At 44.8% G+C, this 46,032-nt stretch carries 38 protein-coding genes (1 of these 38 cut by a window edge); 27 read left to right on the top strand and 11 right to left on the bottom strand.

All coding sequences use genetic code 11. The features are described from left to right. The first annotated feature begins 264 nt into the window (after positions 1 to 264). The 10 genes from KTR07_RS15360 (at position 265) to rpiB (ending at position 14,610) form a co-directional block, all read left to right on the top strand. Positions 265 to 1,404, top strand: coding sequence for an aldose epimerase family protein (locus KTR07_RS15360; protein ID WP_070750060.1), 1,140 nt, complete (start codon positions 265 to 267; stop codon positions 1,402 to 1,404). Between the two features lie 25 nt (positions 1,405 to 1,429). Further along, a complete protein-coding gene (locus tag KTR07_RS15355; protein WP_008766122.1) occupies positions 1,430 to 3,124 on the top strand; it encodes a sodium:solute symporter in 1,695 nt (564 codons plus the stop codon). 21 nt (positions 3,125 to 3,145) lie between these two features. Beyond that, a complete protein-coding gene (locus tag KTR07_RS15350) occupies positions 3,146 to 3,823 on the top strand; it encodes an NUDIX domain-containing protein (RefSeq protein ID WP_008760645.1) in 678 nt (225 codons plus the stop codon). 5 nt (positions 3,824 to 3,828) lie between these two features. Beyond that, positions 3,829 to 4,512: an L-ribulose-5-phosphate 4-epimerase gene (locus tag KTR07_RS15345; protein ID WP_016267882.1), complete on the top strand. Its 684-nt coding sequence runs from the start codon at positions 3,829 to 3,831 to the stop codon at positions 4,510 to 4,512. A 36-nt stretch (positions 4,513 to 4,548) separates the two neighbouring features. Beyond that, positions 4,549 to 6,078 carry an L-arabinose isomerase gene (araA, locus tag KTR07_RS15340; RefSeq protein ID WP_008760642.1) on the top strand — a complete coding sequence of 510 codons (1,530 nt, stop codon included), beginning with the start codon at positions 4,549 to 4,551 and terminating at the stop codon, positions 6,076 to 6,078. A 189-nt stretch (positions 6,079 to 6,267) separates the two neighbouring features. Beyond that, complete coding sequence (locus tag KTR07_RS15335) at positions 6,268 to 7,863, top strand: xylulokinase (protein ID WP_048696526.1); 1,596 nt, start codon at positions 6,268 to 6,270, stop codon at positions 7,861 to 7,863. Between the two features lie 104 nt (positions 7,864 to 7,967). After that, a complete protein-coding gene (locus tag KTR07_RS15330) occupies positions 7,968 to 10,376 on the top strand; it encodes a glycoside hydrolase family 127 protein (protein ID WP_055229354.1) in 2,409 nt (802 codons plus the stop codon). Between the two features lie 69 nt (positions 10,377 to 10,445). After that, positions 10,446 to 11,990 (top strand): alpha-N-arabinofuranosidase, encoded by a 1,545-nt coding sequence (locus KTR07_RS15325; protein ID WP_011107210.1) that lies wholly within the window; start codon positions 10,446 to 10,448, stop codon positions 11,988 to 11,990. Between the two features lie 176 nt (positions 11,991 to 12,166). Next, positions 12,167 to 14,176, top strand: a complete 2,010-nt coding sequence (locus KTR07_RS15320; RefSeq protein ID WP_008766126.1) for a transketolase — start codon at positions 12,167 to 12,169, stop codon at positions 14,174 to 14,176. Continuing rightward, complete coding sequence (rpiB, locus tag KTR07_RS15315; protein ID WP_008766127.1) at positions 14,176 to 14,610, top strand: ribose 5-phosphate isomerase B; 435 nt, start codon at positions 14,176 to 14,178, stop codon at positions 14,608 to 14,610. Before KTR07_RS15320 ends, rpiB begins: the two co-directional genes overlap by 1 nt. Positions 14,611 to 14,799: 189 nt before the next feature. Here the strand turns inward: rpiB and KTR07_RS15310 are convergent, their stop codons facing one another. Together KTR07_RS15310 and KTR07_RS15305 are read right to left on the bottom strand one after the other, a co-directional pair. Beyond that, entirely contained in the window at positions 14,800 to 15,510 is a 711-nt protein-coding gene (locus KTR07_RS15310; RefSeq protein ID WP_008766128.1) for a hypothetical protein, read from the bottom strand. Positions 15,511 to 15,562: 52 nt separating this feature from the next. Further along, on the bottom strand, positions 15,563 to 16,408 hold the full coding sequence (locus KTR07_RS15305) for a hypothetical protein (RefSeq protein WP_008766129.1): 846 nt from the start codon (positions 16,406 to 16,408) through the stop codon (positions 15,563 to 15,565). Between the two features lie 392 nt (positions 16,409 to 16,800). On the opposite strand from KTR07_RS15305, the gene KTR07_RS15300 reads away from it, so the two are divergent. Both KTR07_RS15300 and KTR07_RS15295 read left to right on the top strand, forming a co-directional pair. Further along, the gene (locus KTR07_RS15300) at positions 16,801 to 17,817 is read left to right on the top strand and encodes a methylcobamide--CoM methyltransferase (protein WP_008766130.1); all 1,017 of its coding nucleotides are present in this window, start codon (positions 16,801 to 16,803) and stop codon (positions 17,815 to 17,817) included. Positions 17,818 to 17,845: 28 nt separating this feature from the next. Further along, positions 17,846 to 18,619, top strand: coding sequence for a vitamin B12 dependent-methionine synthase activation domain-containing protein (locus KTR07_RS15295; RefSeq protein ID WP_055229357.1), 774 nt, complete (start codon positions 17,846 to 17,848; stop codon positions 18,617 to 18,619). 107 nt (positions 18,620 to 18,726) lie between these two features. Here the strand turns inward: KTR07_RS15295 and KTR07_RS15290 are convergent, their stop codons facing one another. The 7 genes from KTR07_RS15290 to KTR07_RS15260 form a co-directional block, all read right to left on the bottom strand. Further along, entirely contained in the window at positions 18,727 to 20,298 is a 1,572-nt protein-coding gene (locus KTR07_RS15290) for a sodium:solute symporter (RefSeq protein ID WP_008766132.1), read from the bottom strand. Positions 20,299 to 20,326: 28 nt separating this feature from the next. Next, entirely contained in the window at positions 20,327 to 22,135 is a 1,809-nt protein-coding gene (locus KTR07_RS15285; protein WP_008760633.1) for a corrinoid protein, read from the bottom strand. Positions 22,136 to 22,144: 9 nt separating this feature from the next. Then, positions 22,145 to 24,391 carry an alpha-xylosidase gene (locus tag KTR07_RS15280; protein WP_117981203.1) on the bottom strand — a complete coding sequence of 749 codons (2,247 nt, stop codon included), beginning with the start codon at positions 24,389 to 24,391 and terminating at the stop codon, positions 22,145 to 22,147. A gap of 107 nt (positions 24,392 to 24,498) precedes the next feature. Next, the gene (locus tag KTR07_RS15275; RefSeq protein ID WP_048692273.1) at positions 24,499 to 26,349 is read right to left on the bottom strand and encodes a right-handed parallel beta-helix repeat-containing protein; all 1,851 of its coding nucleotides are present in this window, start codon (positions 26,347 to 26,349) and stop codon (positions 24,499 to 24,501) included. Between the two features lie 769 nt (positions 26,350 to 27,118). Next, positions 27,119 to 27,601, bottom strand: a complete 483-nt coding sequence (locus tag KTR07_RS15270; protein ID WP_008760630.1) for a DUF456 domain-containing protein — start codon at positions 27,599 to 27,601, stop codon at positions 27,119 to 27,121. A gap of 77 nt (positions 27,602 to 27,678) precedes the next feature. Then, on the bottom strand, positions 27,679 to 29,121 hold the full coding sequence (locus KTR07_RS15265) for a hypothetical protein (protein ID WP_016267894.1): 1,443 nt from the start codon (positions 29,119 to 29,121) through the stop codon (positions 27,679 to 27,681). After that, positions 29,111 to 30,664: an AAA family ATPase gene (locus KTR07_RS15260; RefSeq protein ID WP_117981204.1), complete on the bottom strand. Its 1,554-nt coding sequence runs from the start codon at positions 30,662 to 30,664 to the stop codon at positions 29,111 to 29,113. The genes KTR07_RS15265 and KTR07_RS15260 overlap by 11 nt, the downstream gene beginning before the upstream one ends. A gap of 292 nt (positions 30,665 to 30,956) precedes the next feature. Between KTR07_RS15260 and KTR07_RS15255 the strand changes: the two genes are divergently transcribed. From KTR07_RS15255 to KTR07_RS15185, 15 genes are all read left to right on the top strand, one after another. After that, a complete protein-coding gene (locus KTR07_RS15255) occupies positions 30,957 to 31,238 on the top strand; it encodes a tol-pal system YbgF family protein (RefSeq protein ID WP_008766138.1) in 282 nt (93 codons plus the stop codon). Between the two features lie 34 nt (positions 31,239 to 31,272). Next, positions 31,273 to 31,500, top strand: coding sequence for a ferredoxin family protein (locus tag KTR07_RS15250; RefSeq protein ID WP_008760626.1), 228 nt, complete (start codon positions 31,273 to 31,275; stop codon positions 31,498 to 31,500). 12 nt (positions 31,501 to 31,512) lie between these two features. Continuing rightward, positions 31,513 to 32,595, top strand: a complete 1,083-nt coding sequence (locus KTR07_RS15245; protein WP_117981205.1) for a 3-methyl-2-oxobutanoate dehydrogenase subunit VorB — start codon at positions 31,513 to 31,515, stop codon at positions 32,593 to 32,595. 10 nt (positions 32,596 to 32,605) lie between these two features. Then, positions 32,606 to 32,782: a hypothetical protein gene (locus KTR07_RS15240; RefSeq protein WP_008760624.1), complete on the top strand. Its 177-nt coding sequence runs from the start codon at positions 32,606 to 32,608 to the stop codon at positions 32,780 to 32,782. 12 nt (positions 32,783 to 32,794) lie between these two features. Next, positions 32,795 to 33,559: a thiamine pyrophosphate-dependent enzyme gene (locus tag KTR07_RS15235; protein ID WP_117981206.1), complete on the top strand. Its 765-nt coding sequence runs from the start codon at positions 32,795 to 32,797 to the stop codon at positions 33,557 to 33,559. Between the two features lie 19 nt (positions 33,560 to 33,578). After that, positions 33,579 to 34,121 (top strand): 2-oxoacid:acceptor oxidoreductase family protein, encoded by a 543-nt coding sequence (locus KTR07_RS15230; protein WP_008760622.1) that lies wholly within the window; start codon positions 33,579 to 33,581, stop codon positions 34,119 to 34,121. Positions 34,122 to 34,241: 120 nt separating this feature from the next. Next, entirely contained in the window at positions 34,242 to 36,284 is a 2,043-nt protein-coding gene (locus KTR07_RS15225) for a putative porin (RefSeq protein WP_008760621.1), read from the top strand. A gap of 17 nt (positions 36,285 to 36,301) precedes the next feature. Next, positions 36,302 to 37,141, top strand: coding sequence for a transporter substrate-binding domain-containing protein (locus tag KTR07_RS15220; RefSeq protein ID WP_055299514.1), 840 nt, complete (start codon positions 36,302 to 36,304; stop codon positions 37,139 to 37,141). A 464-nt stretch (positions 37,142 to 37,605) separates the two neighbouring features. Then, positions 37,606 to 38,127, top strand: a complete 522-nt coding sequence (locus KTR07_RS15215; protein WP_008760619.1) for an RNA polymerase sigma factor — start codon at positions 37,606 to 37,608, stop codon at positions 38,125 to 38,127. Beyond that, the gene (locus KTR07_RS15210; protein ID WP_117981207.1) at positions 38,124 to 38,585 is read left to right on the top strand and encodes a hypothetical protein; all 462 of its coding nucleotides are present in this window, start codon (positions 38,124 to 38,126) and stop codon (positions 38,583 to 38,585) included. The genes KTR07_RS15215 and KTR07_RS15210 overlap by 4 nt, the downstream gene beginning before the upstream one ends. 23 nt (positions 38,586 to 38,608) lie before the next feature. Next, entirely contained in the window at positions 38,609 to 39,055 is a 447-nt protein-coding gene (locus tag KTR07_RS15205; RefSeq protein ID WP_032813845.1) for a DUF6108 family protein, read from the top strand. A gap of 23 nt (positions 39,056 to 39,078) precedes the next feature. Beyond that, positions 39,079 to 39,981: a hypothetical protein gene (locus tag KTR07_RS15200; protein ID WP_117981208.1), complete on the top strand. Its 903-nt coding sequence runs from the start codon at positions 39,079 to 39,081 to the stop codon at positions 39,979 to 39,981. Positions 39,982 to 40,094: 113 nt separating this feature from the next. Continuing rightward, positions 40,095 to 41,081, top strand: a complete 987-nt coding sequence (locus KTR07_RS15195; protein WP_008760615.1) for a Gfo/Idh/MocA family protein — start codon at positions 40,095 to 40,097, stop codon at positions 41,079 to 41,081. A gap of 121 nt (positions 41,082 to 41,202) precedes the next feature. Next, a complete protein-coding gene (locus KTR07_RS15190) occupies positions 41,203 to 41,673 on the top strand; it encodes a nucleoside deaminase (RefSeq protein ID WP_008760614.1) in 471 nt (156 codons plus the stop codon). A 37-nt stretch (positions 41,674 to 41,710) separates the two neighbouring features. Continuing rightward, the gene (locus KTR07_RS15185; protein WP_008766146.1) at positions 41,711 to 42,514 is read left to right on the top strand and encodes a fimbrillin family protein; all 804 of its coding nucleotides are present in this window, start codon (positions 41,711 to 41,713) and stop codon (positions 42,512 to 42,514) included. A 146-nt stretch (positions 42,515 to 42,660) separates the two neighbouring features. Here the strand turns inward: KTR07_RS15185 and KTR07_RS15180 are convergent, their stop codons facing one another. Next, complete coding sequence (locus KTR07_RS15180) at positions 42,661 to 44,259, bottom strand: SusD/RagB family nutrient-binding outer membrane lipoprotein (protein ID WP_008766147.1); 1,599 nt, start codon at positions 44,257 to 44,259, stop codon at positions 42,661 to 42,663. 19 nt (positions 44,260 to 44,278) lie between these two features. Continuing rightward, positions 44,279 to 46,032: the 3' portion of a TonB-dependent receptor gene (locus tag KTR07_RS15175; protein ID WP_117978542.1), read on the bottom strand. 1,435 nt of this gene lie beyond the right edge of the window; only the last 1,754 of its 3,189 coding nucleotides appear in the window; its start codon lies off the right edge, out of view — the gene reads right to left on this strand; it ends in the stop codon at positions 44,279 to 44,281.

Below are 46,032 nucleotides of genomic sequence, written 5' to 3'. Positions count from 1 at the left end.
AATATTTCATCTTTATTTTCGATTTTTGAAGTGTCAACTTATTCAGTACACTACAGAAACTATCCAGCTCTATATAGAAAGAGAAAATGCAATATAACGATCCCGCTCCGAAGACAGGAACATGCGATAGTTTTATACGTAACAGTAAAGTTCTTATCCTTTTATGTTGCACAACATATAAGAGTGTATTTGATACACCAAACAAAAGTGTTACTTTTACACCCAAAATAAGATAAGCATCTCATTTACATTAAAAATAAAACCATGAAAAAACATTTTCTACTTGCAGGAATTGCCGCGCTGATGCTTGCCGCGTGCAATAACAAGCCGGCTTCCGAGCTGACTTTATCCGGTCTTGACCCGGCAAAATTTCAAACAGAAGTGAACAATGCCCAAACAGCTCTTTATACCTTAAAGAATAAGGCGGGTATGGAAGTATGCATCACTAACTTCGGCGGACGTATCGTGTCCATCATGGTGCCCGACAAGAACGGCAAGATGCAGGATGTAGTTTTAGGTTTTGACAGCATTGCTGATTATATTAATGTACCCAGTGATTTCGGTGCTTCTATCGGCCGTTACGCCAACCGCATCAACCAAGGGCGTTTTGTTCTGGACGGAGATACCATCCAACTGCCGCAAAACAACTTCGGCCACTGCCTGCACGGAGGCCCGAAAGGATGGCAATACCAAGTATACGAAGCCAACCTTATCAATCCGACAACACTGGAACTGACTCTTATCTCTCCGGACGGTGACGCGAATTTCCCCGGAAATGTGACTGCTAAAGTAACCTATCAACTGACAGATGACAACGCCATCGACATCAAGTACAGCGCTACTACCGACAAAAAGACAATCATCAACATGACCAACCACTCTTACTTCAATCTGGCTGGTGATCCGTCAAAAACATCGACAGACAACATCATGTATGTAAATGCAGATTACTATACTCCGGTAGACAGCACCTTCATGACAACCGGTGAGATCGCTCCGGTCAAAGATACTCCGATGGACTTCACTACTCCGAAAGCGGTAGGCAAAGATATCAACAACTACGACTTCGTCCAACTCAAGAACGGCAACGGATATGATCACAACTGGGTGCTCAACACCAAAGGTGACATCTCGCAGGTAGCTGCCAGACTGACGTCTCCCGAAACCGGAATCACATTGGAAGTATATACCAACGAACCGGGTATTCAGGTATACACAGGTAACTTCCTCGACGGAACCGTAAGCGGAAAGAAAGGCATCGTTTACAACCAACGTGCTTCTGTCTGCCTCGAAACACAACACTACCCCGACAGCCCCAACAAAGCCGACTGGCCGTCCGTTGTGCTGGAACCGGGACAAACGTACAACAGCGAATGTATCTTTAAATTCTCGACAGAGAAATAATATTAACTTATAAATCAAATTTATTGTGGAAGCATTAGATTGGCTAGTAATTGGAGTCTTCTTTTTGGCTCTGATAGGTATTATTGTTTGGGTAGTCAGACAAAAACAAAATGACTCGGCAGATTATTTCTTAGGCGGACGTGACGCAACATGGCTTGCGATCGGTGCCTCTATCTTCGCATCAAACATCGGTTCGGAACACTTGATCGGACTGGCGGGAGCAGGAGCTTCAAGCGGTATGGCGATGGCTCACTGGGAAATTCAGGGATGGATGATCCTGATTCTGGGATGGGTATTCGTACCTTTCTATTCACGAAGCATGGTATACACGATGCCGGAATTTCTGGAACGCCGTTACAATCCTCAGTCACGTACCATCTTATCGGTCATCTCACTGGTAAGTTATGTATTGACCAAGGTAGCAGTGACAGTATATGCCGGCGGACTGGTATTCCAGCAAGTATTCGGCATCAAGGAACTCTGGGGAATCGACTTCTTCTGGATTGCCGCCATCGGACTGGTAGTTCTCACTGCACTATATACGATCTTCGGTGGTATGAAATCGGTACTTTATACTTCTGTACTTCAGACTCCGATTCTTCTGTTAGGTTCGTTGATTATCCTTGTGCTCGGTTTCAAAGAACTGGGAGGCTGGGACGAAATGATGAGAGTGTGCGGTGCTGTGACGGTAAACGATTATGGTGACACCATGACCAATCTGATCCGCAGCAACGATGATGCGAACTTCCCTTGGCTGGGTGCACTTATCGGTTCTGCCATTATCGGTTTCTGGTACTGGTGTACTGACCAGTTCATCGTACAACGTGTACTTTCCGGAAAGAATGAAAAAGAGGCTCGTCGCGGTACTATCTTCGGCGCTTACCTGAAGCTGTTGCCTGTATTCCTGTTCCTGATTCCGGGTATGATTGCTTTCGCATTACATCAGAAATATATCGGTGCCGGTGGCGAAGGTTTCCTCCCGATGCTTGCCAATGGTACTGCCAACGCTGACGCCGCCTTCCCTACTCTGGTAGCTAAATTGCTTCCTGCCGGTGTGAAAGGTCTGGTAGTATGCGGTATCCTCGCTGCCTTGATGAGTTCGCTGGCTTCACTGTTCAACTCATCTGCCATGTTGTTTACAATCGATTTCTACAAACGCTTCCGTCCGGAGACTCCGGAAAAGAAACTGGTGGGTATTGGTCAGATAGCAACGGTAGTGATCGTAATCCTCGGTATTCTCTGGATTCCTATCATGCGTAGCGTAGGTGATGTACTTTATACTTATTTGCAGGACGTTCAGTCTGTATTGGCTCCGGGTATTGCCGCTGCCTTCCTGCTGGGTATCTGCTGGAAACGTACTTCCGCACAAGGTGGTATGTGGGGATTGATCGCCGGTATGATCATCGGTCTGACTCGTCTGGGTGCCAAAGTATATTACAGCAACGCAGGTGAAGTGGCAGATTCTACCTTCAAATATTTGTTCTACGATATGAACTGGCTGTTCTTCTGCGGATGGATGTTCCTGTTCTGTATCATCGTAGTCATCGTAGTCAGCCTTGCCACGGAAGCTCCGACAGCTGAAAAGATTCAGGGACTGGTATTCGGCACAGCTACTAAAGAACAAAAAGCGGCTACCCGTGCAAGCTGGGATCACTGGGATATCATTCATACAGTAATCATCCTTGCTATCACAGGTGCCTTCTACTGGTATTTCTGGTAATTAAATAAATTCATTCAAACGATGAAAAACTATTATAGTTCGAATCCTACCTTCTATCTCGGTATCGACTGCATCATCTTTGGTTTTAATGAAGGCGAAATAAGCCTGCTGCTGCTGAAGAGAAACTTCGAACCGGCAATGGGCGAATGGTCACTGATGGGAGGATTCGTGCAAAAAGACGAAAGCGTGGACGACGCTGCCAAACGTGTACTGGCTGAACTTACAGGTTTGGAAAACGTATACATGGAACAGGTGGGAGCCTTCGGCGCCATCGACCGCGATCCGGGCGAAAGGGTAGTTTCGATTGCCTACTATGCGCTGATCAACATCAATGAGTACGACCGCGAACTGGTTCAGAAGCACAATGCTTACTGGGTAAACATCAACGAACTCCCCGCACTGATTTTCGACCATCCGGAGATGGTCGATAAAGCACGGGAGATGATGAAACAGAAAGCATCTGTCGAGCCTATCGGATTCAATCTGTTGCCGAAGCTGTTCACACTGTCCCAACTGCAAAGTCTCTACGAAGCTATTTACGGCGAACCGATGGACAAACGGAATTTCCGCAAGCGTGTCGCAGAAATGGACTTTATCGAAAAGACGGATAAAATCGATAAACTGGGTTCCAAACGGGGTGCAGCCTTGTATAAATTCAACGGCAAAGCCTACCGCAAGGACCCGAAATTTAAATTATAATCAATATGCTGGAAGAACTGAAAGAAAAAGTATTTCATGCCAATCTCGAATTGGTAAAGCATGGATTAGTCATCTTTACATGGGGAAATGTTTCTGCCATCGACCGTGAAACGGGACTGGTAGTCATCAAACCCAGTGGAGTCAGTTATGATGATATGAAAGCGGAAGATATGGTAGTAGTGGACCTGGATGGCAAAGTCGTCGAAGGACGGCTGAAGCCATCCTCAGATACTCCTACTCACGTGGTACTCTACAAAGCATTCCCCGAAATCGGCGGAGTGGTGCATACCCACTCTACTTATGCTACCGCATGGGCGCAGGCCGGTTGTGATATCCCTAATATCGGAACAACTCACGCTGACTATTTCCATGATGCAATCCCCTGCACAGCGGATATGACGGAAGCTGAAGTAAAAGGTGCCTATGAACTGGAAACCGGAAACGTGATCGTAAAACGTTTCGAAGGCCTGAACCCTGTACATACACCGGGAGTATTGGTCAAGAATCATGGTCCTTTCTCTTGGGGAAAAGACGCACACGATGCCGTACACAATGCAGTAGTGATGGAACAAGTTGCCAAAATGGCAAGCATTGCTTATGCCGTGAATCCCAATTTAACAATGAACCCGCTGCTGGTAGAGAAACACTTCAGCCGCAAGCATGGTCCGAACGCTTACTACGGACAATAAAACGAGTAAAGATTATAAATTAAAAATTAAAACATTATGAATAACGTATTTGATCAGTATGAAGTATGGTTCGTAACAGGAGCACAGCTCTTGTACGGAGGTGATGCAGTAATCGCAGTAGACGCACACTCTAACGAAATGGTTAACGGTCTGAATGAATCGGGCAAACTTCCTGTTAAAGTAGTATACAAAGGAACGGCCAACTCTTCTAAAGAGGTGGAAGCTGTATTCAAAGCAGCCAACAACGATGACAAATGTGTAGGCGTCATCACTTGGATGCATACTTTCTCTCCTGCTAAAATGTGGATTCATGGTCTGCAACAATTAAAGAAACCATTGCTGCACCTGCATACTCAATTCAACAAGGAAATTCCTTGGGATACAATGGATATGGACTTTATGAATCTGAACCAGTCAGCTCACGGCGACCGCGAGTTCGGACATATCTGTACCCGTATGCGCATCCGTCGCAAAGTAGTGGTAGGCTACTGGAAAGAAGAAGAAACATTGCATAAGATTGCTGTCTGGATGCGTGTTTGCGCAGGTTGGGCTGACTCTCAGGATATGCTGATCATCCGTTTCGGCGATCAGATGAATAATGTAGCCGTAACCGATGGTGACAAGGTAGAAGCAGAACAACGCATGGGCTATCATGTAGATTATTGCCCGGCAAGCGAGCTGATGGAATATCACAAAGATATCAAAAATGCTGATGTAGATGCTTTGGTAGCTACTTACTTCAATGACTACGATCATGACGCTTCTCTGGAAGACAAATCAACCGAAGCTTATCAGAAAGTATGGAATGCTGCCAAAGCCGAGCTTGCTCTCCGTGCTATCCTCAAAGCGAAAGGCGCCAAAGGATTCACTACCAACTTTGACGATCTGGGTCAGACTGACGGTAGCTATTTCGATCAGATTCCGGGACTGGCTTCTCAACGCCTGATGGCAGAAGGCTACGGATTCGGTGCTGAAGGTGACTGGAAATCGGCTGCTCTTTATCGTACTGTATGGGTAATGAATCAGGGACTTCCGAAAGGCTGTTCATTCCTCGAAGACTATACACTGAACTTTGATGGTGCCAACAGTTCTATCCTACAGTCACATATGTTGGAGATCTGTCCGCTTATCGCAGCTAACAAGCCTCGTCTGGAAGTACACTTCCTCGGCATAGGTATCCGTAAGAGCCAGACTGCCCGCCTTGTGTTCACTTCAAAGACAGGAACAGGCTGCACCGCAACTGTAGTGGATATGGGTAACCGTTTCCGTCTGATCGTAAACGATGTAGAATGTATCGAACCGAAACCACTTCCGAAATTGCCGGTTGCTTCCGCACTCTGGATTCCGATGCCTAACCTCGAAGTAGGCGCAGGCGCATGGATTCTGGCCGGTGGAACTCACCACTCTTGCTTCTCATACGACTTGACAGCAGAATACTGGGAAGATTATGCAGAAATCGCAGGCATCGAAATGGTACATATCAATAAAGATACGACTATCAGCTGCTTCAAGAAAGAACTGCGCATGAATGAAGTATATTATATGCTGAACAAAGCGCTTTGCTAAAAAACAATCACTGAGTCCACTTAAAAAAATCGGTACCATCTCCATTGGTACCGACTTTTTAGTCACACACAATATGGATACTGGCGACTTTTAATTCAACCCGAATTAAAGACACTTCCGCCTTTTGAAAGCAGACTCAGTTTTTGTTCTCCACACTTATTGTTATACCTTAAAATATCGGTTTCCAACATGAAATTAGATGCAAAATCAACCATCGAGACAGGTAAAGCCATCCTTGGCATAGAACTCGGTTCTACACGAATAAAAGCTGTTCTGATTGACCAGGAAAACAAACCTATCGCTCAAGGCAGCCACACATGGGAAAATCAACTGGTCAACGGACTTTGGACTTACAGCATTGATGCCATCTGGTCCGGACTGCAAGATTGCTACGCCGACCTCCGCTCCAACGTGAAGAAATTATACGACACAGAGCTCGAAACACTGGCAGCCATCGGTGTCAGCGCCATGATGCATGGTTACATGCCTTTCAATGAAAAAGAAGAAATCCTCGTGCCTTTCCGCACTTGGAGAAATACCAATACAGGCCGTGCTGCGGCAGAATTATCCGAATTATTTGTCTATAACATCCCTTTGAGATGGAGCATTTCTCATTTGTACCAGGCTATTCTGGACAACGAAGCGCACGTCAAAGACATCAAGTTCCTGACAACTCTTGCAGGTTATGTACATTGGCAGATAACAGGCGAAAAGGTGTTGGGCATTGGTGACGCATCGGGTATGCTCCCCATAGATCCGACTACCAACAACTATTCCGCCGAAATGGTGGCCAAATTCAACAATCTGATTGCTTCGAAAGAATACAGTTGGAAACTGGAAGACATTCTGCCCAAAGTATTGTCGGCTGGTGAAAATGCCGGTGTCCTCACACCGGAAGGCTGTAAAAAACTCGATGCATCCGGTCATCTGAAGGCAGGAATACCGGTCTGCCCACCGGAAGGAGACGCAGGCACCGGCATGGTAGCAACCAACGCCGTCAAACAACGCACCGGCAACGTATCGGCAGGTACTTCTTCTTTCTCTATGATCGTATTGGAAAAAGAGTTGTCGAAGCCATACGAAATGATCGACATGGTCACCACTCCCGACGGAAGCCTCGTAGCCATGGTACATTGCAACAACTGTACTTCGGATCTTAACGCATGGGTCAACCTGTTCAAAGAATACCAAGAACTTCTGGGTATACCTGTAGATATGGATGAACTCTATGGCAAACTTTATAACATTGCCCTTACCGGTGATACCGATTGCGGTGGTCTCCTCTCCTACAACTACATTTCAGGCGAACCTGTTACGGGACTTGCCGAGGGAAGACCTTTGTTCGTACGTTCGGCCAATGACAAGTTCAACCTTGCAAACTTTATGCGGGCTCATTTGTACGCCTCAGTCGGAGTTCTCAAGATTGGCAACGACATCTTGTTCAACGAAGAAAAGATCAAAGTCGACAGAATCACAGGTCACGGAGGATTGTTCAGAACCAAAGGAGTCGGTCAAAGAGTACTTGCAGCAGCCATCAACTCGCCCATATCTGTTATGGAAACAGCCGGTGAAGGCGGTGCATGGGGAATTGCCCTGCTGGGTTCTTACCTGGTAAACAATAAAAAGGGGCAATCTCTTGCCGATTTCCTGGATGAAAGTGTATTTGTCAGCGATGCTGGTGTCGAGGTATCACCCACACCCGAAGATGTAGCCGGCTTCAACACATACATCGAAAGCTACAAGGCAGGTTTGCCTATAGAAGAAGCAGCTGTCAAATTCAAATAAGCGGCTTCACGGAGACCTTTCTCCCCCTTTCCCTGAATTTAGTATTAACATAAATATCCTCATTCCCTCTCCTTTTTGGAGGGGGTCAGGGGGAAGCTATTATCATGAAAACCACCTCGTTCATACTTGCCCTTATTATATCCATCTCCATCGGAAAAGCCCAGACGAACCATCAGGTCTCTTACTTTTCCCTTCAAGATGTGAAGTTATTAAGCAGTCCTTTTCTGCAAGCTCAACAGACTGATTTACATTATATCTTAGCTCTCGACCCGGACAGATTATCAGCTCCTTTCCTTCGCGAAGCCGGACTGACACCCAAAGCCCCAAGCTATACCAACTGGGAGAATACAGGACTGGACGGTCACATCGGCGGACATTACCTTTCCGCACTTTCCATGATGTATGCCGCCACCGGAGATACGGCGATATACCACCGTCTCAACTATATGCTCAACGAACTACACCGTGCACAGCAAGCTGTCGGCACAGGATTTATCGGAGGAACACCCGGTAGCCTCCAACTTTGGAAAGAAATCAAAGCAGGTGACATTCGTGCCGGAGGCTTCAGCTTAAACGGCAAATGGGTACCCCTCTATAATATACACAAAACGTATGCCGGACTGCGGGACGCTTACCTGTATGTCCACAGCGATCTGGCACGTCAGATGCTGATTGATCTCACCGACTGGATGATTGATATTACTTCCGGTCTTAGCGACAACCAAATGCAGGATATGCTCCGCAGTGAACACGGCGGCTTAAATGAAACGTTTGCGGATGTAGCGGAAATAACAGGCGATAAGAAATACCTGGAACTGGCACGCCGTTTCTCTCATAAAGTCATTCTCGACCCGCTTATCAAAAACGAAGACAGGTTAAACGGAATGCATGCCAACACACAAATTCCTAAAGTAATCGGATACAAACGGGTAGCCGAAGTTTCAAAGGATGACAAAGACTGGAATCATGCAGCAGAATGGGATCATGCAGCCCGTTTTTTCTGGAATACCGTAGTCAATCACCGTTCCGTGTGTATCGGCGGGAATAGCGTACGCGAACATTTTCATCCATCAGACAACTTCACGTCTATGCTGAATGACGTTCAGGGACCGGAGACTTGCAATACTTACAACATGCTCCGGCTGACCAAAATGCTTTATCAGAACTCCGGAGACGTTGACAACTCCAACAAACCGGACCCACGTTATGTAGATTATTATGAACGTGCACTCTACAATCATATCCTGTCATCACAAGAACCGGATAAAGGCGGATTCGTCTACTTTACTCCGATGCGTCCCGGACATTATCGGGTATACTCGCAACCGGAAACATCGATGTGGTGCTGTGTCGGTTCAGGCTTGGAAAATCATACCAAGTATGGTGAATTTATTTATGCGCATCAACAAGATACGCTTTACGTCAATCTTTTTATTCCTTCACAACTGAACTGGAAAGAACAAGGCGTTACATTAACGCAGGAAACTCTCTTCCCCGATGATGAAAAAGTTACCTTACGAATAGACAAAGCCGCTAAGAAGAACCTGACATTAATGATTCGTATACCGGAATGGGCAGGAAACTCAAAAGGGTATGAAATCACCATCAACGGTAAGAAACACCTATCTGACATACAGACGGGAGCCAGTACGTACCTCCCAATCCGGCGTAAGTGGAAAAAAGGAGATATGATCACCTTCCATCTGCCTATGAAGGTCAGCCTGGAGCAGATTCCCGACAAGAAAGATTACTATGCTTTCTTATACGGTCCCATCGTTCTTGCAACTTCTACAGGAACAGAAAACCTTGACGGAATCTATGCAGACGACAGCCGCGGCGGTCACATTGCCCACGGTCGGCAAACACCTTTGCAGGAGATCCCGATGCTGATCGGGAATCCCGATTCTATCCGCCATTCTCTTCACAAACTGAGCGGAAGCAAACTAGCTTTTAGTTATGATGGAAACGTTTATCCGACACAAAAGAGTAAATCACTGGAGCTTATTCCGTTTTTCCGCCTGCATAATTCCCGTTATGCCGTTTACTTCCGCCAAGCCAGTGAAGAACAGTTCAAAACGATTCAGGAAGAAATGGCTACAGCCGAACGGAAAGCGACCGAACTGGCGAACCGGACAGTTGACCTGATCTTCCCCGGTGAACAGCAACCGGAATCTGATCATAGCATTCAATATGAAGCTTCCGAAACCGGAACCCACAAAGACCGTCATTTCCGCCGGGCTAAAGGTTGGTTCAGCTATAACCTGAAAATAAAAGAAGAAGCAAGCCAGCTTATGATCACCGTACGGCAAGAAGACCGTAACAAAGCAGTGATCCTGCTGAATAACGAAAAACTGACCGTTCATCCCACTGTGAGCAAAGCCGACAAAGACGGTTTTATCAGACTCTGTTATCTCCTGCCCCGTAAATTAAAAGTAGGAAGCTGCGAGATTCTTTTTAAGCCGGACGGAACAGAATGGACCTCTGCCGTTTATGAAGTACGCTTACTGAAGTAACCGTAAGAACAAGAGAATGATCATCGTAAAAATCAAACTTCTATATAATCATTTAAACAAATTCCATTTATGAAAGCAAAACTATTAGTCAGCACGGCCTTTCTGGCAGCCTCGGTATCTCTTTCTGCACAAAAGAGTGCTACCATCACTGTACATGCCGACCAAGGCAAAGAAATTATCCCGAAGGAAATCTACGGTCAATTTGCCGAACACCTGGGTTCATGTATCTACGGTGGTCTTTGGGTAGGCGAAAATTCGGATATTCCTAATATCAAAGGATACCGCACGGACGTATTTAATGCATTAAAAGACTTGTCTGTTCCTGTTCTCCGCTGGCCGGGCGGCTGCTTTGCAGACGAATATCACTGGATGGACGGTATCGGTCCCAAAGAAAACCGCCCGAAGATGGTGAACAACAACTGGGGAGGAACGATTGAAGACAACAGTTTCGGAACACACGAATTTCTGAACCTTTGCGAAATGCTGGGCTGCGAACCATATATAAGTGGAAACGTAGGCAGCGGCACGGTAGAAGAACTCGCCAAATGGGTGGAGTACATGACTTCCGACGGTGATTCTCCAATGGCAAATCTGCGTCGCAAGAATGGCCGAGACAAGGCATGGAAAGTAAAATATCTCGGTGTAGGAAATGAAAGCTGGGGATGCGGCGGCAGCATGCGTCCTGAATATTATGCCGATCTGTATCGCCGTTATTCTACTTATTGCCGTAACTATGACGGTAATCATCTGTTTAAGATAGCCAGTGGTGCCAGTGATTACGACTATAACTGGACGGATGTACTGATGAATCGTGTCGGTCACCGGATGCAAGGATTATCCTTACACTACTATACAGTTACAGGATGGAGCGGCAGCAAAGGTGCGGCAACCAAATTCAACAAAGATGATTTTTACTGGACGATGGGCAAATGTCTTGAAGTGGAAGATGTCATCAAAAAACATTGCGCCATCATGGACAAATATGATAAAGACAAGAAGATTGCCCTTTTGCTTGACGAATGGGGCACTTGGTGGGACGAAGAACCAGGAACGGTCAGAGGTCATCTGTATCAGCAAAACACATTGCGTGATGCCTTCGTTGCTTCTTTAAGCCTCGATGTATTCCACAAATATACCGACCGTCTGAAAATGGCGAACATCGCTCAGATAGTCAACGTTCTGCAATCTATGATCCTGACTAAAGACAAAGATATGGTACTTACTCCTACTTATTATGTATTTAAGATGTACAAAGTGCATCAGGATGCAACCTATCTTCCACTCGACCTGACTTGCGAGAAAATGAACGTACGCGATAACCGTACAGTTCCCATGGTCAGCGCAACAGCTTCTAAGAACAAGAACGGAGTGATCCATATTTCTCTCTCCAACGTAGATGCAGACAACGCACAGGAAATCACAGTCAATCTTCCGGACGTAAATGCCAAAAAGGCGATTGGAGAAATCCTGACTTCTGCTAATCTGACTGATTACAACTCTTTCGAAAAACCTAATATTGTAAAACCGGCTTCCTTCAAAGAGGTAAAAATCAATAAAGGAATTATGAAGGTAAAACTACCGGCTAAGTCAATTGTTACTTTAGAGTTACAGTAATCTAATAGTAAATACTTACTGTATTATAAACAAGAAGGCTGTTAAAAAGCCTACAAAAAAGATAGCTCTTTTGGATGGTTAATTACACATAAAGAGCTATCTTTGCCAACATTATGAGAAATATGCCAAGTAATTGGCACATTGACAGACTAGCAAATCTATTAATTATTAAAGATATGAACGATAATAAACTTATGAATCGTGCAGCGGATAACATCCGTATTCTTGCTGCTTCAATGGTTGAGAAAGCCAATTCCGGTCACCCGGGTGGCGCCATGGGTGGTGCTGACTTTGTAAATGTACTCTTCTCTGAGTTTCTAGTATACGATCCTGAAAATCCGCGTTGGGAAGGTCGTGACCGTTTCTTCCTTGATCCGGGTCATATGTCTCCGATGCTCTATTCTACATTGGCATTGACAGGTAAGTTCACTTTGGACGAACTAAAAGAATTTCGCCAATGGGGAAGCCCTACTCCGGGACATCCGGAAGTAGACATCATGCGTGGTATCGAAAATACTTCCGGTCCGCTGGGACAGGGACATACTTTCGCTGTAGGTGCCGCTATCGCAGCTAAATTCCTGAAAGCACGCTTCAATGAAGTAATGAATCAGACTATTTACGCATACATTTCCGATGGTGGTATTCAGGAAGAAATCTCTCAGGGTGCCGGACGCATTGCCGGTGCATTGGGACTGGACAACCTGATCATGTTCTACGACTCCAACGATATTCAGCTTTCTACAGAAACGAAAGATGTAACCGTTGAAGACACTGCCATGAAATATGAAGCATGGGGATGGAACGTACTCAGCATCAATGGTAATGATCCTGACGAAATCCGTGCAGCTATCAAAGAAGCTCAGACAGAAAAAGAGCGCCCGACTCTGATTATCGGTAAAACCGTTATGGGTAAAGGCGCACGCAAAGCAGACGGTAGCAGCTACGAAGCCAACTGTGCTACACACGGCGCTCCACTCGGTGGCGACGCCTATGTAAATACAATCAAGAATTTGGGTGGCGATCCTGTCAATCCGTTCGTGATTTTCCCGGAAGTAGCCGAACTGTATGCAAAGAGAGCAGCAGAATTAAAGAAAATCGTAGCTGAAAGATATGCAAAGAAGGCCAAATGGACCAAAGCCAATCCGGAACTGGCAGCTAAACTGGAAGCATTCTTCTCCGGCAAAGCTCCTAAAGTAGACTGGGCTGCCATCGAACAAAAAGCAGGTACTGCCACTCGTGCCGCTTCTGCAACTGTTCTGGGTGCTCTTGCAATGCAGGTAGAAAATATGATCGTTGCTTCTGCCGACCTTTCTAACTCTGACAAGACTGACGGTTTCCTGAAGAAAACTCATTCTTTCAAGAAGGGCGATTTCAGCGGTGCATTCTTCCAGGCCGGTGTATCTGAATTATCAATGGCTTGTATCTGTATCGGTATGTCACTTCACGGTGGTGTGATCGCTGCTTGCGGTACCTTCTTCGTATTCTCCGACTATATGAAACCTGCCGTACGTATGGCTGCTCTGATGGAACAGCCTGTGAAGTTCATCTGGACTCATGATGCATTCCGCGTAGGTGAAGACGGTCCTACTCATGAACCGGTAGAACAGGAAGCTCAAATCCGCCTGATGGAGAAACTGAAAAACCACAAGGGACACAACTCTATGTTGGTACTTCGTCCGGCTGATGCGGAAGAAACGACTATCGCATGGAAACTTGCCATGGAAAATATGTCTACTCCGACAGGTCTGATCTTCTCCCGTCAGAATATCGCTAACCTGCCTGCCGGAACTGATTACGAACAAGCAGCCAAGGGTGCTTATATCGTAGCCGGTTCAGACGAAAATCCGGATGTAATCCTGGTAGCTTCAGGTTCCGAAGTGTCTACTTTGGTAGCCGGTACAGAGTTGCTTCGCAAGGATGGCGTAAAAGTTCGTATCGTATCTGCACCATCAGAAGGTCTGTTCCGCAGCCAGTCTAAGGAATATCAGGAATCAGTTCTTCCGGCTGATGCCAAGATATTCGGTCTTACTGCCGGTTTGCCTGTCACTCTTCAAGGTCTGGTAGGTTGCCACGGCAAAGTATGGGGATTGGAATCTTTCGGTTTCTCTGCTCCTTACACAGTATTGGATGAAAAACTTGGATTTACTGCCGAGAACGTATATAATCAGGTAAAAGCAATGATTTAATGAAAACAATTGGATTAGCATGCGACCACGCCGGTTTTGAACTAAAAGAATATGTTCGCGGCTGGCTGGAAGTAAAAGGCTGGGCTTACAAAGATTTCGGAACCAACTCTGCCGCAAGCGTAGATTATCCGGACTATGCCCATCCGCTGGCCCTAGCAGTAGAATCGGGTGAATGTTATCCCGGTATTGCGATCTGCGGCAGCGGAAACGGAATCAACATGACTCTGAACAAGCATCAGGGAATACGTGCTGCTCTTTGCTGGAATGCAGAGATCGCACATCTGGCCCGTCAACATAATGACGCTAATATTCTCGTGATGCCGGGACGCTTCATCAGCACTGAGGAGGCGGACATGATATTGACAGAGTTCTTCTCAACACAGTTTGAGGGGGGACGCCATCAAAATCGTATTGATAAGATTCCGGTAAAATAATGCCTGAAAATCTATAAAAATAAGGTGGAATATTTAATAAATATCCCACCTTATTTTTAAAACATGAGGCTCAAGGAATATATAACCATAGTCTTTGTCTTCATTTTCCTTCTATATCTTTCTCAAGTTAAAGCCATCTACTATAACACATCTGTTGAAGAAGATTGCTATATACACTTATGACTAAGTTTACCATTGAACAATGTAATAAGACAATCCTATTTCCAAAGAGGGAACAATTAAATGAAATTTTTCACGAGGGCGTATAGACAATTCACCTATACTGGTATTTTTGTGAAGTCCTTTAATTTTAGCATACAAACAATTCACACCCAACCTAATTCCCAAGCGGGAGTCAAAAGCATATTCATAAGCAATCCCCATATTGCCTCCCACTGTCGAACATGTTGTATTATAATTCTCCAACTGCGATATTGTTCCCTTACTTCTATAATTAACATATCCAATACCAGCACTCACATACATAATCCCATCCAAAAATCCAGCCTGCCGTTTAATAAAAGAAATCTGCGGAGCTACATAATAGAACGATTTTTTTTCATTGATTCCCGATGATAGCACTCCATCATGTTTCTTTGTACCATTACTATAGTCATAATAAAACAATCCACATCCTATATTACTGTAAGGGGTATAAGTCATCAATTGTATTGAAGAAACAAAAGGAACATCATTTTTATTATTTCCTATATACCAAGAGCTGCTTCCATTTTTTTGTATACCAGTAAAACCAATCCCTAACCCGACATCCAAGATATATACTCGTTTATATGACTCGTTATTAGTTGAAACATTCAGTGAATCTTTCTGAGCATACAAAGAGTTGATACTGAACATCAAAGATATTAATCCCACTAGCAGGCATTTGTTTTGTTTCATAATAAGTGTGTTTAATAAAAAGAGAAAAAACGAAAGCTCCCTTAATCAATCATCATTTTGTTTCAACCCACAAAAATTTGCTATTTTCAGCAATAGCTATCATAGTTTTTAATCGAGAAACAGCTGATACATCTAAAGATGAAGCATCAATTTGGGCATATACTTGTTTAGTATAATCACGAACAGTTGATTTATCATCCATATTCACTAAACCATTAATATAACTCTCTACAAGCTGAAATTCAGATACTCGCTGAGGAAATTCTTGCTTCATTAAATTCATCAGTTGATCAACAGAAGTACTTTTCTTAACCAGATCCATTATTTCCAGCAATCTTGTCTGAAGCAACAGGGGCATTTCTTCTGTATATCCATAACTTTTCAATTTTTTGTTAGTAGAATTATATAAATAATAATTAGAAAAAGTACCATTAGCTATTACGGGATCTTCCCTCATCATATTATATATTGTCTTATTATGATCATTTCCAATTATTTCATAAGGTCTTAACGGAGCATCGTATACCTTCCAATTTGAACTCAAATGCCACCAATTTCTAGGAAGATCATCATCTGAAGCCGCACAAATAAGTGAGAATACAACAGCCGTAATCAAGCCACCTCTAGGTGTTAAACCTTTATTTACTCCCCAACCATAACCCCAAGCATCTCCTACAAGAAAACGCTTTATTCGATTCCAAAAGGGACCACGAGTCTGTATTTTATTAGCATTCAAGGTTTCTATAAAGTCTATTAACTCTTGAATTTCAACATCTTGTGTTTTTTCTTGATTTTGTTGTGTATTTATAACAACATCATTTGAGTTTGAACAAGAATAAAAACAATTCATTACAAGTAGTAATGAGACACAAAATACAATTTGCTTAATCGTCTTCATAATTTCAATTTTTAAAGTAGGTACTATTAAAGAATTACATTGCATCATTTTTCTATTTGCCATTATACCAAAAGAGAACTATATGATACTAATTTAACACCAAATATATTCGTTATTTTTGTAACGTCCAACTTATTATCGCATAAAGTGTAATAATTTCATCCTCTCCAGTACATTATCCGCCGAGATATTTTATATAATATGCCATTAAGATCAATGAAATGTTCAGTCTAAAATCCTTCACTTACGTTGATTCTAGTGCGTAAAATATCATAGATACAATTATGACACATAGTTTTTTATAATAATCATCTATTTTTTATGCAAACTTCAAGATTACAAAAGAACAATAATATCGTCTTACTATATGACGAAGTTAAAAAACAGAAGTTATGGGTAAACTGAATATGAAAGACTGGATCGGTCAGACGATCCTAAATAAAAAGGTCATTTCCATTCCTATCATGACACATCCGGGCATCGAGCTTATCGGAAAGACGGTTCATGATGCAGTAACGAACGGACAGGTGCATTATGAAGCAATCAAAGCGCTCTGCGACAAATATCCTGCTGCTGCCGCAACGGTTATCATGGATTTAACGGTAGAGGCGGAAGCATTCGGAGCCGAAATTATATTTCCGGAGAATGAAGTACCAAGCGTATCCGGTCGTTTGCTTGCAGACGAAGCTGCCATTGATGCCTTGGAAATACCAGCACTGAATAAAGGAAGGATCGCGCAATATCTCAAAGCGAATATGCTGACTGCAAAGAATATCACAGACCGTCCGGTGCTGGCTGGTTGTATCGGTCCTTATTCATTAGCGGGACGCTTATATGATATGTCTGAGATCATGATGCTGATTTATATCAACCCCGAGGCAGCCAACACTTTGCTGCGCAAATGTACCGATTTCATTATTCGGTACTGTATGGCCCTGAAAGCGACCGGAGTGAATGGAGTGGTAATGGCGGAACCTGCTGCCGGATTATTATCCAATGAAGATTGCCTGCAATACTCTTCTGTATTCGTAAAAGAAATAGTTGAGAAGGTTCAGGATGATCATTTCACCGTTGTACTTCATAATTGCGGGAATACAGGAAATTGCACCCAGGCTATGGTATATACGGGTGCGGCAGCCTATCATTTCGGAAATAAAATCAACATGGAAGAAGCATTGAAAGAAGTTCCTGCCGATGCTCTTGCGATGGGTAATCTTGATCCGGTCAGTCTTTTCAAGATGTCGAGTCCGGAGGAAATGAAAAAAGCGACTCTACAGTTATTGGAAGCCACTGCCGCATATCCGAACTTCGTTCTGTCGAGCGGTTGCGATATACCGCCATATACGCCATTAGCTAATATAAATGCTTTTTATACAGCATTGGAAGAGTTCAATGAAACTCGAAATTAGGCCGTCATTCAGCTAATGTCAGTTAATAATGATTGAGCAAGAACTCACTTATCAAGACTTACGAATCCTATCGTCCGAAATTTATGAAGCAATGGGATACAAAGATTCTATACCGGATCAGATGGTAATAGATGAGACTAATACGTTGCTAAAACGGGTTATTCCCCTGCTTCGCCCTCGGTTCGCATTCTTCTTTATGGAAGGTACACTTGATATCGAAAAAGAGACTCTTAGCGTACAAAGCATCCATCCACCCACTGTCAATCCTATACAAGACACCATTCCCACACGGAGCCCTGAGCAAAACACTTTTTCTACACAAAGTAAAAGTACCGTTTTCTCTGTTGGTAAAACCATCGCCCGTCAATTAAGAGGATCGGAAGCGTTTGTCTTTTTTGCAGCTACTGCCGGAACTGAGTTTGAGGTATTCCAGCATACGTTGCAACAAGAAGAAGATATGGTCAAAATATACATAGCAGACTCGTTAGGGAGTATTATTGCAGAAAAGACGGCTGATTGCATGGAAGTCGCTTTGGCTGAATATATACGGGAGAAGAACTGGAAACATACCAACCGATACAGTCCAGGATACTGTGGATGGCACGTTTCGGAACAACAAAAACTGTTCCCATTGTTCCCCATAGCTGCTCCCGGTGGCATCCGGTTGACAGATTCCAGCCTCATGGTCCCCATCAAATCAGTTAGTGGTGTTATCGGAACAGGCACTAATGTCCGCAAGCTTGAATACACTTGCGGACTGTGCACCTATGAAAACTGTTATCGCAAAAGAAAACACAGATAAATTTGCGATTGGGGGCTGACTAAAAGTCGGTAGTACCACCATTCTCCTCCTTCGGGAAGGAGGAGACTTAAGATACTATCGACTTTTTAGTCAGCTTTATATCTTCTTTAATGGCCATTAAAGAAGATATAAAGCCCTATCATAGTTACGATAAGCAACCCCCATAAGATAAGTACAATGCGGGCAGGCTTTTCTTCGATCTTCTCCATATTCAATATTGCCGTCTGAGGAGTCTTATCCAATAGACCGACAACTACCATCCCTATCCCGATAATAACGAACAGATAGAAGGATAATAACATAAAATGAGGCCATGCAGAATATTGATCCGCAGGAAATACCCATAGATACAATACACCTACTCCTATACTGAATACCGTCCCCACTGTCAGGGCAGCGTTAGCAGCCAACGTAGTCGTACGCTTCCAGAAAACGCCAAAAAGGAAAACTGCCGCCATAGGAGGTGCAATGAATCCCAATACAGACTGGAAAACATTGAATAAATTCAGTCCGTGAATGCTGTCAATGGCAATCGTTATGATTACCGATATCAGAGCACCGGCTACCGTCACCACTTGTCCGACCCGGATGATCTCCTTCTGCTTCGCCTGCGGGCGAATCTTCTTCACATAAATATCCATTGTAAACACGGTACTCAAAGCATTCAATGCCGATCCGATAGTACTGACAAGCGCGGCAGTCAACACAGCCAACACCAGCCCCACCATCCCGACAGGAAACAAATGGGTTACCATCGTCATATACGCCTCATCGGGATTCTCCAACTGCGGAAACAAGGCCAGACAGATGATACCCGGAAGAATATAAAGAGGAACATCCAGTATTTTGAGCCATCCGGTAAAGTTCGTTCCCAACTGTCCTTCTTTCAGACTTTTGGCTGCCAACACAGGCTGTACCATCGACTGATCCGTACACCAGAACCATACTCCCATCACAGGATATCCCAAAATAATCGGCAACCAAGGGAAAGCGGTATCATCATTCGGTCTGAACAGATTCCAGAAGTCTGCCGGAACGGCATCTGTCAGAGCCGATATACCACCAACTTTATAGATTCCTACAATAGCCAACGCAGCCGAAACAAGAATCAACAGGATCATCTGATAAACATTCGTGTAGGCAACCGCTTTCAATCCTCCGAGCATCGTAAAGAATGCGGATATGATCAGCAATATCAAAGCGGACTGCCACATCGGTATATCGAATACCTGACGAATCAGAACGCCACCCGCAAACAATGTCAATGCTAGCCAGGAAATCAAGATTGTAACAATCGTATACCATGCCAAGATATTACGGGTAGACTGTCCGAACCGCTTTCCCATAAACTCCGGCAAGGTGGAAACACGAGAACCCAAGTAACGGGGAGCGAAAACAAAAGCAAGCAGGCATATAAAAACGAAGGCATACCAGGCATAATTGCCCGAAACGATGCCGGTAGTAAATCCGGCGCTGGCAGAAGCTATCAACATAGACGGCCCCACATTAGTCCCCCACATGGAGAATCCGATGTGGTGCCATCTCAAAGAATGTTCCGCCAAAAAGAGACTGCTCCCCTTCTTTCGTTTGGAACTTGCCCATATACCAATGGCGATAAGAATCAGAAAATAGGCAATCAGAATGCCCCAATCCAGTGTGTCTAAGAATTTCGCGTGCATAATTCAAGTATTAACAATTAAAATATTCTTAATCTCTTTTCCCCATCAGCACTTTGGCGACCGCCACGGCAGTATTAGCATTATCACTATACCCGTCAGCACCGATTTCATCGGCAAATCCCTGACTCACGGGTGCTCCTCCGATCATCACTTTCACCTGATCGCGGATCCCCGCCTCTTCCAATGCCCGGATCACATCCTGCATATAAGTCATAGTGGTAGTCAGCAAGGCACTCATACATAAAATGTCCGCTTTGTTTTCCTTCACCGCTTCAACAAACTTGTCGCAAGTAACATCAATACCGATATTAATCACTTCGAAGCCACAACCTTCCAGCATGGAAGCCACGAGGTTCTTTCCAATGTCATGCAAATCTCCTTTTACAGTACCGATCACAATTTTCCCGATAGTAGCAGATGCATTCCCCGCCAGTAAAGGTTTCAAAAGTTCCAAAGCTCCTTTCATTGCACGCCCCGCCATGAGGAGCTGGGGGACAAAGGCCTTGCCGTCCTGAAAGCGCTGGCCGACTTCGCCCATAGCCGTAATCATATAGCCGTTGATAATATCCTGCGGAAGCACTCCGGCAGCAATGGCATCCTTTGTAACTTCAACAGCCGGTTCCAGTTTTCCGGCTACAATGGCATCATACAAAGGTTTCATCCGATCCTCTTCCTGAGACTTTTCTTCTCTGATCCGAATACTTTCCTGTGCATTATCCTGTTCTCCAACGGGTTGATTCGTGTGAACATCTGCAGACACAGACGAAGAAGAGCCGGTATATTCCTCAATGATTCTCATTGCCTGCTCCACTTCCCTCTCATTGTGGAAATCCATTTCCAGATGCACTCCGTCTGCCCCGATATGGTCCAACAAAGGTTTCAGTTCCTCCAGAGTCACCCAGCAAGCCATTACGCTCTTGCCTCCTGCCAATATCTTCTTATATAAATCGTACCACTTCGGAGAACCTCCCTGCGGCTCGCCGACACCGGGCGTCCATTGGATGGCATTCAGTTCTTCAATCTCCAGCAAGGCGGGAAGATGATGCATCGCTCCCACTCCATCAAGATGATAGAGCGTATAATCGATTTTCTGACATTGCTCACGAATAAACGGCTGCACAAAACGACGATAATCATCCTGACTGATCATGGTAGAAATATCGCTCTGCAACTTACTCATCTTGCCCGGAGCCCATGAAGAGAAATAGCAGAATGCCATTTCATCCCCTTCACGGATAATGTCGTAGAGTTCATCAAAGACTTTAAAATAGATGTCATTGATCTGCTGCATCTGTTGCTCCAGCACTTCGGGTTGCATCACCGTATCCAGCAATACCATATCCGTACCTTTCAAAGCTGCCAATACATCCAGTCCTTCCATCAGGTCGGGCATACCAACAAAGTAGTTTCCGTTGGCTTTAGCCTTACAGGCTTTCAGAAGTTCTTTATGCAAGAGCCAGTTCGGATGTTCGGGATTGAATACGATCTCATCATTAAAGTTCGGATCGGGATGTATCCAGATCGTATCTTCGCCTCCTTCAAATACTCCGCCCAGAATAGCAGCCAGCGAGCCGGGACCCAACTGAGTATTTGCAACAGGCAGCATATCCGCCATCAGACTACTGTGAGCGACATACCAATCCAGATATTCCGCCCGCCATTGAGGGTCGAACCACTTCTGCGACAAATCCCTTGCCGGAGCAGGTGGAGCAATGTCGGCGTGCGGTTTCACGCCTTCCTGAAAGTGTTCCCACATAGAAAGAATAATTCCTTTATGATTCCACCAATTTATATAACGCTGTTTCGTTTCTTCTAAGTTTGTTTTCCAAGTTTTCATCGCTATTCTTTATTTAGTCCAAAATCCTTTGTAATTATGATCTATGCGCAAGGCAATACTTTTGCTTAAATCCATCTCGTCCGTACAATTCACTTCCTCCGGATAAATCGGGATAACGGCATTCTCACGCACATAAACAGGCATCTCTTCCAAGGGCACATACACCTCTTTCAGCCAGCGTCCGCCTTGCAACCGTTCGCCGGTAAAGAAATTCACCCACTGTCCTTCGGGGAGATAAATGTCGCGACGGTTTTCGCTATTCATCACCGGAGCTACCAGGAAATCATTGCCGAAGTAATATTCGTCATCGATATGCCAGCAGAGTTTATCTTCCGGATGATGCAGGATGAGTGCCTGTAACAATGGCCAGCCACTTTCTACTGCCAGTTTACTTTGCTCTATGATGTAGGGAATCAACGAGTAACGCAGTTTCCACCACTTCTTCACCAGCGGGGCGATAGCCGGATAATGCCAGGGTTCCCGCTTATTGGTTCCATGATAACGGATATGTGAGGTGAACACTCCAAACTGGGTCCAGCGCATATAGACGTCATCCGCTACGATTGAGTTCATAAAATTGGGCAAGGTATGGAATCCGGGGACATCATGGCTCCAGAAGGCAAAGCCCGATAAACCGAAGTGCAGGCCTCCTTTGAGTGAACCGGCCATGCCATCCCATGAACTGCAGGAGTCACCTCCCCAGTGCAACGGATAACGCTGGCAACCCGCCCAAGCGGCACGTGCCCAGACAATGCCGTCCCCTGTTACCTCCTTTGTTATTTCGTAAGCTGCTTTCTGATAGAGCAAGGCATACAGGTTATTCAACAGTTCCGGTTTCATGCCCTTGTAGACAGCATCCATGTGGATATTTTCTCCGAAATCGGTTTTAATACAGGTGACTCCCATATCCAGAAGTTGCTTTAATAGCCCCTTGTACCATTCGGTTGCCTTCGGATAAGTAAAGTCGATAGTACCCGCATAATCCAGAGCCGAGAAGTTGGAACCGTCCGTGTCCTGCTGCTTCGTCAGAGGAGCTATATACTCATTCGCCTTTGCCTCTTCGATCTGTTCCGCATCTTCAGCAACATAAGGTAACTGCCATAAGGACACACGATAACCGTTCTTCTTCAATCTCTGAATGAATCCTTTCGGGTCGGGAAAACGTTCCTCGTTAAACTTCCATTCACACAGCCAGTCGGTTCTGAACCATCCGGTATCCAGATGGATGACATCGCAGGGATAATGTTCGGCACGCATACGGTCGCAGATCTCATTTACTTCGTCGGCACTGAAATAAGTCATCCGGCTCATCCACACTCCGAAGCTCCAGAGAGGAGGCATCGAAGGATATCCGGTCAGGTCACGGTAGCCGCGAAGTATCTCTTCCATCGCATCGCCGGCAATGACAAATGCATCCAGCATAGCCTGATCGCTCAGGAACTGTACGGAGCGGGTGGAATGTCCCGCCAGCGAAAGTTTGCTGTGGGCGCAGGTATGGTAAAAAGTCCCGTACATCCGGCTGGAGAGATAGAAAGGTATATTCTTATAGGTACGCCGGTTATTTACTCCCTGCCCGTCCTGATTCTTGAGGAAAAGCGTTTGTCCGCTCAAGTCCATTTTGAAGAAACGCTCTCCGGTTCCTGCAAAGCATTCGTCCGGCCGGCTCTCGAAAGAAAGGGTGGCACGTTCCTTTTTGCCCGTCCGTTTGCAGAAGGCAATGGGCAGTCCGTCATAGCGGGGAGGTGAGAAATGATCGTATGCTGCCAGGCGGATTTCGCGTTTGCCGTCAGGATACAGAGTGATGTCCAGTGTTTCCTGAGGATCGGGCAGTAACTCGCTCCATCGGTCCAAAGCCGGCTCTTCTACATTGATAGCGGCACGCTTCGTCCCGTCTTGGGTGAAAAGAATCCATTTGCCTCCCTGCTTCTCTACAGACAAAGGTACTCTGCGAATCCGTTCGCTGAATTGCAGCATTTCCGACTGATCTGTCAGTTCATATTCACCAAATCCAAGAAACAGACGGGTAATGCCGATATTATACTGGCGTATGATCAACGTATATTCTTCTCGGGGGACAGCCGTATCCGCAGCCATATCATTGGCTGACAGCTGTTTCTGAAAGGGAACCGTGACACAGATATCCCCGTCCCTTTCATAAACGGCTGTCGGTTTACAGGCTTTCCAAAGTGACTCATCCCTTGATAACTCTGTATCGAAATCAAGGAAATCGAACAAATGGTAATTAGTAGGTTTCATTTATGATCTATTATTATTAGTTTTATCTTCATGCAGACTTCACAAGTCTCTATGGCCCCACTTTTTGCACAGTCCGACACTGCGATAGGCTCAGTGTCGGACTGTACTTACTCCGGTTTTATCCTTCCGGCCTTATTCTTAATGCTTTCTGTCACTTGTGGTCCGTTATTTTTCCATACATTCCGATTGCCGGGACGATTCGAGTCGAAACGTTCAGTCGGACACCAGTTGTTTTCAATCGTATATCCGTCCGTAGCTTCATCCAAATAAATATAAAAGGCCCTGTCATTGGTGGCGTAAGATGCTTCTTCGAGATGTTCGATCCGATTATTCCGCATCACGGAGCCCGGTTGGTTGGAAAGCGTATAAAGTCCTCCGGCATCATACAGACGACGGGCAAAGTGATGTACGTAGTTGGCTTCTATCCGGTTGTTTTTCATTCCGCTTTCCAGCGATGTCCACCCCCAGCCGACACAAATACCCGAATAATTCAAGTGACAGACTTCATTATGGGAAATGTCGATACCGCTGACGTATCCCGCACCGATCCCCACGCACCCCCAGTCTTCATTGGTCACATCGGTGATCAGATTATTTTTAATGTTAATGTCCGTGCATAGGTTACGTTCTTCCGGAGGGATGAAAGGCACATGCGTCTCAAAACCTCCGTCGGGGAATGCACCAATCAGTATGCCTGTACCGCCGATATCCGAAAAGACACAATTCTCTATGCCAGAAGATGAAACAGCCCATTCATAATCCAGTCCGGTAGATGCCAGATGCCGGAACCTGCAGCGACTGAACGTAAGATGCTCAGTACCCCGTACACGTATTGCCGTTTCGGGGCGTGCAATCCACGCCTGGTTCTCCAGTTCCGCTTTCTCCGGAAGTCCCGGTTCATGCAGTTTATAAGCATCCAGCAGAGGAAAACCTCCTTGCAAAGTGACATGTCCCTGATAGGAAGGACGCATCCATGAAGTATGGGCAAAGGTGATTCCTTCCACTCGAATATGCCGCACCGGGCGTTCCAATGTGCCGTCTACAATCATCAATGTTTCCAGAGCAGGAACGATCACTTCGGCAGTCTCCATATCTTCTTCCGAGCGGGGATAATAGTAGATTGTCCCCGACGGATATTCCTGAAACCACTCTCCGGGTTGGTCCAGCAGTTCCAGAGCATTCGTCAGGCAAAAGGAAGAGTTGCCTTTCTCTCCCCCGATGACGGGCTGAGGCCACGGATGGGCAAACTCCAGATGACTCTCCGGTTCGTGAAAGCGAATGACGGCCTGTTCTCCCCTAACGTCTATACTCTTCACACGCAGAATGGCAATCGCCCAACGTTGATGAACTATCATTTCCAGTCGACGGGCATTGAGGAGGTTTCCGATCTGAGAAGCAGGGATTATTATCGTCTGTTCTTCCGGATTGAAATCAATCATCCGTTCCATCACTCCATCAGGAAACTGTGCCGCTCGCTGGGCCTTGTTGCCGTCTACCCACATCTGGCGGGTTTCTACGATTCTATTTCCAAAGGATGGCGCCTTTGCCACCCATATTTTTGATCTTAATTCCTTTGTAATCCGAGGATCATCACATCCCTTCTTCCATCCGGTCACTGCCACTCCGCCACTGATGACAGGATGCGCATTCTCCACCGCACGGATGAGTGTCGGAGAATCGGGCGTGCCGCTATCCTCCGGTCGGATAAACAAAGGAGCGGACTGTGCATAAACCCCGTCTTCCAAACAGATACAAATTCCTCCGGCCGCCTCGGGACGATTCAGCCTTCTCCATTCACGAGCCTGCTTGATGGCGCGATTCAAGGTAAGATAAGGAGCTTCTTTGGTACCTGCATTCCTGTCACTCCCATGCGGAGAAACATAAACCTCGCCTGCGACGAGAACGGAAAATAAACCTAAAGAAGCCATAAAAAGAAGAACAACGATTGTCTTTTTCATGGTACAAACTCAATGTGCTATTATAGTTAGGACGGGCATACATCAATTTAGTACTCGAATAGGATGAAAATAATAAAAATGCCATTGCTACAATTGGAGTACTTTCAGTATTCAGACTATTCAGTTTTACTCGCAAACGACTTGATAGAAGGGGATAGCGGCTGAAGGCACTATTTTGTACCCTGTCTTTAGGAGCTTCTAAACGGTGCAAGTGGCTTCAGTCCTTTCATCCTCAATAATAAATCCATAGTTAATTGGTTATAGCTCTTTGCATGCAAGTTGTAGCTACTCCGCATGCGAGGTGAATTTTATAAGCTCGGCGCTAAACGTCACTCAGTACCGAGGCGAAGGGTACTCAACACCGAGGGTAAGATTGGTGGGATACCGGCTTACTTCAAATCAATAAACTAACCAATAGTTCAGATAAAAAACAGAAGGTCTGTTTACCTCAAACAGAGCCTGTGTTTATTCCAAACAGAACCTTTGTTTGAGATAAACACAGGCTCTATTAAGTCAGTAACTACCGACGTTCGAATGGATTATTTTTCAGGCTGAAGGGACTGAAGCCACTTGCACCGTTCAGAAGCTCCTAAAGACAGGGTATAAAATGCCCCCTTCAGCCGCTATCCCCTTCTGACTGGGCATTTGCGGACAAGGCTGAAAGGACTGAATACGGAATGTCGTTTCTTTGTTGGCGAGGTCGAGTTTTGCCCCTTTTTGTTCCGAAAAGAAGCAAAAACTTATAATTCAAATCCGTACAAAACGAATTCTATGATCGAATAAACCCGACTATAAACTGATAACAGAAATAGCCACAAACTACAAATTTCAGGAATGTTCCCAGTAGAAATCCAATCAATGATCCTACCCCCGATCTAAGTGCTTGAGAAAACTCTTTATTCCCTAGCAATTCGCCAATAACTGCTCCCAAGAACGGACCGAAAATCACTCCCCAAGGCAGGAAAAGAAGGCCGATAAGGGTCCCGATGATACATCCCCAATTGCCCCATCTGCTACCACCGCTATACTTGCTGCCAAGCATAGGGGTGAAGTAGTCCAAGACTTGCACGACAAGAACAATCAGCAGCCATACAATAAGTTGTGTGGTAGTGTATTGAACCTTATCCGTAAAATGAAGAAGGACCAATCCCAAATAAGCAACGGGAGGACCGGGTAGAAAGGGAAGAATACATCCCATCAGTCCGGTAATGAGGCATAACACACCTAGTATAATCAGAATAATATCTAACATCGTTTTATTGCATTTGAAAGATGTACTTTATATCCGGTGGCAATTTAAGCAAATAAACCGAATCCTCCAAAAAACAATCAGTAACGTCGGGAAGGAGTATAATCAATTCTATAAATACGGTCGAAGAAAGGACTCCATTCATTCTCCGCAATCCCAAGTTGCAGACCGTAGAAATGCGTATCCACTTTTCTATATTCCAGCATCTTGTCAGTCAGTTCCGGCACGGATAAAGGTATCTTAAAATCACTGATCCATAACACATCCGCATTCATATACTCCTTTTTTGACTGAAGCAACCGGAAGATAGCTTGCAGCATTCGGGTAGCATCCGTATCTCCACAAGAGGTGGTGGAGAAAAATTCAAGCAGCCGCGCCCTCTCTCTCCGCACATCAATCGGATTGATGGATACAGAAAAGGCAATCAGGAAACAGTCCCGACGTTGCCTGTCAGCTATTTCCAATATTTTAATCAGCAGCGAATATGCAATCTTTTCCGGTTTCCCGACCATGCTTCCGGAAGTGTCCAGACAGACTATCATCGGTCCTTTCTGCGTAGCAGGCTTTATTTCCAGTCGCCGTGCCGGTTGCATGATCTCGGATTTATAGCGGAAGGTCTGAAGTTTTCGGGTAACATATTTATAGACAAACAAGTCTTCCAGCTCATCATCGGCACAATGCGCCAGTTCTGTAGGAAGCAATGCGTTCAGGTCATTCCCTACTGTGATACCCAAAATGTCACTTTTAGAAGAATGCTCCATCTTATATACATTCCCCTGCGCGACATGTAGCTGCTCCTGTCCTTCATCGTCAGCCATACGCCCCATCTTATTGGCAACCTTGACCACTTCCGGATATTCTTTCTGAATGCGGACAATTTTGCGTATCCGCTCAAAATCCACCGTATTCCACATACCGCTCATCAAGCCCCAAGCCTGATAGAACTCGTCTTTCTCTATGTTATTTTGCCGGATATATCCGGGGATATTCCTGAGATTGGCATGAAGTCTGCGTTCGAAATCATCTTTGCGCTGTTCTATCTCCTTTTCCTTTTGCTCCTTCAAATCCCGTTGGAAAGCCTCTTTCCAGTCGTCCACCATCCTCTCCCAGACTTCCTCATCCGCATATTTCCCTTCATTGCCGAACTGCCCCTGATAAAATGCCTTGTCGAAACCATTACCTTCATGTTTGTCGGCAACCTCCTGTAGTAAAGCCTGCCACCCGTCTTTCCGCTTGGTCTCGGACCATTCCAGCACAAGTTCCATTCCTTGCTGTTCCGACTGGCTTTTCTGCATATTGTACTTTTGCTTTTCCAGATTCAGACGGATAAACTGGCTCATTGCATCGTAAAAGATTCGGGCACAAAGTTCATCACTCAGGACTTGTATCTTTATCATCGGATCGTTCATGACGGAAAGCAGGTAAGCGTACAGCGGTTCGTTATCCGCCTCCGCACACTCTCCGGTCGCTACATACTTATCCAGCACCTGCACATAAAATGCAGCATCATATCTAAGACTCATCGCTGTATCTCAGTTTACGGACATCCACACGTGCCCATGCAATCTCTTTACGAAGGGTCGCCACATATTGTGCCACCCCTTTTTTATCTTCTTCGGAAATAAAAATATTCTCAGACAAGTCTTTTACTAATTTCTCAATCCGGTCATGGGCTGTCTCCAACTCCGTCTCATAATCCCGGTCGGTGAGAGTCATATTGCCCAGCCACAACTGCTGTTGCTCTCCCCTCTTCAGCCGACGCATCGGAAAGCGGACACCATTGATATAAAGATTCTTCTCATCCCTGTAAAGTGTCACCCTTTCGGCACCTTGTTCCTTCATTTTGGTGGCATCCGAAAAAGTACGTATAATCGTTCGCTTCGGATTCAGCGGATCGGCATACATGACTCCTGTTGCAGGAACATCCTTCGGACTGTATTCTTTCAGATTCTTATAATCCACAATAAATATGTAGGTATTTCCCGTACCATGATTCTCTATCTGATAGTAGAAATGATCGATGATCATCAAATCATCGTCTCTGCGGTCACCTTTCTGACGGGCTTTCTCCAATGCTTCACGCACGCGGCTCACTTTCAGGTCCGACTTTAATGATAAGTTGATAGCGGCTATCTCCTTCACATAAGGAACAAACAGCGCACGGACAACGATCTGCCGGATATCCGCACACTCTTCCGGTTCATTCCACAAGCAGTGGTAAACAGGTAATAAATCTGTCAGACAGACTTCCTTCCGACCATGAATGAAAGCAGAAGCTTTCAGCAGCTTCACGATATTCTTCCAGCGACGGTCGCTCACATAGACATTCCGATGTACTTCCGAGCCTTGAATCTCGACTTTCTCCAGGTTCTTACGGATTTCTGTGATGCAGGACAGGACTTCGGCAGATACCTTGATCTGCCGTATCTCTTTCTGCCATCCAGCATATTCCTCATCCGAAATCTGCCACCGACATGCTTCCTGTTCTTCTTCGTCACCATCGTCCAGCAACATTTGATAGAACGCTTCCTCCTGTTTCACGCAAGTGCTGATAATGCGAATCAAGAAACGGTCCCACAAGGCTTCCAGTCCTTCGCCCTGCGTAGGCAGTTCATTACTGGCAGCCACCAGCAGCTTCAACGGAAGTTTCAGCTCCGTATCTCCATTACGAAACAGCTTTTCATTGATGACCGTCAGTAACGTATTCTGAATAGCCGGACCGGCTTTCCATATTTCATCCAGAAACACGACATCCGCTGTAGGCAGATACCCGTCCACAGCACGCTCATATTTATCCGATTCCTTCAGACGGCTGATGCTCACCGGACCAAAGATCTCATCAGGTGTGGAGAAACGGGACATCAGGTATTCAAATGCCCTTGCATCTACAAAAGCTCTCTTCAACCGACGGGCCACCATCGACTTTGCCACCCCAGGAGGTCCCAGCAACAAAATACTTTCGCCCGCCAAAGCAGCCAGCAAAGACAAACCGATTTCAGCCTCTTTCTCATATACCCCCCTGTTCATTTCGGACAGCAGCAACTGTATACGTTCTTTTATTTCCATATTATTCTTTGATTCTGCACATAAATAAAGATGTTATTCACCTTACCGCCTATGCATTGTTTGCAGATAAACGGCTTGCAAATATACGGTTTTACCTGTCATTAACATAAATACATCTTCTCTAATTCTGTCTTTTATACTCAAGAATTATCTTAAGGCATATTTAATATTGATTATTTATTCACCCAATATGCAATAAAAACAAAAGGAGGTAAATTTCCTTTCTCATTTTCCCCCATTTACATAAATAAAAACTATCTTTGCGATTCAGAATCCCGAAAGACGAAAGAAAATGGAGCAAATAGACAACCTAAAAGAGCTTATCAATCAAGGGGATGTGGACATAGCAATCAAGCAACTGGACCAACTTCTCCAAGACGATTCTGTCGAGAAAGATAAAGATATGCTCTACTATTTACGGGGAAATGCCTACCGAAAAAAAGGAGATTGGAAGCAGGCGCTGGATAACTACCAGTATGCTATCGATCTTAATCCCGACAGCCCCGCTGTTCAAGCCAGAACAATGGCGATAGATATCCTGAATTTCTACCACAAAGATATGTATAATCAATAACCGAATTCAAAGATAACGTAATAAAATAGAGATTATGGCAAAAATTAAAGGAGCAATCGTAGTCGACACGGAGCGTTGCAAAGGATGCAACCTATGTGTAGTAGCGTGTCCGCTCGATGTAATCGCCCTCAACAAAGAGGTAAATATGAAAGGCTATAACTATGCCTGGCAAGTAAAAGAAGATACCTGCAACGGATGCAGTTCGTGTGCAATGGTTTGTCCCGACGGATGTATCTCAGTGTATAAAGTAAAAGTAGAATAAAAGAAAAAGAATATGGCAGAAGAAGTTGTATTAATGAAAGGAAACGAAGCCATCGCCCACGCAGCTATCCGTTGCGGTGCGGACGGATACTTCGGATATCCTATTACTCCCCAATCGGAAGTACTGGAAACGCTTGCCGAACTGAAACCGTGGGAAACAACCGGCATGGTAGTTCTCCAGGCAGAAAGTGAAGTGGCAGCTATCAATATGGTATATGGAGGCGCAGGTAGTGGAAAGATGGTATTGACCTCTTCCTCAAGTCCCGGCGTGAGTCTGAAACAGGAAGGTATCTCCTACATCGCAGGTGCCGAACTTCCTTGTCTGATTGTAAACGTAATGCGCGGCGGCCCCGGATTGGGAACCATCCAGCCGAGTCAGGCGGACTACTTCCAGACAGTGAAAGGAGGCGGTCACGGTGACTACAGACTGATTGCCCTTGCTCCGGCATCCGTACAGGAAATGGCGGATTTCGTTGCACTCGGATTCGAACTTGCTTTCAAATACCGTAATCCGGCTATTATCCTTGCCGACGGTGTAATCGGACAGATGATGGAAAAAGTAGTTCTTCCTGCACAGAAGCCACGCCGCACCGATGCAGAAGTTATCGAACAATGTCCGTGGGCTGCTACCGGAAAAGCGAAAGGTCGTAAACCGAATATTATTACTTCACTCGAACTGAAGCCGGAAGCAATGGAAATCAACAACATCCGTTTCCAGGCTAAATACAAACAGATTGAGGAAAACGAAGTACGCTTCGAAGAAATCAACTGCGAAGATGCAGAATATCTGATCATAGCTTTCGGTTCCATGGCACGTATCGGTCAGAAAGCAATGGAACTTGCCCGCGAAAAAGGAATCAAAGTAGGTATTCTTCGCCCCATCACTTTGTGGCCGTTCCCGACCAAAGCCATTGCCGCCTACGCTGACAAAGTGAAAGGTATGCTCGTTACAGAATTGAATGCCGGACAGATGATTGAAGATGTCCGCCTGGCTGTCAATGGTAAAATAAAGGTAGAACATTTCGGACGTCTCGGCGGTATTGTTCCCGATCCGGATGAAATTGTAACTGCTCTGGAAGAAAAAATAATCAAATAACGAAACGACGATGAATCCCGATAAAATAAGAAACGTATTGAACATCCTTTTCATGATATTGGCACTTGCCGCTATCATTGTCTACTTTGTAGTAGGAAAGGAAGATTTTAAAATGTTTATCTACGTATGCGGCGCGGCAATCTTTGTCAAGCTGATGGAGTTTTTTATACGGTTCACCAACAGATAAGGAGAAGAAGTTATGACTAAAGAAGAAATAATCAAACCTGAGAATCTGGTTTATAAAAAACCGACTCTGATGAATGATAATGCCATGCACTACTGCCCGGGTTGCAGTCACGGCGTGGCTCACAAGCTCGTTGCCGAAGTTATTGAGGAAATGGGTATGGAAGAAAAAACGGTGGGAGTCTCTCCGGTAGGATGCGCAGTTTTCGCCTACAACTATCTGGATATAGACTGGCAGGAAGCTGCTCACGGACGTGCACCTGCGGTGGCTACAGCTATCAAACGCTTATGGCCCGACCGTCTCGTTTTCACTTATCAGGGTGACGGTGACCTAGCTTGTATCGGTACTGCCGAAACAATTCACGCACTGAACCGTGGCGAAAATATTACTATTATCTTCATCAATAACGCTATCTACGGTATGACCGGCGGACAAATGGCTCCGACGACTCTGGTAGGCATGAAGAGCTCTACTTGTCCTTACGGACGTGATGTCGAACTGCACGGCTATCCATTGAAGATTACCGAGATTGCCGCCCAACTGGAAGGAACTGCTTACGTTACGCGTCAGTCGGTACAATCAGTGCCCGCCATCCGCAAAGCCAAGAAGGCAATACGCAAGGCGTTCGAAAATTCGATGAACGGCAAAGGTTCCAATCTGGTAGAAATCGTATCAACTTGTAGCTCCGGCTGGAAGATGACTCCGGAAAAATCAAATAAATGGATGGAGGAACACATGTTCCCATTCTATCCGCTGGGTGATTTAAAAGATAAAGAATAACGCAAAAGTCAACAGAACAATGAAAGAAGAAATAATTATTGCTGGATTCGGTGGACAAGGCGTATTGTCCATGGGTAAAATCCTTGCTTATTCCGGACTGATGGAAGGAAAAGAAGTGAGCTGGATGCCGGCATACGGTCCTGAACAACGAGGCGGAACAGCCAATGTGACAGTGATTGTCAGCGATGACAAAATCTCTTCACCGATCCTGAGTAAATATGATACGGCGATCATACTGAACCAGCCTTCACTGGAAAAGTTTGAAAGCAGAGTAAAGCCGGGCGGTATCCTGATCTATGACGGATATGGGATTATCAACCCTCCTACCCGCAAGGATATCAAAGTATATCGCATCGACGCAATGGATGCTGCCAACGAAATGAATAATGCGAAAGCCTTCAATATGATCGTACTTGGCGGTTTACTGCAACTCCGTCCTATCGTAACTCTGGAAAACGTCATCAAAGGATTGAAGAAAACTCTTCCGGAACGCCATCACCACTTGATTCCTATGAACGAGGAAGCGATCAAAAAAGGAATGGAATTAATCCACGAAGTTTAATAAATTAAGAGTTTAAAATTGAGAATTGAGAATTATTTGCTAGATAATAGCGCGATGCAACATAATTTTCAATTCTCAATTCTCAATTCTCAATTTAAGTAAGTATCTTTGCCTCCAATTATGAGACGAATCTTACTATTATATATATTATTCTCCGTTGTAGGACTGAGTGCTATCCATGCACAGCTCAACCCTGCCCGCCAACAAATCGACGAGAACGGACGCGACCAATATGGTAATCAGGTAGACCCTGCCATGATTCCGGACAAACTGGATAGTGCCAATGTTGAAGTACAGGGATTGCCACCTACACTCTACATGTGGCGCATTAAAAATCAATTGGGCGACCGGACAATGATTCCGGCAGATACAACTTATCATCACTTTCAGAATACGAATCTTACAGAAGGAATCACCGGACATTATAATTATCTGGCCAACCTAGGTTCACCGCGTCTGTCGCGTATCTTCTTTGAGCGTCGTTATCCGGAGCCAACCATCTTTATGGAGCCTTTCTCCAGCTTTTTCATTCGCCCGACGGAATTTAACTTTACGAATAGTAATGTTCCTTATACTAACCTGACCTATCACAAGGCCGGAAATAAGCAAAATGGAGAAGAACGTTTCAAATCTTATTTTTCAGTCAATGTAAACAAGAAGCTGGCTTTCGGCTTTAATATTGATTATCTGTATGGCCGAGGCTACTATAATAATCAAAATACTTCTTATTTTAATGCCGCGCTTTTCGGTAGTTACATTGGCGACCGCTATCAGGTGCAGGGAATCTATAGCAACAACTATCTGAAAACGAATGAGAACGGTGGTATCACTGACGACCGATACATTACCGCACCGGAAGAAATGGCAGAAGGAAGAAAAGAATATGAATCTGTCAATATCCCTACCGTACTCAATGCCAGTGCCAACCGTAACCATGACTTCTATGTCTTTCTGACACAACGCTATAATCTGGGATTCCACCGGGATATTCCACAGGCAGAAAATGATACGATGCCTGCCAAACAGGAATTTGTTCCGGTCACCAGCTTTATACATACCATTCAGGTAGAACGTTCGCGCCATAATTTCCGTTCGGATGATAATGTAGAAAACTATTACAAGCAAACTCTCCTTGATAAAGAGAATACATTCGTCAGAGACAGTACTGTCTATATCGGAGTCAAGAATACCATAGGTATTGCTTTGCTCGAAGGCTTCAACAAATATGCAAAAGCCGGATTGACAGCCTTTGCCTCACATAAGCTGAGCAAATATTCATTAATGAGCCTAGACCCGCTAAAGCAGGATAAATACAATGAGACAGAAATCTATATCGGTGGCGAACTGACTAAAAAACAGGGAAACTTTCTTCATTATCATGCAATCGGTGAAGTGGGCATGGCAGGAAAGGCTATCGGACAGTTTGATGTCAAAGGAGATATCGACTTAAATATCCCTTTATGGAAAGATACCGTCAGTGTGATTGCACGCGGAGAAATCAGTAATAAACTTGCTCCATTCTACATGCGTCATTACCACTCCAAACATTTTTGGTGGGATGATGATATGGATAAGGAATTCCGCACCCGTATCGAAGGCGAGCTGAGCATAGCTAATTGGGGGACCCGCTTAAGAGCCGGTGTTGAAAATATAAAGAACTATACTTATTTCAACCAGCAGGCATTACCGGAACAAAAAGGTGGTAGCTTGCAAGTAGTATCAGCTTGCTTCAATCAGGATTTCAAAGTGGGAATCTTCCATCTGGACAATGAAGTGATCTGGCAGAAATCCAGTGATCAGGCTGTACTTCCATTGCCGGAACTTTCGCTGTATCATAACTTCTATATGCAGTTCAAGCTGGCGAAAAAAGTATTGAGTGTACAATTAGGTGCTGATGTACGTTACTTCACTAAATATGATGCTCCGGCCTATATGCCTGCTACACAGCAGTTCTACCTGCAACCGGAAGAAGGTAAAGTAGAGATAGGCGGTTATCCGATAGTGAATGTTTATGCTAACTTACACTTGAAACGTACCCGTTTCTATGTGATGATGTATCACGTCAATCAGGGAATGAGCAAACCTAATTACTTCCTGGCACCTCATTACCCCATTAACCCACGTGTGCTGAAATTCGGACTTTCATGGAACTTCTATGATTAACAAAACCTCTATGGCTTATGAAAACGCGCCCGAAATTGAGACTATTCAGATATCTGTTGCCGGTAGTCATTGTACTGGCACTCATCTTCTCTGTCCGCTATTGCGGTAAGCAGGAAAAACCTCGGGGGCATCCACGTGATTATGCAGCCATCGCCAAAGAAGGTATCCTGCGTGTAGCCACCGAATATAATTCAATCAGTTTTTATGTAGACAGTGACACTGTCTCCGGATTCCATTATGAACTGATAGAAGCGTTCGCACGTGACAAGGGGCTGAAAACTGAAATCACTCCTGTCATGAGCTTCGACGAACGGCTGAGAGGATTAAGCGACGGACGCTACGATGTCATAGCTTACGGAATACTGGCAACCAGCGAACTGAAAGATTCCCTGCTTCTCACCTCCCCCATCATACTCAACAAGCAGGTGCTGGTGCAACGAAAAGCGAACGGGGAGAATGATTCGCTTTATATCCGAAACCAATTGGACCTTGCCCAAAAGACACTTCATGTGGTGAAAGGCTCGCCTTCTATTCTACGTATTCAGAATCTGGGAAATGAAATCGGAGATACTATTTATATAAAGGAAATAGAGAAATACGGTTCAGAGCAGTTGATTTCGTTAGTTGCTCATGGAGATATCGATTATGCCGTCTGTGATGAAAGCATTGCCCGTGCAGTGGCAGATTCATTGCCTCAGGTAGATATCAATACCGCAATCAGTTTTACTCAATTCTACTCATGGGCAGTCAGCAAGCAATCACCCGCATTGCTCGATAGTTTGAATACATGGCTGGATAAATTCCAAAAAGAAAAAGAGTATCAAAAGATTTACCGGAAATACTATGGTGATAAATAGATAAAAAATAATACGCCGAAGACTTGACTTTCGCATTTGAATGTCGTATCTTTGTCAACGTAATCATAAAGTAGTTTCAGTTAAACTACACGTAAAGGAGGGAATCACAGTTCCCTCCTTTCTTTTTGTTACAATGAATGAAAATCAGCCTTTTTCCCAGCTTTTTGCTCATTTTACCCCCGAGCTTAGTCCGTTTTACCTCGTTTGTTACCATACTTAACATAGTATCTTATGACTAATTAGATGCTTTGTTATGATTAATCAGATGCTTTGTTATCCATAAACCGATGCTTTGTTATCCATAAACCGATGCTTTGTTATCCCAAAACAGAAGCTCTGTTTCCGGACAGCTCCCAAGAGTTAACAATCAATAAAGTTGCTCTTGACAAAAATTTGCTCTACTTTTGAAAAAAATTCCCTTTTCGATGTCACGTTTTTAATCCGCCACCGTCTTATCAGTGTAAATGGAACTGAAACAATTTAAAATAACCGTTGTACCCCTTCGAGACAAGCTGCTGAACTACGCCCGAAGGATGACAGATGATCCTTCGGATGCGGAAGATGCCGTACAGGAAGTCATGCTGAAGCTGTGGAATCTGCGCCAGAAGCTAGACGAGTACAGAAGTATCGAAGCCGTAGCCATGACCATGACGCATCATCTCTGCATGGATATGTGGCGTGCCAAACGACCGGACACTCTATCACTCGACCGTGTACAGGCTCCCACCCCTTCGGCCACTCCGGAGCGACTGCTGGAAGAGAAAGATGAGTTCAGACTGATGCGGGAAATTATCGACTCCCTGCCTACGCTGCAACGAACGATTATCCGCATGAAAGACATCGAAGAGTACGAGACGGAAGAGATTGCCGAAATCACCGGCTGCAACGCAGAAGCCATCCGCAGTAATCTGTCGAGGGCCCGCAAGAAAGTAAGGGAAGTCTATTTGCAAACGATACAAGAACGAAAAAGGAGGAACAAAGCATGAAAGATATAGAAACCTTGCTAAACAAATATTTCGAAGGAGAAACCACTTGCGAAGAAGAACGCAGACTACGACGTTTCTTTGCCGAAGGGCTCGTACCGGAACATCTGGAGGTATATTGCCCGATGTTCGCTTTCTTCGAAGCGGAACAGAAGGAACTTGCGGAAATCTCCGGTAAAGGTAATGCCGCCGAGATGCCGGAACTCGCCCCATTCGAGAAAAAGACAAAAACGGTCAGACAGTATCTGACTTACAGTCTCAGTGCTGCCGCTGCCGCCATCCTGCTACTGGTGGGCATCTCCGGTATCTACCGTCATCTATCCCCTGCACCGGCCAACTATGTGATCATTGACGGGAAGGAATATACGGACGTTCATTTAATCCGCGAACAGGCGATGGTCGCCTTTCGTGACGTCAGCCTCAGCGAGGAGGAAGTGTTCGCTACTTTATTTGATGAATAATATAAAAACAGCATATAATTATGATGAATAAAATCATTCGTACCACACTAATCACCCTGTTACTTACATTCGCCGCCCATGCGGCCGCCCAACAGGGACTACAGATTGCCACCGTCTTTCAGAAGTACGGAAAGCAAAAAGGGGTAACTATGGTAGAGCTATCCAATGAAATGCTGGAAACTTACCAGATGACTCTCTATAAAAGTCTTGTGTTCAAGGATGCCAGTGATGCACTACCTACGATTCTCCGTTGCCTGGAAGCCGACAAGAAGAAAGCAAAGAAGGTGAAAGAAGTGGTTTCCAACGGGCAAATCAAGTCCGGCTATTACCAGCTTCCCCAGCTCAAGGAGGATGTGAACCGCTTTATCCTCTTCAAAACCGGAAAGAAAGATTCGGCTACCCTTATCTATATCGAAGGAGAACTGGATGCCGACGACCTGATCACCATGTTATTCATGAAGAAAGAATAAAAAACAGATAAAGAAATACGAATATGAAAAAACTATTATTACTATGGCTCATGATAGCTCCAATGAGCGGAATGGCACAAAATGAAAGTACACCGCAGGATACAACACTTTACGTCAACGGACGGAAGATCGTGATCAAGGAACAAGGCGACAAGATTAAAGTGAAACTCTACGAAAGCGCATCCGGCGGAGATACGATAACAAACGCGCAAATCTTCGAAGGAGTCTACCTGAACGGGCAGAGTACGGAAAGCCGTACCGTGCTGAGCGCTCTCCCCTTCTCGAAGAAAAACAACAAGAGAAACAGGTTCGAGCCACATGCCGGCGGATTCTACATCGGCTACACCCGACTGTCCAATGACTTCCTCTCATTCAATCCGTCGAACGGTGCCGACCTCAACACCAGTCATTCATGGGAGATAGGCGGCAATCTGTTTACCGGTTCGCACGCTTTTGCACCTACCTATAACTGGGGGATCACCATCGGACTAGGATGGGGATACCGCAGTATGCGCCTGGACGGCAATGATGTATTTCGTGAAATAGACGGAGTGACTGAAATTTACTCCGGCATGGAGGCAGAAGAGCCTACAGAGTACAGCAAAAGCCGTCTGCGCTATTTCTACTTCCGCATTCCGCTCTCTATCGAATGGCAAACACGGCTCAACGGCAAAGGTCCTTTGTTCTTTGCTGTAGGTCCCGAAGCCGAAATACGTCACGGATTCAGATCCAAAGCCAAAGTCAACGGATCGAAGAAGACGATTGACAAGGGACTGAACGGGCGCCCGCTAGGTATCAACTTACTTGCACAAGCCGGTTATGCGGATTTAGGAGTGTATATGCGTTACTCCACCTACGGCCTCTTTGAGAAGAACAAAGGTCCCGAACTTTATCCGTTCTCTTTCGGTGTATGCTGGTACTGGTAAAGTAAAAACTCAGCCCCTTGCCTATTTCTGACAGTTAACAATCAATAAAGTTGTTCTTAATAAAAAATAGCTTTATCTTTGGGAGTTGTTAAAACAAGCACAATAGGTATATTATGAGTGAAAAGATGATTAAATGGGGCTTCATCGGCTGCGGAGAAGTAACCAAAACCAAAAGTGGCCCCGCCTTTCAAAAGGTAGAACATTCTGAAGTAGTAGCTGTAATGAGCCGCGACGGCGCCAAAGCAAAGGCTTACGCAAAAGAAAGAGGAATCAGAAAATGGTATGATGACGCTCAGGAACTGATAGACGATCCGGAAGTAAATGCCATTTATATCGCCACTCCTCCTTCTTCACACGCTACATACGCCATTATGGCTATGAAAGCAGGCAAGCCTGCCTATATTGAAAAACCAATGGCTGTCACTTATGAGGAGTGTACACGCATCAACCGTATTTCTAAGGAAACGGGTGTTCCCTGTTTCGTCGCATATTACCGCCGCTATCTCCCCTACTTTCAGAAAGTGAAAGAAATGGTAGAGAACGGTTCTATCGGTAATGTCATAAACGTACAAGTCCGCTTTGCACAGCCGCCACGTGATTTGGATTACAACCGTGAAAATCTTCCTTGGCGTGTACAGGCTGATATTGCCGGTGGCGGTTACTTCTATGACCTCGCCCCGCATCAGATCGACTTGCTGCAAGATATGTTCGGCTGCATCCTCGAAGCCAGCGGATATAAGAGCAATCGTGGAGGGCTTTATCCTGCCGAAGATACGCTGAGCGCCTGCTTCCAGTTCGACAACGGATTGGTCGGCAGTGGTTCATGGTGCTTTGTTGCCCATGATTCCGCCCGCGAAGACCGCATCGAAATTATCGGAGATAAAGGTATGATCTGCTTCTCTGTCTTTACGTACGAGCCGATTGGTCTGCACACCGAACGCGGCCGGGAGGAAATCTGTATCGGTAATCCTGAGCATGTTCAACAACCTCTTATTCAGGCAGTAGTAGATCATCTGCTCGGTAAGTCAGTCTGCTCATGCGACGGAGAAAGTGCTACCTTGACTAACTGGGTAATGGACAAAATATTAGGGAAGCTCTAAGATAATGCTCCCTCGTTTGTTTCTTAAAATAATTTAATCACTTTATTCTATCGTTAGTTTTCTTTATATTTGCGAAAGGTAGCAATAAAAGCAAAACTAACGATATTTATTTTTTATAACTATGACCAAAGAAGAACTAATGAGGAAAGCAATAGAGCTTTCGAAGGAAAATGTTGCTAATGGTGGAGGCCCGTTCGGAGCTGTCATTGCAACAAAAGAAGGAGAAATTATAGCTACAGGAGTCAACAGAGTAACCTCTTCATGTGATCCCACTGCTCATGCCGAAGTTAGTGCCATACGTGCCGCAGCCGCGAAACTGGGAACATTCAACCTCAGCGGATACGAAATCTATACTTCATGCGAACCTTGCCCGATGTGTCTGGGTGCCATCTATTGGGCACGACTGGACAAAATGTATTATGGGAACAACAAGACAGATGCCAAAAACATCGGTTTTGACGATTCCTTTATTTATGATGAGCTGGCTCTAAAACCTGCCGACAGAAAACTTCCCTCGGAAGTATTATTGCACAACGAAGCCATTACAGCCTTTGAAGCCTGGATGTCCAAAGAAGACAAAGTAGAATATTAGCATCTAATCTCACTTAAACTCACTAATACTTAGTAAAATGAAAAGAAAAAACTTTTTGATTCTTCTAGCCGCAGGATGTTTGTTCAGTTGTCAGCAACAGGATGAACTGCAAGAAACAAGTAAAGAAGCAACCAACTTCTCTATCTCTATCGACGACGCTCTCTCTGACCCGCTCACCCGTACCAGCAATGATCTGTTCCCTGCCAGAAATAGCATCACTACAGGAGAAGTTATCTCCATGGCTGCCTCCGGTCAGGACTATACTCCGTTTATTGTTGGCAAAGACAGCCGCGCATGGAACGAAATAGGAACTGCCACAGGCACAGTAACCTTCTACGCCCACTATCCGGCATTGACAGACGAAGCCGCTACCAGATCAGGCGGTAACAAACGCTATTTAAAAGGAGGTCAGGAGCACTTGTTCGGAACAGCGGAAGCAGCTCCGGGCAGCCAGAATGTATCGCTGAAATTCAAACGAATGACCGTGCCGGTTATTATACTTGATGAGAACGATCGTCCGTATGAAGGCGAAGCTAAAGTTGAGCTCAGCCTGAAAAACGAAGGTACGCAGGATTTATTGAACGGTACCATAGAAATCAACGAAAATGCGCTGTCAGAGAATATCGAAGTAAAGAAAGTATCCGAAGGCGTTACTACCAATGTTCTCCCGCAAAAGATCAATGCTGGAGAGGAAATAGGAACAATCACTGTCGGAGGAGTCACTCAGAAGATCAGTGCAGTGGAAGATCTTGATTTAAAAGCCGGAAGCACACTTTCTGTCAGATTATCAAAAAAATTCGGAGGCGGTATTATTGATGGCAATGTTCCATTGTACAGATAAGAAGATTGCACTTAAAGACAATCTTGCAGATTATATAAATATAAAGAACGGGATTCGTATGAATCCCGTTCTTTTATTTAGACCTAAAAACTATATAATAAGCCGGTCAGTCCCCAAGAGCCGACCGACTTATTTATAACACTTTATTACTTATCCCACCATACGCGTGATGTCATCTTATCGCCTCCGCTAAGTCTCTTAACGGCATCATTGTAATTAACAGGATTAGCTGTTATTTCACTTGTCGGATAAATGAAACGACGAGGAATCTCTCCATTTGTCACATTGTTAGGATAGCTGGCTGCATTTCGAGCCGGGGTTAATTTGGGATATCCAGTACGACGCCAATTTGCAAAAGCTTCATACTCATTACAGAACGTATGGATATAATATTCCGTATTAATCTGTTCCAGCGCTTTTTCCGTATCAGCATCCAATGGATTAGCATTCAGATAGGCAGTTATCGCATCATCTGTAATCGTAGCTGAGGCTTTTTCATAATAGGAGAATTGTTTCATGGCAGCAGTTACTCCATCTCTATAAAATTTTTCTGCATCTCCTGTATAGAGTCCACGTTTCACTGCATCAGCCAATAATAACAAGTTACCGGCATGAGTGACAAGCATAGAGGGTGAATCCGGGCGTGCATAAACTGTACGGTTAGGAACAGAATATGCTTTTCTCCAATCAACCTGATAGCTTGGAGCTTTACTCAAATCCCAGTCTCCTCCTGACACATCATAACCAACCGGCATACCTTTCTGCTTAGCAGCCGTGTTGTCACCTAAATCAAAATCAGCATCTCCCCATCCCGGTTTAGGATCTCTGGTACAAACTGTAGCAATCAGAGGAAGACGAGGATCGTCCTGAAGGATGTTTATAAATGTTTCGCTGATATAGAACGCCTGAGTATCCAGACTGGAAAATACTTTTCCGTAAGGTTCGGCAGAGTCATCGCTTGGTGAACCATTGGTATGTCTGACGATCGCATTATCATCGTTGCTTACGAACAAGCCATTCGAAACCGCTTTAGCTACCCATGTTTTCGCTTTATCAGGAGCTACTTTGGTCAGGCGCATGGCTACCCGGAGCATCAGTGAGTTTGCAAATTTCTTCCATTTCGCAGCATCACCGTTATAGATAACGTCGGCAGCCCCTATCGTATTACCGGCAGAAGTGCTTAATGCAGCTTGTGCTTCATCGAGTTCTTTCAGCAGATCATTATAGATTGCTTCTTGTGTATCATATTTAGGATACGGAATCGGATTGGTAGAATACCCCTGCCCTGCTTCAGAATAAGGAACGTCTCCATAAAGGTCAGTCATATTCTGGAACATATATGCTTTCAGAATGCGGCACATCTGATATTCATTCGCATAAGCGGGATTTCCTTCCCAATTATTCATCACATCTATAATATTACGAATAGCTGCACGCCCACCAGAATAGAATCCTCCCCAATAAGCACCACTATACTGATCGTTCCATGTATAGAAAACTCCATACGCCCAATCTACACTAGCCGTATGCTGTATCATGTTGGCTGTGTAGATACAGCCATTACGCCACACGTCCCAGTCGGAGCCACATATCTGTGCTTCAACCTGAGTAAATTCCATTTTATAATCCACCACTCCGGGATTCAGGTTCATAGGGTCGTTATTCACATCCCCAAAGTCATTACAGCTCGTCGCTAATCCCATCAGACCAAAAGCCGTCAATATATATAAAGTAAACTTTTTCATTGTTACAGTATTTAAGATGTTAGAACTTAACATTTACATTGAATCCCACATTTCTCGTGGCAGGATATCCGTTCAATTCCAGACCTTGAGCATTACCGTTATTATAAGCTGATTCCGGATCAATATTATCCGTATGCTTCAATATAGTCCAAAGGTTACGACCGACTAAGGAAAGGGTTACCCCTTTTATAAGTGTCTGCTTATTCAACCATGCCTGCGGCAAAGTATATCCGACTGACAGTTCGCGCAGTTTTATAAAACTCGCATTATAAACAAACTCTTCAGCAATATTCTGACTGGTAATAGCCTGCCAATAGTCTTGTGCAGAAACGGCTACGGTATTCTTCACATAGCCCCCTTTACCATCAGACATTACACCATTGCCCACCATTGTTCCTTTACCGTCAGCACCACGTCCCTGCAAAGTATTCTTGTGCAGACCGTTGCTGTAAAGAGACAGATTGGTTCCGGAGAACATCTTAGCTCCTGCTTTGAAGTCAATCAGGAAAGAAAGAGTTATGTTTTTGTAAGTAAACTCATTGCGCCATCCGCCGGTTACCTTATAAACGCCGTTTCCTAATACCTGAACCTCGTCTGAGTGTACAGGAAGACCGTTTTCAAAAATAACTTGTCCGTCCGAAGTACGTTTGTATTCATAACCGACTAATTCACCATAAGGATGCCCCAAGATATTCTGAACAGAAACACTACCTACACGTGAGTTGGCTCCGTCAAGAGTTAATCTCTTTATCTTTTCTCCCGTTCCGTCTATTCCCAGGTATTTCACATCACTGCTATTATAAGCGATATTGAATGTAGAATTCCAGTTAAAGTCCTTTGTATGAACAGGAACGGCATTCACCATTACTTCCACACCATTATTTCTGATTTCTCCGACATTCTGGATAGCTGATTCAAAACCGGAAGCACCACTGGTGGTTACCTGCACGATATCATCTTTGGTTGTTTTTACATAATATGCAGCATCCAATGACAGGCGATTATCCAAGAAAGAGAGGTTCAAACCAATTTCCCATTCGGAAATCTGAACCGGTTTCAGTCCTTTGTTAGGTACGGTCGAGTTATTGATCGTTACTACAGGCTGTCCGTTCGATTGGTAATTATCTACTTTATAGGTAAGAAGATTCTGATATGCTTTGGTTCCGTTAGATGCAGCTGCATAGGATGCACGCACCTTTCCGAAAGTAAACCAGTCGGGAGTCTTGAATGTATCACTAAATACCCATGACATACCGATAGAAGGATAGAAATAATGATTATTATTCGGGTCCAGTGTAGAGAACCAGTCATTACGTCCGGTTAAGTTTAAGAATACCTGATTCTTATAACCAAGGTCTGCAGTACCATAGATTGAATTTACCCGGTATTCTGTATATTCTTTCTTATACACATGCTTCGCAGTGTTGCTGCTTGAATAAAAATCGGGCACAAAGAATGAAGAGGCCTTATCATCCAGACCGTATTTCTTTGTAATATTTCTCTGACGGTTTCCACCGAAAGTAGCACCGACACTCCAGTCTCCGAATGTCTTATTGAATCCGATCAAATAGTTCAGGTTCATTTCAGAGAAGTTCTGAGTGTATTCCTTTATATAACCGCGTGGATCTTCCGGAGAAGCGGAACCGATTGGCTTCACTTCGGAATATTCCAGATTATAACCGTCACGTGTCACAGCCCCCTGAATGTATAACCAGTCAAAGATATCATACTTCAAAGTCATACCACCAGTCAGACGATTACGGTTGGTTTCAT

The organism is Bacteroides sp. MSK.20.82, from assembly GCF_019052485.1.
Classification (GTDB): Bacteria; Bacteroidota; Bacteroidia; order Bacteroidales; family Bacteroidaceae; genus Bacteroides; species Bacteroides thetaiotaomicron.
Note: the sequence above shows the minus strand (reverse complement) of the source record. Positions and strands in the feature narration are given on the sequence as shown.

Coding starts and splice junctions, on each gene's coding strand:
- KTR07_RS15360 (WP_070750060.1), top strand. CDS start 265: ATGAAAAAACATTTTCTACTTGCAGGAATTGCCGCGCTGATGCTTGCC.
- KTR07_RS15350 (WP_008760645.1), top strand. CDS start 3,146: ATGAAAAACTATTATAGTTCGAATCCTACCTTCTATCTCGGTATCGAC.
- KTR07_RS15345 (WP_016267882.1), top strand. CDS start 3,829: ATGCTGGAAGAACTGAAAGAAAAAGTATTTCATGCCAATCTCGAATTG.
- araA (WP_008760642.1), top strand. CDS start 4,549: ATGAATAACGTATTTGATCAGTATGAAGTATGGTTCGTAACAGGAGCA.
- KTR07_RS15335 (WP_048696526.1), top strand. CDS start 6,268: ATGAAATTAGATGCAAAATCAACCATCGAGACAGGTAAAGCCATCCTT.
- KTR07_RS15330 (WP_055229354.1), top strand. CDS start 7,968: ATGAAAACCACCTCGTTCATACTTGCCCTTATTATATCCATCTCCATC.
- KTR07_RS15325 (WP_011107210.1), top strand. CDS start 10,446: ATGAAAGCAAAACTATTAGTCAGCACGGCCTTTCTGGCAGCCTCGGTA.
- KTR07_RS15320 (WP_008766126.1), top strand. CDS start 12,167: ATGAACGATAATAAACTTATGAATCGTGCAGCGGATAACATCCGTATT.
- rpiB (WP_008766127.1), top strand. CDS start 14,176: ATGAAAACAATTGGATTAGCATGCGACCACGCCGGTTTTGAACTAAAA.
- KTR07_RS15310 (WP_008766128.1), bottom strand. CDS start 15,510: ATGAAACAAAACAAATGCCTGCTAGTGGGATTAATATCTTTGATGTTC.
- KTR07_RS15305 (WP_008766129.1), bottom strand. CDS start 16,408: ATGAAGACGATTAAGCAAATTGTATTTTGTGTCTCATTACTACTTGTA.
- KTR07_RS15300 (WP_008766130.1), top strand. CDS start 16,801: ATGGGTAAACTGAATATGAAAGACTGGATCGGTCAGACGATCCTAAAT.
- KTR07_RS15295 (WP_055229357.1), top strand. CDS start 17,846: ATGATTGAGCAAGAACTCACTTATCAAGACTTACGAATCCTATCGTCC.
- KTR07_RS15290 (WP_008766132.1), bottom strand. CDS start 20,298: ATGCACGCGAAATTCTTAGACACACTGGATTGGGGCATTCTGATTGCC.
- KTR07_RS15285 (WP_008760633.1), bottom strand. CDS start 22,135: ATGAAAACTTGGAAAACAAACTTAGAAGAAACGAAACAGCGTTATATA.
- KTR07_RS15280 (WP_117981203.1), bottom strand. CDS start 24,391: ATGAAACCTACTAATTACCATTTGTTCGATTTCCTTGATTTCGATACA.
- KTR07_RS15275 (WP_048692273.1), bottom strand. CDS start 26,349: ATGAAAAAGACAATCGTTGTTCTTCTTTTTATGGCTTCTTTAGGTTTA.
- KTR07_RS15270 (WP_008760630.1), bottom strand. CDS start 27,601: ATGTTAGATATTATTCTGATTATACTAGGTGTGTTATGCCTCATTACC.
- KTR07_RS15265 (WP_016267894.1), bottom strand. CDS start 29,121: ATGAGTCTTAGATATGATGCTGCATTTTATGTGCAGGTGCTGGATAAG.
- KTR07_RS15260 (WP_117981204.1), bottom strand. CDS start 30,664: ATGGAAATAAAAGAACGTATACAGTTGCTGCTGTCCGAAATGAACAGG.
- KTR07_RS15255 (WP_008766138.1), top strand. CDS start 30,957: ATGGAGCAAATAGACAACCTAAAAGAGCTTATCAATCAAGGGGATGTG.
- KTR07_RS15250 (WP_008760626.1), top strand. CDS start 31,273: ATGGCAAAAATTAAAGGAGCAATCGTAGTCGACACGGAGCGTTGCAAA.
- KTR07_RS15245 (WP_117981205.1), top strand. CDS start 31,513: ATGGCAGAAGAAGTTGTATTAATGAAAGGAAACGAAGCCATCGCCCAC.
- KTR07_RS15240 (WP_008760624.1), top strand. CDS start 32,606: ATGAATCCCGATAAAATAAGAAACGTATTGAACATCCTTTTCATGATA.
- KTR07_RS15235 (WP_117981206.1), top strand. CDS start 32,795: ATGACTAAAGAAGAAATAATCAAACCTGAGAATCTGGTTTATAAAAAA.
- KTR07_RS15230 (WP_008760622.1), top strand. CDS start 33,579: ATGAAAGAAGAAATAATTATTGCTGGATTCGGTGGACAAGGCGTATTG.
- KTR07_RS15225 (WP_008760621.1), top strand. CDS start 34,242: ATGAGACGAATCTTACTATTATATATATTATTCTCCGTTGTAGGACTG.
- KTR07_RS15220 (WP_055299514.1), top strand. CDS start 36,302: ATGAAAACGCGCCCGAAATTGAGACTATTCAGATATCTGTTGCCGGTA.
- KTR07_RS15215 (WP_008760619.1), top strand. CDS start 37,606: ATGGAACTGAAACAATTTAAAATAACCGTTGTACCCCTTCGAGACAAG.
- KTR07_RS15210 (WP_117981207.1), top strand. CDS start 38,124: ATGAAAGATATAGAAACCTTGCTAAACAAATATTTCGAAGGAGAAACC.
- KTR07_RS15205 (WP_032813845.1), top strand. CDS start 38,609: ATGAATAAAATCATTCGTACCACACTAATCACCCTGTTACTTACATTC.
- KTR07_RS15200 (WP_117981208.1), top strand. CDS start 39,079: ATGAAAAAACTATTATTACTATGGCTCATGATAGCTCCAATGAGCGGA.
- KTR07_RS15195 (WP_008760615.1), top strand. CDS start 40,095: ATGAGTGAAAAGATGATTAAATGGGGCTTCATCGGCTGCGGAGAAGTA.
- KTR07_RS15190 (WP_008760614.1), top strand. CDS start 41,203: ATGACCAAAGAAGAACTAATGAGGAAAGCAATAGAGCTTTCGAAGGAA.
- KTR07_RS15185 (WP_008766146.1), top strand. CDS start 41,711: ATGAAAAGAAAAAACTTTTTGATTCTTCTAGCCGCAGGATGTTTGTTC.
- KTR07_RS15180 (WP_008766147.1), bottom strand. CDS start 44,259: ATGAAAAAGTTTACTTTATATATATTGACGGCTTTTGGTCTGATGGGA.